Origin of the sequence: Bacillus benzoevorans (assembly GCF_014207535.1) — a bacterium.
Classification (GTDB): domain Bacteria; phylum Bacillota; class Bacilli; order Bacillales; family Cytobacillaceae; genus Bacillus_BD; species Bacillus_BD benzoevorans.
This window is the reverse complement of the sequence record NZ_JACHGK010000002.1, coordinates 403700-461370: the sequence shown is the minus strand read 5'-3', so window position 1 is coordinate 461370 and position 57671 is coordinate 403700. Positions and strand designations below refer to the sequence as shown.

The 57671-nt window shown below is 40.6% G+C and carries 47 protein-coding genes and 1 pseudogene (2 of these 48 running past the window's edge); 39 read left to right on the top strand and 9 right to left on the bottom strand.

Going from position 1 to position 57671, the window contains the following annotated elements; translation table 11 throughout:
- Nucleotides 1-767 carry the 3' portion of a hypothetical protein gene (locus HNR53_RS05515; protein WP_184523637.1) on the top strand. It extends 64 nt beyond the left edge of the window, so the window shows 767 of its 831 coding nt (coding positions 65-831); its start codon lies off the left edge, out of view; it ends in the stop codon at nucleotides 765-767.
- Between the two features lie 270 nt (nucleotides 768-1037).
- Here the strand turns inward: HNR53_RS05515 and HNR53_RS05510 are convergent, their stop codons facing one another.
- Together HNR53_RS05510 and HNR53_RS05505 are read right to left on the bottom strand one after the other, a co-directional pair.
- A complete protein-coding gene (locus tag HNR53_RS05510; RefSeq protein WP_184523635.1) occupies nucleotides 1038-1514 on the bottom strand; it encodes a PAS domain-containing protein in 477 nt (158 codons plus the stop codon).
- A 496-nt stretch (nucleotides 1515-2010) separates the two neighbouring features.
- Nucleotides 2011-2892: a LysR family transcriptional regulator gene (locus HNR53_RS05505; RefSeq protein WP_184523633.1), complete on the bottom strand. Its 882-nt coding sequence runs from the start codon at nucleotides 2890-2892 to the stop codon at nucleotides 2011-2013.
- Between the two features lie 277 nt (nucleotides 2893-3169).
- On the opposite strand from HNR53_RS05505, the gene HNR53_RS05500 reads away from it, so the two are divergent.
- From HNR53_RS05500 to acnA, 21 genes are all read left to right on the top strand, one after another.
- Nucleotides 3170-5239 (top strand): (Fe-S)-binding protein, encoded by a 2070-nt coding sequence (locus tag HNR53_RS05500; RefSeq protein ID WP_184523631.1) that lies wholly within the window; start codon nucleotides 3170-3172, stop codon nucleotides 5237-5239.
- 24 nt (nucleotides 5240-5263) lie between these two features.
- Nucleotides 5264-7000 carry a thiamine pyrophosphate-requiring protein gene (locus HNR53_RS05495; protein WP_184523629.1) on the top strand — a complete coding sequence of 579 codons (1737 nt, stop codon included), beginning with the start codon at nucleotides 5264-5266 and terminating at the stop codon, nucleotides 6998-7000.
- A 117-nt stretch (nucleotides 7001-7117) separates the two neighbouring features.
- Nucleotides 7118-8134, top strand: a complete 1017-nt coding sequence (locus HNR53_RS05490) for a tripartite tricarboxylate transporter substrate binding protein (protein WP_184523627.1) — start codon at nucleotides 7118-7120, stop codon at nucleotides 8132-8134.
- A gap of 88 nt (nucleotides 8135-8222) precedes the next feature.
- Nucleotides 8223-8675, top strand: coding sequence for a tripartite tricarboxylate transporter TctB family protein (locus tag HNR53_RS05485; protein WP_184523625.1), 453 nt, complete (start codon nucleotides 8223-8225; stop codon nucleotides 8673-8675).
- A 12-nt stretch (nucleotides 8676-8687) separates the two neighbouring features.
- Entirely contained in the window at nucleotides 8688-10193 is a 1506-nt protein-coding gene (locus HNR53_RS05480; protein WP_246439334.1) for a tripartite tricarboxylate transporter permease, read from the top strand.
- Nucleotides 10194-10238: 45 nt separating this feature from the next.
- Nucleotides 10239-11681 carry an aldehyde dehydrogenase family protein gene (locus tag HNR53_RS05475; RefSeq protein WP_184523623.1) on the top strand — a complete coding sequence of 481 codons (1443 nt, stop codon included), beginning with the start codon at nucleotides 10239-10241 and terminating at the stop codon, nucleotides 11679-11681.
- Nucleotides 11682-11766: 85 nt separating this feature from the next.
- Nucleotides 11767-12942 carry an MFS transporter gene (locus HNR53_RS05470; RefSeq protein ID WP_184523621.1) on the top strand — a complete coding sequence of 392 codons (1176 nt, stop codon included), beginning with the start codon at nucleotides 11767-11769 and terminating at the stop codon, nucleotides 12940-12942.
- A 146-nt stretch (nucleotides 12943-13088) separates the two neighbouring features.
- Nucleotides 13089-13856 carry an electron transfer flavoprotein subunit beta/FixA family protein gene (locus HNR53_RS05465; protein WP_184523619.1) on the top strand — a complete coding sequence of 256 codons (768 nt, stop codon included), beginning with the start codon at nucleotides 13089-13091 and terminating at the stop codon, nucleotides 13854-13856.
- 39 nt (nucleotides 13857-13895) lie between these two features.
- Nucleotides 13896-14867, top strand: a complete 972-nt coding sequence (locus tag HNR53_RS05460) for an electron transfer flavoprotein subunit alpha/FixB family protein (protein ID WP_184523617.1) — start codon at nucleotides 13896-13898, stop codon at nucleotides 14865-14867.
- A gap of 25 nt (nucleotides 14868-14892) precedes the next feature.
- Complete coding sequence (locus HNR53_RS05455; RefSeq protein WP_184523616.1) at nucleotides 14893-16086, top strand: CaiB/BaiF CoA transferase family protein; 1194 nt, start codon at nucleotides 14893-14895, stop codon at nucleotides 16084-16086.
- A gap of 10 nt (nucleotides 16087-16096) precedes the next feature.
- Nucleotides 16097-17065 (top strand): hydroxymethylglutaryl-CoA lyase, encoded by a 969-nt coding sequence (locus tag HNR53_RS05450; RefSeq protein WP_184523614.1) that lies wholly within the window; start codon nucleotides 16097-16099, stop codon nucleotides 17063-17065.
- Nucleotides 17066-17107: 42 nt separating this feature from the next.
- The gene (locus tag HNR53_RS05445) at nucleotides 17108-18268 is read left to right on the top strand and encodes an acyl-CoA dehydrogenase family protein (protein ID WP_184523612.1); all 1161 of its coding nucleotides are present in this window, start codon (nucleotides 17108-17110) and stop codon (nucleotides 18266-18268) included.
- 29 nt (nucleotides 18269-18297) lie between these two features.
- Nucleotides 18298-19104: an enoyl-CoA hydratase/isomerase family protein gene (locus HNR53_RS05440; protein ID WP_343065277.1), complete on the top strand. Its 807-nt coding sequence runs from the start codon at nucleotides 18298-18300 to the stop codon at nucleotides 19102-19104.
- Nucleotides 19070-20533, top strand: a complete 1464-nt coding sequence (locus HNR53_RS05435; protein WP_184523610.1) for an MmgE/PrpD family protein — start codon at nucleotides 19070-19072, stop codon at nucleotides 20531-20533. The genes HNR53_RS05440 and HNR53_RS05435 overlap by 35 nt, the downstream gene beginning before the upstream one ends.
- A 34-nt stretch (nucleotides 20534-20567) precedes the next feature.
- Nucleotides 20568-21401: a fumarylacetoacetate hydrolase family protein gene (locus HNR53_RS05430; protein ID WP_184523608.1), complete on the top strand. Its 834-nt coding sequence runs from the start codon at nucleotides 20568-20570 to the stop codon at nucleotides 21399-21401.
- 119 nt (nucleotides 21402-21520) lie between these two features.
- Nucleotides 21521-21709 (top strand): aspartyl-phosphate phosphatase Spo0E family protein, encoded by a 189-nt coding sequence (locus HNR53_RS05425; RefSeq protein WP_184523606.1) that lies wholly within the window; start codon nucleotides 21521-21523, stop codon nucleotides 21707-21709.
- 145 nt (nucleotides 21710-21854) lie between these two features.
- The gene (locus HNR53_RS05420; RefSeq protein WP_184523604.1) at nucleotides 21855-22994 is read left to right on the top strand and encodes a cupin domain-containing protein; all 1140 of its coding nucleotides are present in this window, start codon (nucleotides 21855-21857) and stop codon (nucleotides 22992-22994) included.
- 33 nt (nucleotides 22995-23027) lie between these two features.
- Complete coding sequence (locus tag HNR53_RS05415) at nucleotides 23028-24212, top strand: FAD-dependent monooxygenase (RefSeq protein WP_184523602.1); 1185 nt, start codon at nucleotides 23028-23030, stop codon at nucleotides 24210-24212.
- A 134-nt stretch (nucleotides 24213-24346) separates the two neighbouring features.
- On the top strand, nucleotides 24347-25558 hold the full coding sequence (locus HNR53_RS05410) for a CaiB/BaiF CoA transferase family protein (RefSeq protein WP_184523600.1): 1212 nt from the start codon (nucleotides 24347-24349) through the stop codon (nucleotides 25556-25558).
- Between the two features lie 14 nt (nucleotides 25559-25572).
- Nucleotides 25573-26511 carry a hydroxymethylglutaryl-CoA lyase gene (locus HNR53_RS05405; RefSeq protein WP_184523598.1) on the top strand — a complete coding sequence of 313 codons (939 nt, stop codon included), beginning with the start codon at nucleotides 25573-25575 and terminating at the stop codon, nucleotides 26509-26511.
- 29 nt (nucleotides 26512-26540) lie between these two features.
- Nucleotides 26541-29189 carry an aconitate hydratase AcnA gene (gene acnA / locus HNR53_RS05400; RefSeq protein ID WP_184523596.1) on the top strand — a complete coding sequence of 883 codons (2649 nt, stop codon included), beginning with the start codon at nucleotides 26541-26543 and terminating at the stop codon, nucleotides 29187-29189.
- 63 nt (nucleotides 29190-29252) lie between these two features.
- Here the strand turns inward: acnA and HNR53_RS05395 are convergent.
- From HNR53_RS05395 to HNR53_RS05380, 4 genes and pseudogenes are all read right to left on the bottom strand, one after another.
- A pseudogene (locus HNR53_RS05395) lies at nucleotides 29253-29360 on the bottom strand (Lrp/AsnC ligand binding domain-containing protein); the annotation flags it as partial.
- 217 nt (nucleotides 29361-29577) lie between these two features.
- Nucleotides 29578-30543: a VOC family protein gene (locus tag HNR53_RS05390; RefSeq protein ID WP_184523594.1), complete on the bottom strand. Its 966-nt coding sequence runs from the start codon at nucleotides 30541-30543 to the stop codon at nucleotides 29578-29580.
- A gap of 298 nt (nucleotides 30544-30841) precedes the next feature.
- A complete protein-coding gene (locus HNR53_RS05385) occupies nucleotides 30842-32029 on the bottom strand; it encodes an acyl-CoA dehydrogenase family protein (protein WP_184523592.1) in 1188 nt (395 codons plus the stop codon).
- A gap of 25 nt (nucleotides 32030-32054) precedes the next feature.
- On the bottom strand, nucleotides 32055-32951 hold the full coding sequence (locus HNR53_RS05380; protein ID WP_184523590.1) for an alpha/beta fold hydrolase: 897 nt from the start codon (nucleotides 32949-32951) through the stop codon (nucleotides 32055-32057).
- 172 nt (nucleotides 32952-33123) lie between these two features.
- Here HNR53_RS05380 and HNR53_RS05375 point away from each other — a divergent pair, with 172 nt between their 5' ends.
- Entirely contained in the window at nucleotides 33124-34923 is a 1800-nt protein-coding gene (locus tag HNR53_RS05375; protein ID WP_184523588.1) for a V4R domain-containing protein, read from the top strand.
- A 90-nt stretch (nucleotides 34924-35013) separates the two neighbouring features.
- Here HNR53_RS05375 and HNR53_RS05370 read toward each other — a convergent pair whose 3' ends face one another.
- On the bottom strand, nucleotides 35014-36291 hold the full coding sequence (locus HNR53_RS05370; protein ID WP_184523586.1) for an MFS transporter: 1278 nt from the start codon (nucleotides 36289-36291) through the stop codon (nucleotides 35014-35016).
- A gap of 465 nt (nucleotides 36292-36756) precedes the next feature.
- Here HNR53_RS05370 and HNR53_RS05365 point away from each other — a divergent pair, with 465 nt between their 5' ends.
- The 7 genes from HNR53_RS05365 to HNR53_RS05335 all read left to right on the top strand — a co-directional run bounded on the left by HNR53_RS05365 (nucleotide 36757) and on the right by HNR53_RS05335 (nucleotide 41448).
- Nucleotides 36757-37533 (top strand): FAD synthetase family protein, encoded by a 777-nt coding sequence (locus HNR53_RS05365; protein WP_184523584.1) that lies wholly within the window; start codon nucleotides 36757-36759, stop codon nucleotides 37531-37533.
- Nucleotides 37509-37730 carry a HepT-like ribonuclease domain-containing protein gene (locus HNR53_RS23140; protein WP_343065276.1) on the top strand — a complete coding sequence of 74 codons (222 nt, stop codon included), beginning with the start codon at nucleotides 37509-37511 and terminating at the stop codon, nucleotides 37728-37730. Before HNR53_RS05365 ends, HNR53_RS23140 begins: the two co-directional genes overlap by 25 nt.
- Nucleotides 37731-37912: 182 nt before the next feature.
- Nucleotides 37913-38113 (top strand): cold-shock protein, encoded by a 201-nt coding sequence (locus HNR53_RS05355; RefSeq protein ID WP_184523582.1) that lies wholly within the window; start codon nucleotides 37913-37915, stop codon nucleotides 38111-38113.
- Nucleotides 38114-38444: 331 nt separating this feature from the next.
- Nucleotides 38445-38972 carry a YehS family protein gene (locus HNR53_RS05350; protein WP_184523580.1) on the top strand — a complete coding sequence of 176 codons (528 nt, stop codon included), beginning with the start codon at nucleotides 38445-38447 and terminating at the stop codon, nucleotides 38970-38972.
- A 49-nt stretch (nucleotides 38973-39021) separates the two neighbouring features.
- Nucleotides 39022-39441 (top strand): transcriptional regulator, encoded by a 420-nt coding sequence (locus HNR53_RS05345; RefSeq protein WP_184523578.1) that lies wholly within the window; start codon nucleotides 39022-39024, stop codon nucleotides 39439-39441.
- Nucleotides 39442-39604: 163 nt separating this feature from the next.
- Nucleotides 39605-41005, top strand: coding sequence for an amidophosphoribosyltransferase (purF, locus tag HNR53_RS05340; protein ID WP_377802011.1), 1401 nt, complete (start codon nucleotides 39605-39607; stop codon nucleotides 41003-41005).
- Nucleotides 41006-41193: 188 nt separating this feature from the next.
- Nucleotides 41194-41448, top strand: coding sequence for a DUF1292 domain-containing protein (locus tag HNR53_RS05335; protein ID WP_184523574.1), 255 nt, complete (start codon nucleotides 41194-41196; stop codon nucleotides 41446-41448).
- A gap of 203 nt (nucleotides 41449-41651) precedes the next feature.
- Here HNR53_RS05335 and HNR53_RS05330 read toward each other — a convergent pair whose 3' ends face one another.
- Nucleotides 41652-46052, bottom strand: coding sequence for an AAA domain-containing protein (locus HNR53_RS05330; protein WP_184523572.1), 4401 nt, complete (start codon nucleotides 46050-46052; stop codon nucleotides 41652-41654).
- A 255-nt stretch (nucleotides 46053-46307) separates the two neighbouring features.
- On the opposite strand from HNR53_RS05330, the gene HNR53_RS05325 reads away from it, so the two are divergent.
- The 3 genes from HNR53_RS05325 to HNR53_RS05315 all read left to right on the top strand — a co-directional run bounded on the left by HNR53_RS05325 (nucleotide 46308) and on the right by HNR53_RS05315 (nucleotide 50080).
- Nucleotides 46308-48206 carry a heavy metal translocating P-type ATPase gene (locus tag HNR53_RS05325; protein WP_184523570.1) on the top strand — a complete coding sequence of 633 codons (1899 nt, stop codon included), beginning with the start codon at nucleotides 46308-46310 and terminating at the stop codon, nucleotides 48204-48206.
- Nucleotides 48207-48348: 142 nt separating this feature from the next.
- A complete protein-coding gene (locus tag HNR53_RS05320; protein WP_184523568.1) occupies nucleotides 48349-48582 on the top strand; it encodes a heavy-metal-associated domain-containing protein in 234 nt (77 codons plus the stop codon).
- Between the two features lie 235 nt (nucleotides 48583-48817).
- On the top strand, nucleotides 48818-50080 hold the full coding sequence (locus HNR53_RS05315) for an ATP-binding protein (RefSeq protein WP_184523566.1): 1263 nt from the start codon (nucleotides 48818-48820) through the stop codon (nucleotides 50078-50080).
- Between the two features lie 179 nt (nucleotides 50081-50259).
- Here HNR53_RS05315 and HNR53_RS05310 read toward each other — a convergent pair whose 3' ends face one another.
- Nucleotides 50260-51642, bottom strand: a complete 1383-nt coding sequence (locus tag HNR53_RS05310) for an S-layer homology domain-containing protein (RefSeq protein ID WP_184523564.1) — start codon at nucleotides 51640-51642, stop codon at nucleotides 50260-50262.
- Nucleotides 51643-51913: 271 nt separating this feature from the next.
- On the opposite strand from HNR53_RS05310, the gene HNR53_RS05305 reads away from it, so the two are divergent.
- The 6 genes from HNR53_RS05305 to HNR53_RS05280 form a co-directional block, all read left to right on the top strand.
- Nucleotides 51914-53173 carry an extracellular catalytic domain type 1 short-chain-length polyhydroxyalkanoate depolymerase gene (locus HNR53_RS05305; RefSeq protein WP_184523562.1) on the top strand — a complete coding sequence of 420 codons (1260 nt, stop codon included), beginning with the start codon at nucleotides 51914-51916 and terminating at the stop codon, nucleotides 53171-53173.
- Between the two features lie 509 nt (nucleotides 53174-53682).
- Complete coding sequence (locus HNR53_RS05300) at nucleotides 53683-53967, top strand: Fe-S cluster assembly protein HesB (RefSeq protein WP_184523560.1); 285 nt, start codon at nucleotides 53683-53685, stop codon at nucleotides 53965-53967.
- Nucleotides 53939-54409, top strand: coding sequence for a hypothetical protein (locus tag HNR53_RS05295; protein ID WP_184523558.1), 471 nt, complete (start codon nucleotides 53939-53941; stop codon nucleotides 54407-54409). The genes HNR53_RS05300 and HNR53_RS05295 overlap by 29 nt, the downstream gene beginning before the upstream one ends.
- Before the next feature lie 72 nt (nucleotides 54410-54481).
- Nucleotides 54482-55282, top strand: coding sequence for a hypothetical protein (locus HNR53_RS05290; protein WP_184523556.1), 801 nt, complete (start codon nucleotides 54482-54484; stop codon nucleotides 55280-55282).
- Nucleotides 55283-55513: 231 nt separating this feature from the next.
- Nucleotides 55514-56533 (top strand): SMI1/KNR4 family protein, encoded by a 1020-nt coding sequence (locus HNR53_RS05285; protein ID WP_184523554.1) that lies wholly within the window; start codon nucleotides 55514-55516, stop codon nucleotides 56531-56533.
- A 295-nt stretch (nucleotides 56534-56828) separates the two neighbouring features.
- Nucleotides 56829-57671, top strand: partial view of a glycosyltransferase family 4 protein gene (locus HNR53_RS05280; protein ID WP_184523552.1) — the 5' portion only. Its footprint extends 369 nt past the window's final position; the window shows 843 of its 1212 coding nt (coding positions 1-843); it begins with the start codon at nucleotides 56829-56831; its stop codon lies off the right edge, out of view.

Sequence of the window (57671 nt, the reverse complement as noted above, 5' to 3'; positions counted from 1 at the left end):
TACCGGCATTGAATATGAGATTCGCTAAAGGAGATTTTTTTCAACCTTATTTTGAAAAAACGTTTGACCAAATCAATGTTCCAATAGAACTGGCGAGGACTCCTGAAGATACTGTTATTAACTATTTCAGCATTTTGCGTGAAGCATCATATATGGGAGAGCGAAGTTGCGGAACGATTGGACAATCGAAGATTCCATATCCACTTGCATATAATTTTTTTACAAAGGAATATCAACAGAAAATTAGCTATGAAAACTATTTACATTCATTTGCTGGGGTAGGGCATACAAGCTTAATCAAGCTATGTCGGATACCTGATGAAAACCAGGGTATAAAATTTTTTTACGAAATTGAAACGATAGAAGGCTTTGAAGGCAGAAGCGCTGAGTATTTTGGATATTCTTATGGCTTTTTACAATTAGTTCAGGAACATGAAGGTTTTCGAATTTCTGATTTGCATCAGATAGAGGAGGATTTTCTATGCGCTCCTTATCATGGATGGGATCAGGATGGGGAATCAATTGTGGATATAAAATATGGAGAATGGTGTAAGTTGGTTAAGAAAAGGTATCCGACAATAAGGAATGGTTATATAAAAAATATATATTTTCGCGGTCATGATGAAACTAATTATTTATTTATATACTTTACACTGACAAATGGGACCGATATTGAAATAGCCCAATTTCACAAAGCTGCCGATGAAAAGTGGAAGCAAATAAAGATCAATCCTGAACAAGAATGTATTACGCAAAAAAATGAATAAACAATTCCAAATTCTGGCAATCCTAATCGTTATTAAAGTGAAAAAAAGTGCCAGGTACCATCCACTGCTTATTCCAGAAAACGGTACCATTGCAAAAACTAAAGTAGTTGTTTGTTCTTATTCATATAATTCTTTGTAGTGATAATATTCTAAAAGCACTTCTCCAAACTACACCATTCTCTGTAATAAATTAGGGTAAAGAAAAACACATTGGATTGAGGGATCTAATGTGTTTTTCAGCAGCTTCTCAAATAAAAAGGTATTTTTTTATTATTCTGGCTTAATAGCCTTAAATTCGGTAATCGTTTCAGGAGTATTTGTTCCTTCTTTTCCTTTGAAAAGATCGATATTAACGGTCACATCCATACAACCAAGGTATTTTCCATTTTCATCACGTACAGCCATGAATTTTTGGTAAATTTGCCCTGATTCACCAGAGCGTTTTGGGAACCAAAATTCCCATTCGTCGCGTGTGCCTGATCGGAAGTCATTCAACAATTTTTCAACATGGTGAGCTACTTTTGGGTGAAGCTCAAGCACAGGGCGGCCAATCGCTTCTTTACGGCGGCCATGCACGCGGTTTGGATTATTTGAATACCAGCGGAAAATATCGTTTGCATCGCAAAATCCCATTTCAAATGGTAAAAGTTTGATGATTGCATCCAAAGTGCTTGCTTTAATTGGACCCGTTTCAAAATTAATAACAGCTTCAGGACTAATTAAATCCGACAATTTTTCTTCGAACATATATAAATCTCCTTTGTGAGAATAATAATATGAATATTAGTGAGCAAAAAAAACCAACTACAAATATATTATAATATTTTATTACTGTTAGCAAAAGAATTATATTGGAATAAAGAAGGAGGAATCCTTTGAAAAATCCTTCTTATGCTCCGCCATCCACATTTCGATATGATGATTGACAATATGGGGCGGGTTCTTTTACCAATCCTCTTAGGAGGAACTGCACTTTACTGAAAAGGGGTAAAGCAGACCTTTATGGTATTATTTTTTCTTTGCGGTTGTGGGAAGAACGAGTGATGGCAAAAGAGTTATTGTTTTGTTTCACTTGTTCACTGGCTCAACCAAGACCTTTCCGAAAGGTGAGGAGCGAATTACTCAAAAATCTAGGTATTTCTGTATCAATGCACAGATTTATAGATTTTCGAGACTACCACCCCCTAGTCTGTCATAAACTTTGGGAACTACTCCTCGGAAGTTGAGCTGTTTCATAGATTGTTCAATCAAAACTCTCAATAAAGCGTTGTGCACCTTTTGATAGAGGACGATTTTGGTCCCAAATGAGAGAGATTTTATTACGAAGAGGACAATCCTCAATTTCAACAATGTTAATATTGTTTGACGGGTGAATCGAAAATGTTGATTTTGGCATAACGGCTGCTCCCATCCCGGTTGCTACAAAGGAAAAGATAATAGCAGCGTCATGTGATTCGCAAATGATGTTCGGTTTGATTCCCTGTTTTATACAGGCATCTTGGAAGGCGGTATATTTTCCATACTTGTTTTCTCGTACGAACATGATAAGCGGAATGTCTTCAAGATCCTTCATAGTGATAGATGTTCTAGATGCATCCCACTCCCATTTACTTGGAGTGAATAATACGTAAGGCTCTTCGAGTAAAGTTTTTGATTCATAATCTAGATGCAGGTCTGAAACGAAGCGAACAACAGCTAATTCTACTAATCTATCCTCTAAAAACTTAACAACTTCATGGGGGTGTCCGTCCTCTATACGAAACGTAACGAGTGGATATTGTTCATGAAACGCTTGAATTCTTTCTGGTAAATAGGCCACGGCACATGTTTTTGCAGTACCGATTGCGAGCTGCCCCCGCAAACCGTCTCCCGTTTCTTTCACTTCCATTACAGTGTCATCGATTTGAGTTAGAATACTAACTGCACGTTGGTAGAGCAATATTCCCGCCTCCGTTAATTCGACGCTTCTGCTGTTCCGGATAAACAAAGTAGTCCCCAGCTCCTCTTCGATTAGCTTTAATTGTTGGCTTAAGGGTGGCTGAGCCATATTTAATTTTTTTGCCGCTCGTGTAATTTGTCCTTCATCTGATACTGTCACAAAGTAACGTAATTGACGTATATCCATTTGCTAATCACCTATCCATATTTTTATCGTATCGCAAATCTATTAAATCGATATTTGAAGTATTAGTATACCAAATGCTATCATTTAAATAAACAATATTCAGAATATTAAAAAATTAAAAGCAGCATTTGCTAGAGTTTATCTAGCAAGAGACCGTGCGCATGGTTTCAAATACAAGAATGAAGAGTGAAGAAACAAAGCCCAATTAATCCAAAGTGTAAAGCGTACGGATGGTGGCGGCTTCAGAAGTATATAAAGTAAGAAAGGAAGTGGATGGATGCTTGTATATTTGAATTTTGCAGCTGTACTAGCTGTTACAGGATATTCGTTGTATTTATTTTTCCAAATCGTCTACAGTCGATATTTGTTTGTGAAGCTGGGAAAAAAACCTGAGTTTGAACTGAATCTAAAAGAACGATTGAATAGCGTATTAATCAACGGGTTTGGACAAAGAAAATTATTTAAAGATAAAAAAAGTGGTCTGATGCATTTTATTTTGTTCTATGGTTTTTTCATCATTCAAATAGGACTGATTGAAATCATCATTAAGGGATTTATCATTGGTTTCGAATTTCCATTAGGTGCTATGCACAAATATTTCAGTCTGATGCAGGAGTGGACAACCTTCCTCATGTTGTGCGCTGTAGTATATGCCTTTTACCGACGATATGTTGAGAAACTAAGGCGTTTGCAGTTAAGAAGAGATGTCAAAGTCGCTGTTGTCTATATTGCACTTACCACACTGACTATTTCCATCCTACTGACATTGGGATTTGAAACGGTGATGCTCGGGCATAAACCGGATTTCATCCATGCTCCATTCTCAGGAGTGGTTGCTGCAGTATTCTCCGGTATTGGCACGACAGCAGGAACTGTGTTGTTCTTCGTATTTTGGTGGGTACATCTGTTAACAGTGTTGTCCTTCATGGTATTTGTCCCTCAATCAAAGCAAGCGCATGAGTTATTCGCGTTGTTTAACTTGTTCTTCAAAAAGCTTGGACCTGTTGGAAAATTGAAGAAAATTGATTTCGAGGAAGAAGTAGAAGAATTTGGTGTTGGAGCTATTGAGAATTTTACTCAACAGCAGCTGATTGATTTGTACGCCTGCGCAGAATGCGGACGGTGTACCAATATGTGTCCTGCTTCTGGCACAGGGAAGACCCTTTCACCGATGGAACTAATTTTGAAAATGCGAAACCATCTGACGGAGAAGGGAGCCTCAATTACGTCACGCACGCCTTGGTTACCAGCCTTTGCATTTAAGGAATCGAGAGCAAATCAATTAGCTATGCTGGCTGGGGATGGAAATTCTGAGGTGGCGGCTGCTATTGAAATGCCGAATCTTATCGGGGATATCATCACGGAAGAAGAATTGTGGGCTTGTACGACATGTCGAAATTGTGAAGATCAATGTCCGGTGGTAAATGAACATGTAGACAAAATTATTGATATGCGCAGGTTTTTGGTTATGACGCAAGGGGAGATGCCCACTGAAGCTTCGCGATACTTCCATAATATTGAAAGACAAGGAAACCCTTGGGGCTCAAATCGCAATGAACGAATCAAATGGCGCGAGGGCATGGAGGATATTATTAAGACTGTTAATGAAACCCCTGAATTCGATGTTTTATTCTGGGTTGGTTCGATGGGTTCGTACGACATTCGCAGCCAGAAGATTGCCCGAACATTCGCTCGTTTGATGCACAAAGCCGATGTGAAATTTGCCATTCTCGGTAATGAAGAGATGAACTCCGGGGACACGTCACGAAGGATGGGGAATGAATACTTATTTCAGGAATTATGCACGCAAAATATTGAGACGTTCCAGAAGTACGGTGTCCGTAAAATTGTGACGACCGATCCCCATGCATTTAATACCTTCAAAAATGAGTATCCGGAATTTGGACTGGAAGCAGAAGTTGTCCACCATACCCAACTTCTGGCTGACCTATTGAAGGATGGAAAGCTCAAGCCAGCAAAAAGGGTTGAAGAGAAAATCGTGTATCATGACTCTTGTTACATCGGACGCTATAACGATATCTATGGTTCGCCAAGGGATATCCTGCGTGCAATCCCGGGAATAGAGCTGCTCGAGATGGAACGAAACCGTGAAAATGCGCTATGCTGCGGTGCTGGAGGAGGCAGGATGTGGATGGAAGAGCGAGAAGGAACTCGGGTGAATATAGCCCGAACGGAAATGGCGCTGCAAGTGAATCCGACAGTCATCGGAAGCAACTGCCCTTATTGTTTAACGATGCTCTCCGATGGCACAAAGGCCAAGGAAGTTGAGGAACAGGTACAGACGCTTGATATTGCTGAAATCTTAGAAAAGTCGGTGGAATTTTAAAAGAACCATAAAGGAGATGATTTAATGAATGATCTACACAAGACGGATTGTTACACGTCAGCAGACGCTTTGATGGAAGCGCTGCAGGAAGTCGGGATTTCCTACCTGTTTTGCAATCTAGGCAGCGATCATCCTTCGATGATTGAGGCCTTAGCGAAAGCCAAGGTGGAAGGGAAGGAGCTTCCTAAGGCTATTATTTGTCCGCATGAAAGTGTTGCTTTATCCGCAGCTCAAGGGTATGCAATGGTGTCCGGGCAAGCACAAGGCGTGATCATTCATACGGATGTGGGGACGCAAAATCTGGGAGGTGCTGTTCATAATGCATTCCGGGCTCGCGTACCGGTGTTAATTTTCGCTGGAGAAACACCCTTCACCATGGAGGGGGAGCTTTCCGGCAGCCGCAATTCCTATGTCAATTACCTGCAAAATGTGTACGATCAGCGTGGAATCTTAAGGTCCTATGTTAAATGGGAAGCAGATATTAGAACAGGGAAGAACGTGAAACAGCTCATTTACCGCGCAATGCAGATGGCCAAAAGCGATCCGGCCGGTCCGGTTTATTTGACCGGCGCGAGAGAAGTTTTAGAGGAAAATGTGGAAAAACTTCCGGATACCTGGGGGAAATGGGCACCAATCGAACCATCCTTCTTACCTAATTGGGGAATAGACGAAATTGTAAGTGCTTTATTAGAAGCGCAAAATCCATTGTTAATTACTTCTTATTTAGGCAGAATGACGAAAGCAGTTCCTGAATTAATTGAATTTTGCGAAAAAGTGGCGATACCTGTGGTGGAGCAAATTCCTACTTACGTAAATTTCCCTAGGGACCACCCACTGCATCTTGGATATGATCCGAATCCTTTTATTCCGGAAGCGGATGTCATTATCGCTATTGATACAGATGTCCCTTGGGTCACTACACAAGTTCAGCCAAAAGACGACTGCAAAGTCTACTTCATCGATTTAGATCCAATTAAGGAAGAAATCCCATTGTGGCACATTCCCACAGTGAAGAACTATCGTGCGGATGCCTATGCCTCCTTAATTCAATTAAATTATGCTTTTGCACAAAGGGTTATTAATAAGGAGCAAGTACAAGAACGTTATTTTCGATTAGCAAAGCATCACAATGAGCAGCGTGAAGCCTGGAAGCAGGAAGAAAAGGCGGAGGGAAATACGATCACGCCAGAATGGCTGACGGCCTGTTTGCGAGATGTTGTGGATGATGAAACCATCCTATTAGATGAGACAATTACGAATACCATGACGGTAGCCAAACACTTGCCGCGTACCAAGGCAGGAACCATGTTTGGGAGCGGTGGTACATCCTTAGGCTGGAATGGCGGTGCTGCTATTGGGATGAAGCTTGCTAATCCAACAAAAACGGTCGTGACCTTAACTGGCGACGGTTCATACTTATTCAGCGTGCCCTCTTCGGTTCACTGGATGTCACGAAGATATCAAGCTCCATTCTTAACTGTCATTTACAACAATGAAGGCTGGAATGCAACGAAGCTGAATCTATTAAAGCGGTACCCGGATGGGATGGCCAAACAAACGGATAGTTACTGGGTGAATTTTGATCAATCTGCCGATTTAGCAAAAATTGCAGAAGCGGCAGGCGGGGCATACGCCAGGATAGTATCAGATCCAAGAGAGTTACCTGAAGCATTGCAGCAGGCCATGAATGAAGTGAAAAATGGAAAATCAGCTGTGGTGGATGTCCGCCTCGCCAAAATATCGAACCAAAAAGATTATTAATCTAAATTTTTCTGAGATTTTGATTTCTTTGGGAGGTGATGGACGGTTAAATAAGTGTTTTATTTTTTAAAAAGACAGTGAAACTGTGAAATTTATTCGTAGGAGGAAATTTGGAAAATGAAAAAATTCTTAATGATCGTTTTGTCAGCCCTTCTTCTTATAGTGGCAGGGTGTTCTCAATCTTCACAAACAACAGGATCAAAATCGGATACAGCAGCCAAAGAAAAAGAGTCCGAAATAGATTATCCGACAAGACCGATTGAAGTGATCGTACCGTTTGCTGCGGGCGGCTCCACAGACATTGGTGCCAGAATCATTGAAAAATATCTTCCTAAATATTTGCCTGGCGCCCAGCTGGTGATTGTGAATAAACCAGGCGGCAGCGGCTCGATTGCGATTACAGATTTGTTTAACTCCAAGCCTGATGGATACACCCTTGCGATGTCTACACACCGTGCTATCTCCATGCAGCCTTTGTATGGGAATGTGAAATACTCCCATGACAGTTTTCAACCCATCGCAAAAGTATTCGGCAACCAGCAAATTATGATTGTAAAAGCAGATGCTCCTTGGAAAACGTTTGAAGAATGGCTTGAATATGTGAAGAAAAATCCTAGTGAATTTTCATATGGAGCTGCTGGAGGAATTGGATCAGGGGCTCATATACCAGTGGCAGAATTGGAAAAGCAGGCAGGCTTTAAAGCAAAAGCAGTATCCTTTGAAGGCACGCCTCCAGCAATCACAGCAGTTTTAGGCGGTCATGTTCAGGGAGCTATGGTACAGCCGAGTGATGCTAAGACACTAATTGAATCTGGTGAGCTTCGCGCATTGTTTAATGTCGCAAGTGTACCTGTACCGTATTTTCCGGAGATTCCTCTGTTGAAAGATAAAGGCTTCGATGTTGCGATAGACAGCAATACCTCGCTTTTTGCACCGAAGGGTGTGCCAGAAGAAATCGTTACGATGCTAGAAGAAGCGCTTAAGAAAACAATGGAAGACCCTGAAGTGTTAAAAGAATTCGAGAAGGTCTCGCTACAGACAAATTATGGCGGTCCTGAGGTTGTCCAAAAAGAGGTGAATGACGAGAATGTGAGATTTGGAAAAATGTTAAAAGAACTCGGTCTAATCAAATAAAACCGCTTTACTGAATCATAATTGGGTATTCAGGGTTACTCCTGAATACCCGCCATTTTCGTTTTGTGGAAGGGGATGAATTTTTATTATGAGTAAATACAGGTCAGGAATTTGGGCTGGGGCGGTCATTTTCCTTCTGGCTCTTTTCTCGTTTGTACTGTCATTAAAATATAGCTATTCCGGTGTGCTTGGACCTGGGCCGGGATTCTTTCCGACTTGGTTGAGCGGCATCCTGATGCTCCTCTCAATTTGGTATATTTTTGAAAGTATAAAAGGGGAAAATGTCAGCAATGAATCGTGGCCAACTGGACATTCTCTAAAACATATTTTGTTTATCATTATCAGTTTGGTCCTTTTCATCATACTCTTCTCTTTATTCGGGTTCCTGCTTGCGGGATTTATCTTTCTAGCGATTTTGTTCTACAAAGAGTATAGATGGTATACCACCTTATTAATGTCAGCCGGAATAACAGTATTCTTTTACTGGATATTTAACTCGGTATTAAAGGTGTACTTACCATTAGGCGGGATTCTATTTTAGGAGGATGGTTAAATGGATTCATTGATGTTACTTTTACAGGGATTTGAAACGGCTTTGACCTGGTCGAATCTTCTCTACTGCCTTATTGGTGTAATGCTTGGAATGTTCATCGGCGTACTCCCTGGGCTTGGTCCTGTGTCTGGAACCGCTTTGCTTATTCCTATTACTTTCGGGATGGAGCCTGTTTCTGCTATTATCATGCTTTCCGGAATCTTCTACGGATCGATGTATGGAGGAACAATTACTTCTGTTTTAGTAAACGTACCAGGTGAGGCAGCATCGGTTATTACGTGTATTGACGGTTACGAGATGACGAAGAAGGGGCGTGCGGGAACAGCACTCGGGGTGTCTGCCATTGGTTCGTTTATCGGTGGGATTGTTGCTGTAACGGCGCTTACATTTGTAGGTCCTGCATTATCTAAATTTGCGTTGAAATTTGGTCCTCCGGAGTTCTTTGCGATTATGCTGCTTGGCATGCTGATGATCGTAGCATTGATGGGAAAGTCTTTGGTCAGGGGATTAATTGCTGCCGTCCTCGGTTTATTGCTGGCTATGGTAGGACAAGACATGGTCACTGGAGAATTCCGTTTCACATTTGGCTCCATAGAGTTGATGGATGGAATTGATTTTGCCGTCATGGCCATGGGTCTGTTTGGAATTTCCGAAATCTTACTAAATGCGGAAAACCCAGCAAAAGTGACGAAACCAGAAAAGGTCAAAGGTCTTCTTCCTAATCGGGAAGAATGGGGGCCGACTCTTAAATCTGTTGGAAGGGGAACAGGCATCGGAATGCTTTTAGGCGTCATTCCAGGTGCAAACTCCATTATCGCGTCCACCTTTTCCTACATTTTAGAAAAAAAGGTTGCCAAGGATCCATCCCGCTTTGGAAAGGGAGCGATCGAGGGGGTAGCCGGACCTGAAACAGCGAATAACGCTCATAGCGGTGCAGCCTTAATTCCTTTATTTTCCTTAGGACTGCCAAGCTCGCCGACCATGGCGGTTATTTTAGGGGCCTTCATTATGCACGGATTAACACCAGGTCCAGCCCTGTTTACGAAAAATCCTGACTTTGTCTGGGGCCTGATTGCCAGCATGTTTATTGGAAATGTTTTATTACTAATTATGAACATGCCTTTAGTTGGTATGTGGGCCAAAATTGCGATGATACCGTATAAGTTATTGTTTCCGATTATCCTGATGGTCATCTTGGTTGGAACCTATAGTCTAAATGGCAGCCTTTGGGATGTTGGATTGATGCTGATATTTGGGGTAATTGGTTATATCCTGAAAAAATTAGATATCCCGATGTCCGCGATGATTGTCACATTTATATTGGGATCACAATTGGAGACCTCTATGCTGCAATCCCTATCTATTTCAACTGAAGGTTTTCTTATCTTTTTTACGCAGCCAATATCTGCTGCTATTATGGGCATTGCCCTCATTATATTTGCCATTAGCGTCTATAGCGGAGTGAAAAATAAGCGCGGGAAACTGGCAGATGATGTTGAAATATAATAAATGAGCAAATGAAATGAAATAGACATTATGAGGTGTACGCATATGAAGGTGAACTTGTTTATAAACAATGAAGATGTGACAACCGAGCATTATGATGAAGTGAAGGATCCAGGCAGATTAAGTGAAACAGCTGGTTATATCGCTAAAGGGGATGCAAGCCATATTGATCAAGCTGTGCAGGCTGCACAGCAAGCTTTCCTCTCCTGGCGTCAAACCTCACTTGAAGAAAGAATGTCAATCCTATTAGAATCCGCAGAAGAAATTGAGAAAAATGCGTCATCCATCGCCAGTGTGACGGCTAAAGAAAACGGCATCCTGCTTAGCCGAACCGTTGATGAGGTTAAGGCAGGATTGATGGAAATGAGAAATATGATTGAATTGGCGCCTTCTGCCTTTCAACAACAGATCATAGAAGATGAAAGCGGTTGGGTCAGCGTTGTGAAGAGACCGATGGGTGTGATTGCTTGTATCGTTCCTTGGAATGCCCCGATCATTCTAACCTTACAAAAAATAACGCCAATCCTTCTTGCGGGCAATACAATTGTTGTGAAGCCGTCTCCGACTGCTTCAATGGGCGTAGTAGCGATATTAAGGATGATGGCGGGATCTTTCCCTCCAGGTGTAATTAATGTTGTTCTTGGCGGTGGTGATGTAGGAAGTGCTTTAACCTCTCATCCGCTCGTTCGTAAAATTTCGTTTACCGGCGGGGGAAGTACTGCCGTGGCAATTATGAAGTCTGCTGCTGAAACTCTTAAAGGGGTTCACTTTGAATTAGGCGGTAATGACCCGGCGATTGTTCTGGACGACGCAGATTTGAATGAAGTCGTTCCAAAAATCGTCGAAGGAGCATTCAGAAGAACAGGTCAATTCTGCTTTGCAATTAAGCGCGTTTATATCCCATATGATATGTATGATGAATTTTATGAAAAAGCTTGTGAATTGACAGACGCCTATAAAATCGGGCATCAGTTGAATAAAGCGGCGACAATGGGGCCTATTAACAACCAACTTCAATATGTAAGGATAAGTGAACTAATCAAAAGACTTGAGGATAGCGGGGTCAACTTAGTCAAGTTGGGAAAAAGGCTGGAACCTGAAAACTGGGAAAATGGATACTATCTACAGCCAGTTATCGTAAGAGATGTCGATCCTAACGCCGAGATTGTTACCTGCGAACAATTTGGTCCAGTGCTCCCGTTGATTCCGTATCATACGGAAGAAGAAGTGATTCGTATGGCCAACAATACTGAATTTGGTTTGGGTTCTTCCATATGGTCTTCGGATTTTGACCGCGCTTTGGGCGTTGCGAACCAAATAGAAGCGGGGATGACTTTTATTAATGGTCATGGGCAAACATCTTTAGGTTCAAAACATATCCCGTTTGGCGGGGTCAAACAAAGTGGAATCGGAAGAGAAAAATCTATCGAGGTTTTCAATGAATTCATTGAATATCACGGGATTAATTACCATAAGAAACAATCATGATTCATTTGATAAAAAAGCTCTCCACATTTGGAGAGTCCTTTTTTATTTATTATCTTTTATGCACTCTATCTTGGCGGTGAATCCATTGAATTATTACATTATTATCCTGATGAATACGATCCTTATCACGACAATTACTGGGATTAAACCTGTTGTTTCTTTATACGCCTATTCCTTAGGTCTTTCACCTCAAGAAATCAGCATGATTATTGCTGGTTCTGCTATCTGTCCGGCCCTTTTGGCCTTGCACATTGGCAAATGGGTGGATCATATAGGAACACGTCCGATGGTCATCATCGGGAATGTTATGTATTTGATTTCCTTATTGTTAAGTGTCATGTTCCCAGCTTTTTTTATTTTTTTAATCCAGCTAGCTCTGGCTGGTATTGCTTCTACTTGCCTGATGCTCGCCTTGCAGAAGAGAATTGGCAGCTTAGGAGGCGACATCGATCGGACGGTGTCCAACTACAGTCTGTTTGCCTCGGTTGGCGCCATGATTGGTCCCGTTATGAGTTCTTTTCTATATGATTACTACGGGTACCATATTTGTATCTTTTTTAATATGTTCCTCATTATCATTGCACTTGGCAGCGAGATGGGGATGAGGAATTTAGCTGGAGAGAACAAGCAAAAAACGGTTGAGAACCAACAAGTAAATTTACACGGAAGAGAATATATTTGGACCCTTATGCGAAACCGTGATATAAGGAATGCAATGATTATTGGAGGATTGATCTTTTCCTATCGAGAGCTGTTTACCGTGTACTTTCCTTTGCTTGCCGGCAATATGGGCATCAGTCCAACACTAACAGGGATTCTCCTCTCATTCAGCGGTCTAGCCATGCTTGTTATTCGATTTACCCAGACGTCTCTCGTTCGCTCTTTTGGTCGCATGAGAATCCTAACGTGGTCCCTTTTCGTTACTGGTATCATTTATCTTGTCACTCCTTTTTCCCCTTGGATATTTTTGCTTTTTGTTTTGGTTGGTATTTTAGGAGCTGGTCTGGGTCTTGCGCAGCCGCTTAGCACCGCAGCTTTACTAGAAGGAACCTTATCCAAACATCATGGAGAAGTATTAGGCGTTCAGATGATGATCAACCGTGTCTCTCAATTTGCCATTCCGGTCATCTTTGGCGGACTAGGCGGTTTGCTTGGAGTTTCCGCTATTTTTTGGGGCAGCGGGCTCGTTCTTACTGTCCTTGGGTATATAACACGCCCCTTGCCTATCCATGTTGATAAGCCTAAGAGTCAGCATTTATAGTCTAAAAACCATATTTAAATCATATGGGAAGTCTATTTTATCGATATTAGTAATATGTGTCATACTGTGTTAAATTTTAAATATACAGATAATTCAGAAATGTTTTTCGGAACGAAAAATGATAATTTTACTTTCAGGAGGTTCACATGAAAATTTTGGTGCTGCTCAAGCAAACATTTGACACAGAAGAGAATATTACCCTCTCCAATGGGAAAGTAAGCGAAGACGGAGTCAAATTCGTCATTAATCCTTATGATGAATACGCTGTCGAAGAAGCGATTTCCATTAAGGAAAAACATGGTGCAGAAGTGACGGTTGTGACTGTTGGTCCGCCGCGTGCTGAGGCTGCACTGCGTACGGCATTGGCAGTAGGAGCAGATAATGCAATCATCGTGAATGATGAATCCGTTTTCGGTGATGAATATATGATCTCGAAAGTATTAACAGCTGTTGCAAAAAGAGACACCTATGATTTGATATTAGGCGGATATATGGCAGTTGATGATGGAGCGGCACAGGTTGGACCACGCCTAGCTGAAGAACTGGGAATCGCACATATTTCTACCATTACGAATTTGGAAGTGGAAGGCAATAAAGTAAAAGTGGAAAAAGATGTGGAAGGCGATATCGAAATCATTGAAGCTGCCATGCCTGTACTGCTCACTGCACAACAGGGTTTAAATGAACCGCGTTACCCAGCCCTTCCAGGAATCATGAAGGCTAAGAAAAAAACGATCGAACGGCTTGCTGCTGCTGACCTAGGTTTAAATATTGAAGCGATTCGTTCGAAGTCAGAAGTACTGGATCAATATTTACCACAGCAAAAAGCGACCGGGAAAATTCTCCAAGGGGAACTGTCTGAACAGGTATCCGAGCTTATAGAAGCACTCCGTTTTGAAGCGAAAGTAGTGTAATCACATGTGGATAATGAATATTTAAGGAGGAAGGCATCAATGAGCAAAAATGTGTTAGTTGTTGCAGAAAAACGAAATGGAAGTCTAAGAAATGTATCATTTGAAGCGCTTGCTGCTGCAAAAAAAATAGCGTCTGGCGGGAAAGTAACTGCAGTATTATTTGGCCAGGGGAATAACGAAGACGCAGGACAGCTGGCGCAATATGGAGCAGAACAAGTGTACCTTGTTACTAACGAGGAGTTAAATACTTACTCGACGGATGCTTTTTCGCAAGCGTTCACAGAGGTATTTCATATTGTAAACCCTGACGCCGTGCTGATTGGACATACAGCTTTAGGACGTGATTTGGCACCAAGGGTAGCAGCTCGTCTAGGATTTGGCTTAGTGTCTGATTGTACCGACCTTGAAGTGAATGGGGATGAAGTAGTCTTTGTTCGTCCGATTTACGCAGGGAAAGCATTTCAAAAGAAAAGAATAACAGATGGAATCTTATTTGCGACTATTCGTTCTAATAATATCGACAAAGGTGTACCGGATGCTGGGCATACGGCAGAGACGATTGAATATAAAGCGGACATTAAGGATATTCGCACGGTCATTAAAGATATTGTCAAAAAGACAGCAGGCACGATTGATTTAACAGAGGCTAAAATTATTGTTTCGGGTGGCCGTGGATTGAAAAGTGCAGAAGGATTCAATCCGATTAAAGAATTAGCAAATGCACTGGGCGCTGCTGTTGGTGCATCCCGGGGGGCTTGTGATGCAGGCTATTGCGATTACTCGATGCAGGTAGGTCAGACCGGGAAAGTGGTAACACCTGATTTATATATTGCTTGCGGCATTTCCGGTGCGGTTCAGCATTTGGCTGGAATGTCTAATTCTAAAATTATCGTAGCGATCAATAAGGATCCGGAAGCGCCGATTTTCAAAGTGGCTGATTATGGAATTGTAGGGGACTTATTTGAAGTAGTTCCAATGTTGACAGAAGAGTTCAAGAAGGTTCCAGTATAAAGCGAAAGAGAGAGGAGAAAACAATATGGCTAATATTCTTTCTGGTCTTACAGTCATAGATATTACGCAAAATGTGGCAGGTCCGTTTTGTTCACAAATGTTAGGTGATTTAGGAGCGACGGTCATCAAAATTGAACGGCCGGGGCATGGAGATGATACGAGGCACTGGCATCCGCCATTATGGGGAGGAGAATCATCCACCTTCCTAGCGTTAAATCGAAATAAGCAAAGTCTTTGTGTTGACCTTAATCATCCAGATGGTCAGAAAATTGTGCATGAATTATGCGGAAAAGCAGACATCTTTATCCATAGCTTGAAGCCTGGAAGTGAAGAATCCCGCGGGCTCGGCTATGAGACATTATCCGAAATCAATCCTTCTTTAATATACGCGGCAATTAGTGCGTTTGGTGATAAAGGAAAAATGAAAAACAAGCCTGGCTACGACCCATTAATTCAGGCATACAGCGGCATTATGAGCTTGACAGGGAATGAGGGGGATGACCCAGCTCGCGTTGGTGTATCGATTGTAGATATGGCGACAGGCATGTGGTCTCTAATTGGTATTCTAAGCGCCCTTCACCAACGCAATCAAACCGGTAGAGGCTGCAAAGTAGCAAACAGTCTATTAGAAACGGGTGTTGCATGGGTTACATTACAGCTTTCAACGTACATGGCATCCGGAAATCTTCCAAGGAAGATGGGAACAGGAATGGCGACTACGGCACCTTATGAGGCTTTTAAAACAAAAGGGGAGCAATGGGCAATTATTGCCGCTGGGAACAATCGACTGTTCAAGAATTTATGTGCAGCACTGCAAATGCCAGAGCTAGTCGAGGATCCTCGCTTTGAAACCAATTCTGCAAGAGTTGAAAATCGTAAAGAGCTTCACAGAATAATAGAAGAATGCACCTTGCGCTATGAGGTGGATGACCTCGTCAGCTTAATGGCGAAATACAATGTACCAAGCTGCCCAATCAATACACTGGATCGGGTACTCCGTGATGAACAGGTGAATGCGCTTTCCCTGATTAAACCAGTTGAAGGTTTCCGCGTTTCTGATTTTCGAATGGTCGATTTACCATTCCGAATCAATGAAGAACGAGGTAATCTTCAATGTTTACCACCGCTCTTGGGGGAGCATACGGATGAAATTCTTAGCTCATTAAATTACTCAAAAGAAGCATTGGAGCAGCTCAAGAGTAAGAGCATTATTGGTTAGGAGGCAGAGTATGAAATTACCCCAACACGTTGAATTGTATGAGGTAGGGCCAAGGGAGGGCTTCCAATCGGAAGCAAGCAAGATTCCAACCGAAGATAAAATTAGCTTTATTAATTCGCTGAGCCAGACTGGACTCAAAAACATTGAAGTTACTTCCTTTGTTAGTCCGAAATGGGTGCCTCAGATGGCAGATGCAGAAATGGTATTGGCGCATATTGATCGAGTGCCGGGGGTGGCCTATCGCGCGGCATATCTGAATTTGAAAGGGCTTGAGCGGGCACTGTCCAATAACGTGACATTGGATGGAAGTCTTGTCCTATCTGCAAGTAATGCTTTTTCAAAGCGGAATATGAATAAATCGACGAGTGAAATGCTCGAAACACTGCCAGAATGGATTGAGGCCTATAAGAATGCAGGCATTGAAGTGAAACAGATGGGATTCATGGCTTCCTTTGGCTGCAACTTTGAAGGATACATTTACTTAGACCATTTGTTGGATATCATGGGCAAGGTTATATCCTTAGCAGAAAGCTATGGAGAACGGATTCAGAAGGTCAAGCTAGCCGATACGATGGGCTGGGCCAACCCGGAACAGATTAAAACAACTGTTCGTGCCATTCAGGATAAATGGCCGGAGCTGCAAATTCATTTGCATTTACATGATACACGCGGCCTTGGTCTCGCAAACGTTTACGCAGCCCTTCAGGAAGGACTGTGGGAATTTGATACAGCGGTTGCAGGCCTTGGAGGCTGTCCATTTGCAGCAGTGAAAGGGGCGCCAGGAAATATTTCTACAGAGGACGTCGCATTTCTATGCGCGGAAATGGGCATTGAAACAGGACTTAACCTGAAGGCTTTAGTAGAATGCTCCAAGATGGCTGAAAGGATTGTAGGGCGGGAGCTCCCTGGGCATCTGTCAAGGGGCGGGGTTCTTCCCGAAATCAGACCGAAATCCTGGATGCAGGTACAAGGATCATAAATTAATAGAAAAATATATTCATTGAATATGGAGGAATAAAAGATGGATTTTGAATTTACTGACCTACAGAATGATATTCGCGACGGAGTGAGAGAGGTTTGCTCCCGGTTTGATTTAGATTATTGGAGACAATCCCATGAGGAACATACTTATCCGACAGAATTTGTAAAAGCCATGAGTGACGCAGGCTGGTTAGGGGCACTGGTTCCGGAGGAGTACGGCGGCTCGGGGTTAGGGTTTACAGAGGGAGCTATTATCCTCGAAGAAGTCAATCGTTCAGGTGGTAACTCCAATCAGGTTCATGCACAAATGTATACGATGGGTGCACTTCTCAGACACGGAAGTGAGGAACAAAAGCGCAAATATTTACCGCAAATTGCGGATGGTTCCTTAAGACTGCAAACGTTTGCGGTTACAGAGCCTGATGCTGGCACGGACACGACTAAAATCAAAACCTTCGCTGAGAAAAAGGGAGACCGTTACATTATTAACGGACAAAAAATCTTTATCTCCCGTTTCAACAACACAGATTTGATGCTGCTTCTTGCTCGTACAACACCGCTTGACAAAGTAGAAAAGAGAACGCATGGGATCAGCTTGTTCTTAATTGACACCCGTGAGGTTGGAAACGGTATTGAATCAACGAAAATCTCGACTATGCTGGGCGGAGACACGAATCAATTGTTCTTCAATGACCTTGAAGTACCTGAGGAATGCTTGATTGGTGAAGAAGGAAGAGGACTTTACTGCGTAATGGACGGAATGGTTGCAGAAAGGATTCTTGTATCCGGTTCCGCGCTTGGTAATGGTAAGTGGTTTATTGATCAGGCAGTTAAGTATGCTAACGAACGTGTTGTCTTTAACCGTCCAATCGGTCAAAACCAAGGCATCCAGTTCCCGATTGCGCAAGCCTATATGGAGCTTCAAGCTGCGGAGGCGCTTATGTATAAAGCAGCAACTAAATTCGATAACAATTTACAGGCTGGTGCAGAAGCAAATATGGCGAAGTACCTCTGCTCAGAGGCTGCTTATCATGCGGCTGAAGCGTGTATGCAAACGCACGGCGGCTATGCTGCAGCAAATGAGTACCACATCAACCGTAAGTGGATGCAAGCAAGAATGATGAAGATTGCCCCAATCTCCTCCAATCTAATCTTAAGCTATGTAGGCCAACACGTATTGAAAATGCCAAGATCGTATTAAGAGAGATTCAAGAAAGGTGGGAGATTACTGTGAGGATAGTGAAAGAATCCTATGAAATGTTGCAGGTTGAATATAGAGGAGAAAAAAACGAAATTCTGGTTGTTACGCTCAACAGGCCTGAAGTCATGAATGCAATGAATACCAAAATGCTCGAGGAGAGGCTTTCGCTGTTTCGCGAGCAGGCCTACAACGAAGAGTTAAGATGCGTTGTAATTACCGGTGCAGGAGAAAGAGCGTTCAGTACCGGAGGCGATTTAAAGGAACGTAACGGAATGAGCGACGGCACGTGGAAACGACAGCATCATATCATTGAGGACTTGGTCCTGTTGACGCGGGATTTCCCAGTACCTATCATCGCCGCAGTGGAAGGATATGCACTTGCCGGAGGATGTGAATTGGCACTATCAACAGATTTTATTATCGCCTCGGAAAATGCCGTTTTCGGCTTGTCGGAAGCATTGAGAGGAATTTTACCGGGAGGCGGAGGGCTGCAAAATCTAGCCCGTGCGATAGGGGTACGTCGAGCGAAGGAGCTTATCTATACAGGCCGAAAAATTGACGCGGCATTAGCATATGAATGGGGCATAGTTAACCGTGTCGTTGCCAAGGGAAAAGCGCTGGAAACCGCTCTGGAATTGGCCAACATGATTGCAGAAACCGCTCCGATGGCTGTAAGAGCGGCAAAGGTCTCTATTAATCAGGGATCTGAAACAGATTATCATACTGCTTACGCTCTGGATATTGCAGCATACAACCAACTGGTAACATCAGAAGACCGGTTAGAGGGAGTGGCAGCTTTTAATGAAAAGCGTAAACCAAGATGGAAAAATCAATAACTTGATGACAAAGCTCACTGCTTTTATTACGGGAACATCCTATGAACAGCTTCCAGAGGAAATGGTGGAATTAGCAAAGCGGGCTGTGATTGATACCGTCGGGGTAGCCTTAGCCGGGTGGAATGAAACTGCCGTCGAAAAGGCAAAAAAGGTATATGTCTCGCAGGTGAGCGAGCAGGGTGGTGTCTCCTCTCTTTGGGGGGAGCCAGTGAAGACTGATTGCGATAAAGCAGCCATCATTAATGGAACGGCTTCCCATGTGTTGGATTATGACGATGCTTCTGTTGGTGTCGTCATCCATCCCAGCGCTCCGATTCTGTCTGCGATAACGCCTCTTGCCGAGAAGCTTAAAAGCTCGGGTAAGGAAGTCATTACGGCCTATAGTATTGGCACAGAAGTCATGATCCGCATTGGGCAGGTGATGGGAATCCGACATTATCATCTCGGCTGGCATGCAACCGATACATTGGGCACGATTGGAGCGGCGGCGTCTTCTTCCTATTTGCTTCATCTCAATGATGAGCAATGCTCCCATGCTTTGGCCATTGCTGCATCCATGACTGGAGGGCTGCAAAAGAATTTCGGCTCTATGACGAAGTCACTGCATGTTGGATTGTCAGCATCACACGGCATTCAGGCAGCACTCTTAGCACAACAGGGCTTTACAGGGAATACTGATATTTTTGGAAAACGCGGCTTTTTCATGGCATTTAGCGGCGGGGCCGACGAAGAGGAGACCCAAAAAACGATGGACTCCATCCTATTCGGACAGCCTTACGATATGTTAGAAGGACTATCATTTAAGAAGTTCCCTTGCTGCTTTGGTACGCACCGCTTTATCCAAGGTGCGCTGGACCTCAAAGAGGAGCATCAGTTGAGCCTAGAGGATGTAGAAGAAATTGTGCTTCAAGCACAGCCGAAAAGTCTCTTGCCTTTAGTTCATTCCAGGCCAATAACAGGATTACAGGGAAAGTTCAGTGCGGAATATACCGTACTGGCGGCGATAGCCGACGGATATGTGAAGCTGAGCAGCTTTGAGGATAATCAAGTGCTCCGTGCAGACATTCAGAAGCTGCTTCCTGCGGTCAAATTGTTGGAATTGCAGGAATCTGAGCTAGACAAGCAGCTTAATCGAAGATTAGCGGTAGAAATTAGAATAAAAACAAAGAATGGGCAAGTGTATGAAAAAACGGTTCAACACGCACCAGGTTCCAAAGAAAAACCGCTGAGTGAAGCAGAGCATCGTGGGAAGTGGAACAGCTGCTTAAGCCACTATGCCCAATCACTTAAACATGGCAGCATGGGGGTTATCGCTCATGAACTATATGATCAAGGTTTGCGAATCGACTCATACACATGCTTTAGTGATTGGATGAACGAGATATACAAACAATTGTATGATTATAAACCAACAAAACAGATGATTTGATTCATTAAGGGAATCAAATGGAAGGAGTATAATTATGAAAATCGCATTGTTCAACGAAAATCGCGTTGGTGTTGTCGATGGCAGCAATATAATCGATATTACTGAATTAACAGCTTGGAACAACGGGGAACCGCAAGCCTCCCTAGTCAGGCTAATGGGAGAATTCGAAGCTTTGAAACCAAAGATTGAAGCAGGTCTCAGCTCTTGCCCTGTATATCCTGTATCGGACGTAGCGCTTCGTGCTCCTGTTCCAAATCCAAGTAAAATCGTTGCAGCACCTATCAATTATATCCTGCACAAACAAGAGATGAACACCGCATTAACGGTGGACGGACTAGGCTTTTTCCTCAAATCGCCTTCTTCGATTATTGGGCCGGACCAAACGGTACTATTGCCGTTCAGAGACCGAAGAGTGGATCATGAAGCGGAGATTGCCTTCGTAGTCGGTAAAGAGGCCAAGGATGTAAAGGCGGAGGATGCGTCAAAGTACATCTTCGGGTATCTGGCATTAATGGACATTACGGTTCGCGGCAAGGAAGATCGCCCATGGCGCAAATCCTTCGATACATTTACCCCAATAGGTCCGTGGATTGTGACGGGTGACGAAGTGGAGAATCCAAACCAACTGCAGATGGATCTCTGGGTAAACGATGAAATTAGACAATCGGCTAATACAAGGGCTCTCATTTACGATTGCTATAAGTTCTTTGAGGCAGCATCCAGTGTAATGACGCTGCTCCCAGGGGATATTGTCACAACTGGTACACCGGAGGGAGTTGCCCCCATTGCAAAAGGAGATACTGTACGCATTCACATCGAAAGAATTGGTGAATTTCGCGTACAAGTAGACTACAAACCCGGCATTTAACCATATTATTTGTCTACTAATTAAATCATTCAAAACAGCTAAAGATTTAAAAGTAAAGCCATTATGTATTTAATATATCAATAGTTAACAAGAATGGAATGGCAACAGGGAGTATTCATATGGTTGATACGGAAAAAGATAGATTAGAACTAAAGATTAATGAACTGAGAAATAAAATGATCCGGTCTGCTGCAACAACTGGTTTAAATAGCCATCGAACCATTTATCATAGTCAGGAATTAGATAAACTCATCATGATTTATCAAAAACTTTTCTATAAAAAAAGAAACAAAAGAAATATTGTTTAATAGAAGTCAGAATATCTGAATATTGCAACTTCTAGAGGGGTTATTGCCCTTGCTTTTAAGATTCACTACTTATTTAGATCGCGATTAGATTCTACTTAAATGACTTTATTGTTACGGTACGTTATTAGGAAAGAGAGGAAGGTATATGTCGGAACATAAATCAAAACAACAATGGACACCAGAATTGCTGGATTTCCACCAAGAGCTGAAAGATAAGAATATGGGTCCATTATGGGCTTCAGTGTTCAGTTCATCTCAGCCAAAGCCGCGAGCGGTTCCATATTTGTGGAAAAAAGGGCAGATTCTCGGAGCCTTGGATAAAGCCAAGGCGCTGCTCGAGGTAGGTACGGGATCCATTGATCGGCGAGCCGTATATTTAATCAATCCAGGTATGAAGCATTTGGAGCCACATGGTTGGGGTGGGGCAACGCAAACGCTGTATGCAGCCGTTCAAGCGCTTAATCCAGGGGAAATTGCTCCATCTCACAGGCATATGACTTCAGCGCTAAGGTTTATTATGGAAGGTCATGGTGCATCCGGCATTGTGAACGGTGTGAAATATCCTTTCGAACCGGGAGATTACGTTATTACACCGGAGTGGTGCTGGCACGATCATGTTAATGAAGGAAACGAAACGGTCCTCTGGATGGACTGTTTAGATATCCCTTTCACTTCTGCACTGACAAGCTCCTTTTTTGAATTGTATCCGCAGGAGCAGCAACCGGTTGAATTTCCAGTAGATTACGGTACAAAGCGGTATGCGGGTGGTATGGTGCGACCAATTTCTGATCGCAAGCCTTCTCCCGCACCGCTTGGACGATATACATGGGATTTGACGAAGCAAGCCCTGGATGGACAAAGTGAATTTGCTCCAGATCCATTCGACGGATTCGCTGTGGAATATATCAATCCGTCCACAGGTAAAGACGCCAACGGAAGAGTAGGAGCGAGAATGCAAAGGCTGCCAATTCATTATAAGGGGAAAGCACATCGACATGTGCACAGCACGGTTTATCATGTGTACAAAGGCAGCGGATATACGGTGATGAACGGTGTTCGTTTCGATTGGGAAGAGGGGGATTTCTTCGCACTGCCGGTCTGGACATGGCATGAGCATGTGAATACATCTGCAACAGAAGAGGCATTTTTGTTCTCTACGAATGATCTGCCGATATTGGAGCCATTTGGCTTTGAACGAGAAGAGGCTTACACAGAAAATGATGGTTACCAGGAGATTCAATCTGTTTTTGAGCCTGAACTATCAGATGTGATAGCAATAGATTAGTAGAATCATAATTTAATTGATGGGGTGATGGTAATGGGAGAAGTTAAAGAGGTTATCGTTGTCGGCGGTGGAATCGGTGGTTTAGCCGCTGCTTACGGAATTGCTAAATTAGGAAAAAAAGTAACAATACTTGAGCAGGCACCACAGTTTGGTGAAGTGGGAGCTGGATTGCAGGTAGGTCCGAATGGCTTGCGGGCGCTTGATTCTTTGGGGGTCTTGGATGAAGTCTATAAGCAGGCGGTGTTTCCTCGCCGTCATGTGTTTATGGATGCGTTAAGCGGCAAGGAGCTATCGGCCGTACAATTTGGGGATTCCTTCCAAGAGCGCTTTGGATATCCGTACATCGTTATCCATCGTTCCGATTTGCATAGTGTGTTGCTAAAGGCATGTCAATCTTTAGATCATGTTTCATTCTTAACTAATCATAAATTGGAATCCGTTAAGGAATTCGCCGATTATGTAGAATTGCGTTGTGAAAACGGGGCGGTATTACAAGCGGAAATAGTGATAGGTGCGGATGGTATCCGTTCAATGACACGTAAACTAGTAAGTCAAGCGGATCCAGTTGTCTCTCAATATGTGGCCTATCGCTTTACTGTTCCTATGTCAGAAATGACGATTGATATCGATTGGGATGAGAAATTAACATGGATTGGGCCTGGCATCCATTTGGTTCAATATCCAGTACGTCATAAGAGTGTGATTAACCAAGTAGCCGTATTCAAAAGCTACAAATATAATGAGAACTCTGATGATTGGGGAACGGCGGAGGAGCTTCATCAGATGTTTGGTGAGAGCTATTCAACCATTAAAGAATCCCTGAAGTTCGCTGAAAACGGTATGATCACAAAGCTATTTGATATCGAACCGCTGGAAAAATGGTCAACTAATCGCGTGACATTGCTTGGCGATAGTGCACATGCGATGCTGCAATATCTAGCACAGGGGGCTTGTCAAGCCCTTGAAGATGCTGTTTGTTTAACGGAAAAATTGCGTGATAACGGTTCAAATATTGTAAAAGCATTGGATGAATATCAACAGGAGCGTATTCCAAGAGCGACACAGGTTCAACGAGGAGCAAGAACCTGGGGAGAAATCAAGCATGCTGAAGATTCGGTAACAAGGCTGCTGCGCAACACCATCATGCTGAATCGCTCAGCAGACGATTACACGTATTTGGATTGGTTATATAAAGAGAGAACTCTTACCACTGTTTGAAATTAAGGTGGCAGGTACTGCCTCAGATATTGTAAAGGCTATATTCCTTTTTACATCCGTGGATATAGCCTTTACGTATATCTTTTTCTAAAGAGAAATCATTTGATTAGATAAATGAAAGGGAGTGGTCATACATGAAATTCAATAAATTGAGAGGTCCCTTAGAGGGTATCCGTATTCTTGATCTGTCAACCGTTATTGCAGCTCCTTACGGTGCCACACTTCTTGGCGATTTTGGTGCAGAGGTCATTAAAGTTGAAATGCCCGATGTCGGTGATCCACTACGTAATCTAGGACCCTATTTTAAAGGAGAAGGATTAAGATGGCCAGGCATGGCGCGGAACAAGAAATCAATTACGTTGGATTTACACCAGGAAGAGGGCAAGGACATTCTGCGGAAACTGGTTAGCAAATCGGATATGGTCATTGAAAACTTCCGAACTGGTACATTGGAAAAATGGGGAGTTGGCTATGAAGATCTGAAAAAAATCAATCCTGATTTAGTCATGATCAGGGTAACAGGCTATGGACAGACCGGACCTTATTCACACAAAGCAGGTTTCGGCACACCCGCTACAGCCTTCAGTGGGTTTACGTATTTGCACGGCTACCCTGATCGCCCGCCAATTAGTCCATCTTTCTCCTTAACCGATTATGTGACGGGAATTTATGTTGCCTTTGCGGCGGTTACTGCCTTGTACCACAGGGATTGTCAAGATGAAGGAACAGGACAATACGTAGATGTCAGCTTATATGAATCAATGTTCAGAATGATGGAATTTTTGATCACGGACTATGATCAGACTGGCACCATCAAGGAGAGATCACCAGGATTGAGCGGCCATTCAGCACCGGCAGGGAATTTTCTAACTAAAGACGGACAATGGATCATTTTGGTTACGAGCTCCGATAAGACCTTTGAGCGCTTGGCAAAGGCCATGAGTCGGGAGGATATGCTAACGGATGAACGCTATCATACTAACTCAGTCCGCTTAACGAGATTTGATGAAGTGAATGGAATCGTTTCTGATTGGGTGAAAACGAAAACAAAGGATGAACTGCAGCATCTCCTCGACGAATGCGGCGTACCGATGAGTCAAATCTACAGCATCAAGGATATTTTCACAGATCCTCAGTATAATGCGAGGGAGAATATTGTTGAAGTTGAACATCCACGACTGGGTACAGTGAAAATCCCTGGTGTTGTTCCAAAATTTTCTGAAACACCTGGTTCCATCAGGCAAATTGCTCCAGATTTAGGCGAACATAATGATGAAATTCTAAAGAAACTATTGGAGTTGGATGAAGGCACCATTGCTAGTTTAAAAGAGAAAAAAGTGATCTAAAGGAGTGTTTGAGTTTGGCTAATAAAGAAGTTACGATTACCGAGGTTTGTCCAAGGGACGGGTTTCAAAGCGTCAGTGAATGGATTCCAACAGAAGAAAAAGTCAGAATAATCAATCAATTAATTGATTGCGGCTACAAGCAAATTGAAGTAACCTCTTTTGTGCATCCGAAAGCAATCCCGCAATTAAAGGATGCGGATGAAGTGTTGAAAAGAATGAAACGCTCAGAACATGTGAAGCTTCGAGCGCTTGTTCCGAATGTCCGTGGCTTGGAGAGAGCGATTGCAGCCGGGGTGGACAAGGTGAAGCTGATGCTGTCAGCTTCCGATTCCCATAGCATCAGTAATGCAAACTGCAAGACGGAAGAGGCTTTTCAAAAGTTTGTTCCATTAGTTGACCTTGCGGAAAAAAGCAGTATAAAGATTTCAGGGTCGATTTCTGTTGCCTTTGGCTGCCCCTATGAAGGTGAAATTCCAGTTGAACGTCTAGTGATGATTTGTGAACGATATCGTTCCTTAGGAATTAAGGAGGTTTCACTTGCGGATACAACGGGTATGGCAAATCCAGTACGAATTAAAAACAATGTTCGTGAATTAATGAGAAGTTTTCCAGACTTCACCTTTTCCCTTCATCTTCATAATACAAGAGGAATGGCATTTGCAAATGCCGTTGCAGGCTGGGAGGAAGGCATTGTTCATTTTGACAGCTCTGCCGGCGGATTGGGAGGCTGTCCCTATGCACCCGGAGCGAGCGGTAATATAGCTTCGGAGGATTTGATTCACGGATTTGAGGAAATGGGGATTCATACCGGTGTTTCTTTAGACAAAGTGTTGGAGGCGGCGAAGGATTTACAGCAAAGTCTTCCGCAATATGCAGACAGTTTTCTTCTGAAAGCGGGCAAATGCTCGGATTTATCTGTTAGTCTAAAGACTCAACAAAAGGTTAAATTATAGTTTAGTGTGGGAGAAATGGAGGATCTCGAGTGTATCAGCAAATGTTATGTACTGCCAATGGACCGGTTACGATAAACAGTCTGCAGGCGTTTGGACAAAGTGGAGCGGTGAATGTAAATGACTTGCCATACACAATAAGGATTTTGCTTGAATCGCTCATGCGAAATCAAAGCAGGCTTGGGCTTACAAAGGAGGATTTGATCCGGGTGGCTTCAGGCCTAAGCTCCAATGAACCGGTTGAAATACCGTTTCTGCCCACAAGAGTCATTATGCAGGACGCATCGGGTGTCCCGGCCTTAGTCGACTTGGTGTCACTTCGTCAACGATTAATGGAGGAAGGAATCGATCCCAATCATGTAAATCCCGTTATTCCCGTTGATTTGGTTATTGATCATTCGGTTCAAGTGGATGATTATGGAACGGCTTCGGCTTTTACAAATAATCTTCACAAAGAATATGAACGTAATCAGGAAAGGTATGAGTTTTTAAAGTGGGCACAGCAATCTTTTACAGGCTTTCGCGTTGTACCACCGGCAAGTGGCATCATTCATCAAGTGAATTTGGAATGTTTGACAAAAGTTGTACAAGTAACGACTCAAGATCATGGGAGAATGGCTCATCCTGAAATGGTCATCGGTACGGATTCTCACACTACGATGGTGAATGCGTTAGGTGTGCTGGGCTGGGGGGTTGGAGGAATCGAAGCGGAAGCGGCTATGCTGGGGCTCCCGGTTAGTATCTCTATACCTGAAGTGGTGGGTGTTGAAATTACGGGGCAGCTGAACGAGGGAGTGACGGCGACAGATGTTGCCTTAACAATAACTCAGCTTCTAAGAAAGCACAATGTCGTAGGCAAATTCGTCGAATTTTTTGGACCCGGTTTGAAGGGTCTTTCCCTTCCCGATCGGGCGACCATTTCCAATATGGCACCGGAATATGGGGCCACCTGCGGCTTCTTTCCGGTTGATGAGGAGACATTAAAATTTTTGCGCATGACGGGTAAACGAGATGATGAGGTTGAGCTTGTGGAGCGATATTGTAAAGCACAAGGATTGTTCCATTTTTCCGATTCCAACAAGAAGGGACCATCTTATTCCAACTTCATAACATTTGATTTACAAACGGTTGAAGCAAGTGTTTCGGGTCCAAGGAGACCGCAAGATAGAATGCAGATTTCTGCGGTGAGAGAATCTTTTCCCAAGTCTCTGTCACGCAGCTCTAATGGGATGAATACCCAGAGCACACCATTGAAGGACGGCTCTATCGTGATTGCAGCCATCACAAGCTGTACGAATACAGCAAACCCATATAATATGATAGGTGCAGGACTTTTGGCCAAGAAGGCGGTGGAGTACGGCTTAACCGTGCCTAAAACGATTCAGACTTCTTTGGCCCCTGGATCAAGAGCGGTTACAGCCTATTTACAAAAAGCAGGTCTACTTCCATATTTAGAAAAGCTGGGATTTTATCATGCCGGTTACGGTTGTGCAGTATGCGTTGGCAACAGTGGAAAACTGGGTGAAGAAGCGGAAAAAGCGATTCAGGAACATGAATTAACGGTTGCTGCCGTACTAAGCGGAAACCGTAATTTTGAAGGACGCATTCACGCCTTAGTCAAAGCGAACTATTTGGTCTCTCCTCCTTTGGTCATCGCTTTTGCCATCGCAGGAACTATGGATATTGATATGGCATGCGAACCGCTCAGTCAAACTTCATCGGGAAAAGATATCTATTTAAAGGATATTTGGCCGAGTTCTGAGGAAATTTCCAGCTTAGTAGATTCCACGATTACATCCGATGTTTATCGTGAAGCCTATGAAAACGTGTTTGAAGGAGACGAGAGATGGCGTAGTCTAAAATATGATGCTCAACCGATTTTTAGGTGGGATGATCAGTCTACGTATTTTAAAGCGTCTCCTTTCTTCAAAGTGGGACCCCAGGAACAACAGCCTGGAGATATTCATCAAGCCAGAGTCTTGTTAATGGTAGGAGATTCCATCACGACAGACCATATTTCGCCTGTCGGCCACATCCCATATGAAAGTACCGCTGGACAATACCTTGTTGAGCAGAACGTCGAACCCGCCAACTTCAATTCTTACGGTTCACGCAGAGGAAACCATGAAGTACTAGTTAGGGGTACTTTCGCCCATCCTAGGCTAAAGAATAAACTCATCGATAGGACAGGTGGTTATACCCTATATGTACCGAGCGGGGAAGAAATGGATGTCTATTCTGCATCTAGAAGGTACCAACAGGAACATACGCCGCTGATCATCTTAGCCGGCAAGGACTATGGAATGGGGAGTGCACGGGATTGGGCTGCTAAGGGTACCTATCTTCTCGGGGTCAAGGCGGTCATCGCGGAAAGCTTTGAACGAATTCACCGCAGCAACTTGGCTATGATGGGGATTATCCCGCTTCAATTTATGCCTGGAGAAAACGATGAATCGCTGAAGCTGACCGGTCTGGAAACATACTCCATCATCGGGTTGAACGAGCCGCTTAGTCCGTTACAAAAGGTGAGGGTTGAAGCGATTAAAGCAAATGGTTCAAGGATTTCGTTCCAGACAGTGCTTCGTTTGGATACCATGATGGAAATTGAGCTTTATTTGAAGCAGGGTGTTTTTCAAAGCATTCTGGGCCATTGGAAAGAGAAAAAGAGTTTGACTAGTTGACGATTTATAACCCATTATATAGACAGAGGAGAACTAATTATAGTTCTCCTCTGTTTCACTCTGTTGAAAAAGTCCTTTATATTCTCCCGTTATGCAATGACACTCTAAAACTTCGGGCATTGAATCTAATGCTTTCTCCAAGACTTCCAGCTGCTCAGTTTGATGAATATTCCTTCAACGAAGTGTGTTACTAAAAGAATAGTGAAGTATTGATTCTTTTTTTTATATCTTCAGCAATCGGGCGATTGTGAAGTAGAAAAGGACATAACATATTAGTCATATAAAATATGTTATGTCCTTTCATTTATCTACATTTATTTAATTTAGATCTTGATAACTGGGCAATACTCCTCTGTTTATTAGGAATGCCGATAGTGTGAGAGCCTTGTTATGCTTTTACTGGTTGGTCCCGGCTTACGTCGTCGCGTCGACGATCACCCCAATAGGTAGAGCCGTATTTCAAGTATTCTTCATAGCTCCATTTAATAGGCTCCCAATCTGGCTCAAAGATTAGGTAGCTATTTGTGAAAATTTCAACCCGCAGGCCGCTGCCCGGATCTTTTACATAAACATACATCGCCTGAGAAATACCATGTTTACCAGGTCCAACAAAACCAACTTCATTTTCACATAAAATGTCCGCCGCGCGTAAAATGTCTTGGGCGTTATCCATCCAGAAAGCGATATGATGCATTTGATTTGCTTCAACTGAAGGTTTCGTCATCATCGCCATATCGTGTACTAAATTTGTCACACTCATCCAGCCTACTACTTGTTTATCGTCAGAATTAACTAGGTATTCCCTCAATTTAAAGCCTAATGTTTCTTTTAAATAGTTTACAATGAGGTTATTATCTATCGATGTTTGCAGATTGACATGGTCAATGCGGCGTGGTGAAACACCTTTTGCCCAGGATTTATAGACTTGATTTTTCAGCACTGATTTGCGGTCTTCTGCTGCTGCTGGTTTTTCCATGTCGAAATAAATTTCGAAACGGTGTCCACTTGGTAATTCAAAACGGAGCGCTTTGCCTTGACCTGCTTCTTCACCAGCTTCAATCCAGCGTACCTCTGTTCCAGCATCCTCTAATAATCGGGCAAAATTCGCAACATCTTCACGGCGTTTTGCCTTCCAGCCAATATGATCGATATATGATGTTTCACCGGCTGTAATGGATAGGGTGTGGTGCTCAAAATCCCCCCATGCACGTAAATAATGTGTACCATTGACTTCACATGTTTCCTCTAAACCGATTACTTCTTTAAAGAACCATAATGATTTTTCTAAGTCCTTTGTGACTAAGGCAACGTGTCCTAATTTTGCAATTTCTGGCGCATAAATGAATTTTTCCATTAAATATTCACCTCATCGATGGTTATTTTTATATCTGGACATGTAAAATACGAATCTACTCTTTAAATCACCTTTTATTTTATTCAGCAAGTGTTTTTTGCGACGAGTAATCGCAGGAGCAGAGGTCCCCCACTTATATAAATGGTGGGATGAATGCAATATCTTTACCGATTCAGCGGGGGGTTAACCCCGGCTGAATAAAGTAAAGCCTCAGGAGGATGCCTCGATTTTTCAAAGTGAATTTTTCGAGCAAGCTCGAAAAAAATCGGGCGCAAATACGCAAGGTGTATTTGATAAATTATCCTTGAATGTTTGTATTAACTCCGAATAAATGTCTACCGTAACCTAACATGCCATCTTCATATAAAGAAGTAATATGTGTTCCGATTGCGATTAAATCACGAGTGAATAACTCTACTGGATGTCCTTTTAATAAGGCATGTCCGCCTAAAGTCAGTAGTGCTTTTACGCCAATTTGTGTACACTTATCGATAATTTCAGCACGGATTGCCTTATATTTTGCACCTTCGTATGGACCACCTTTATCTGTTTCCATCATGGTGATGTATTCAGTTAATAAAGCTTTAGCAGAAAGCATTTCAATCTTTAACTTAGCAAGCACACGTTGGCTTGTAGGAGAGTCTTTTTCGTTTACGCCAGTGAAGCGCACGCGACCCGCTGTATGCTTTTCGAATTCTTCAACTACACGCTCTGCGCCACCAACAGCCATTGCTGCGAACCCTACGTAGAAGCCAGGGTAAAATGGTGTGTTGTAGTATAAGTAGTCTTGATCGAAATCTTCATACGGTGGCTGGCTCTTTTCAATAATTTTGCTAAAGCGTAATATTGCATCAGGCTTAACAAATACTTCGTTGACGATTAATGTATTACTACCAGTTCCCCGTAGACCAAGGGGATCCCAATTTTTTATAAGCTCTAAATCAGACACTTTTAACAAAATACCTACACGCTCAGGCTTGTCATTGTCTTCAAATTGCATTATTGCACCAACGCCAACCCAGTCACAGAAATTGATGCCGCTTACAAAATGGTACTCACCAGAAACGACGTAGCCTCCTTCAACAGGTTCTACTTTTCCGACTGGTGCAAATACGTCGGCTACGAATCCTCCTTGATTAATAACTTCATCTCGAATATGCTTTGGATAGTAGCATACCCAAGAGTTGTGCGCTGAGAAGAAGTATGTTAACCATGAAGCAGATAAATTATAGTAACCAACTGTACTTACCATATCAACGAATGTACGCCAATCGAGTTGTGGATAACCAAACTCTTTTGGTAAAATTAAACGGTGAATTTCTTCCTCGCGAATAATATCTGCAACGCATTGAGAAATTGTCGAGTTGTTATCTGCTTCCAACGCACCTAACTCCGCAGTTTCACCGATACGTTTTGCTTTTTGCATAATTTCCTCATAAAGAGCTTTGTTTTCAATAAGTCCTTTGTTTTCAATTACTGTTTCCATTGTTATCATTCCTTTCAAAAATAGTTTATTGTGCTGTAACTGCTTGATCTTTTTCTGCTGCTAAAAAATCAATGACAAGTTTGTTCACGATTTCCGGTTGGTCAGTTTGTGCTTGGTGACCGCAGTTTTCGATATAATCGAATTTGATATTTGGTAATAGCTTCTCAAGCTTATAACCTGTTTCCACTGGTGCGACAGCATCTTGGTTACCCCAAATGAATAAGCCAGGAATTTTTAATTTTGGTAATGAATTTTTAATGCAGTAACGATCCCAAAGCTTTGGTTCTTCATTCATTCTTGCTAAGTAAGCATCGAACGCTTGATTTGATTTCTTTACACCTGGGCGAGTTGCTGCTTGATGCCGTAGTTGAATGAGTTCTTCAGGAATGACTATGTCATCACTTGAATTGCGATACATAAATTTTCGTAAAGATTCTTCTGTATAGTCGTAACCAATCACTTCTAAGAAAGAACGCAGCTTTCTTTCTGGTACTTCTTGCATCGCTTGATAAATGGTATTACTGCCGATGTAAACAACCCTATTTACTTTTTCAGGGTGGTCAATTGCATATTTAGCTGCAATGTAAGCACCTTGTGAGTTGCCGACAAGTGATACTTCATCCAGGCACAATGCTTCAATAAAATCATGTACATGATCCACTAAGCTTTGATGGCCATTTACCGGCCATGCGTGAGGGCGTGCATCTGTAAAGCCCATTGATAGTTGATCGACTGCGTATGCGCGGAAGCCAGCTTTTGCTAATGCAGGTAACATAAAACGCCAACCCGCTGCGCCGCAAGCTCCAGGTCCAGCGCCGTGTAGTAAAATGACAGCTGGTCCTTCTGTACCTGCCCACGAATAGTGTGTACGAACCCCATTCGCTAACACCCAGCTATTATGAAAACCTTCAAAAATTGACATGAATTTTTACCCTCCATGGTTTTGTTTGTTTTTGATTATGTTTACAGTATACCTAGTGGATTTTTGAAATATAATATTAATTTTTATTGAATAATCAATATAATTCTTTAAAAATTATTGAAATTAATAATATTCTGAATTATTATTTAAATCATAAAAGGGGGAAATACTCGTGCATGATCTTTTAAGTGAATCAATGGCTACCAAAAACATTTTAATGTCGGCAAATGCCTTTCTCACTTTAAAAAATAACTTGATTAAAAATATTGGATCGTATAAAACAAAAGGGTTTTTATTTCGCTTTGGGAAAGAATTTGGCACGGAATCAGCTAAAAACTATTTCCAAAATGGAACGAGGAAAAAGACTGTTGGTAAAATGCATTCAAGATTAGGACACGTAAAAGATGTCACATTTAAAGGGGAAATATTGAAACATCCAGATGGCAAAATCGAATGTATTAATGCAGGGGGAAAATGGGTAGAGTCGTTTGAGGCTGAACTGCATGTTAAAAGTTATGGTTTTGCGACAGAGTGTATTTGTCATACATTATGTGGATTTGCCAGTGGTGCATTATCGTATGAATTTGGGGAATCGATTATTGCAATCGAAACAAAATGCGTCGCAAAGGGAGATCCTTGCTGTCAATATGAAATCCGTCTTGAACAAGATTGGTTACCGGAGCAGGAGAAGTTAATCAACTTGTATCAAAATGATAATATTTTGTCGGAATTAGAAATGACATATGATGCGCTCTTACATCATAAGCATATGCTTGAGAAAATATCAACGTTCCATAGTCAGCTCACACAAAAGGTGACAGATAAACATTCGATGACTGAAATTATTCAATCTGCCTACAACTTACTAAACATTCCGATTTTGATTGAAGATATACATGGTAATCAGTTATGTCAAGTCGGACTAACGGAGGAGCAATTACAAACCATTAAAAACAATCAATCGAATCTATCATATTTAGGAGAAAAAAATAATGTATCATACTATACAAGCAGTTTATATGAAAAATTAGTATCACCTGTATTAATTAATAAAAAAAATTACGCAACGTGCTCATTTTTCTACTTCCCACAACAGAAAATAGAGGGGAATGATTATCAATTTTTAGAAAGAATATCGACTGTGATTGCATTGTATATTTTATATGAAGAGGCACAAATTGAGGAACAGCAGCGTATGAGAAGTTCCATTTTAGAAAGGTTAATTCATAACCAAAATATTCATGACATTGAATCTTATTTTAAGTTTTTGCCCTTTAAATTTCAGCCTCCATTCGCCACAGCTGTCATTCAAATCGATAAAATAAAGCCGAATAAAGAGATTATTGACTTGCATGAACAATTAATCCAAATGTCAAGACTGATAAAAAAATGGGGGCTGCCTTGTATTTTTACGGTCGTTGGAGAGGAAATTTCGTTATTAAACTCACAAATTAACGATAAACAAGCATTTATAAAAATTATGACTAAGATCCTTCAGCAAATGGAGAAGCAAAATGGCAACTATAAATACACAATAGGCATTAGCAGCACTTTTACAGATTTAAAACAATTTGAAAGAACGTTAAAAGAAGCGCGAATCGCTCAACGATTTCCCAATAAAAAGCTCATTACAGACTATGAGGATTTAGGGATATTGGGTGACATCGCTGTAAATATGAGCTTAGAGCAGCTGCATGAAATGGCGAAAAAAACATTAAAAGAATTATATCATTTCAATGACCCGCGAAAAAAAGAGCTGCTGCATACCCTTTATGTTTATTTATTAAACAGGCAGCGTTTAAAAGAAACAATGGAGGAACTAGCATTATCAATCGGCGGAATTCAGTATAGGATTAAGCAAATTGAAGAACTATTGCAAACGACGGTTAAAGACGCTTCAACTGCCTCTTATATTTTATTAGTCATTCAAGCACTTATTTTGTCAGGAGAATTACAATTTGATTTAGAGTAGCAATAAAAAACTCATTGAAAATGGATATTGCCATCCTCAATGAGTTTTTTTATTAGAGGTATGCTAGTTCTCTCACTTTTTTTGTTTACACTATTTTACTGATTCTACTAGAACGGGTGTAATCGTTTTCTCATTTTTCGTGAAAGTTGTTTTGCGTTTTCGCGTCAATAATATGATTACAGCACTAATGATATATAACGCTACAACAATTAATACACCTGAGTTAAAGCCAGAGCGAATATCGTCACCTGCTAATGTAATTAAATAGCCTGTAATATATGGACCAATAATACCCGCCATACTCGTAATCGATAATGAAATTCCTGAAATACTGCCGATTAAGTTTTTTGGTACGATTAATGTTTTAATTGTCGTACCAAGCGGCAGCAGGCACGTATTCATAATGAGCCCAACGGCAAGGAAAGTAACGGATAGAATTGGCGCTTCAACGACCGTTGTTATACCGTAAGCAATAGCCCCTATGATTAATACGACTGTTAACACTTTATCATATGATTTAATAAGGCTTTTATTTTTTTGGAATAAAACGTCAGTATATCTCCCGATGAAGATGGCAAAAATGGTCCCCGCAATCCCCATGCCGGCGAACACGATACTCATTACTTGCACATCAAGACCAACAATTTTCGTTAAATAGGTTGGCGCCCACGTTAGAACCCAGGTGTTGATCCACATCGATACAAACCCTATGGCCATTACGGAAAGTACATAAGGGTTCAACAAAATTTTAATTATATCTTTAAATTGAGCTTCCTGTGTAGAGGGAAGAGTTGCAATTGTTTCCTGTATCGGTTCATTTGGCTGGCTTTTGAAGAAGCAAAATACAACTGCCCAAACTAGGCTGACAAGACCTAATACGGCGAATGTATGCTGCCAACCAACTGAGCCAATTAATAATACTAGAATAGGGGCAGCTAAATATGTACCGAAGGTTGTCCCAGATGTCATAATTGCGTAGGCAGATCCACGTGTTTCATTCGAAAACCATTTCGCAATATGGGCAACACATAATCCATACGTACCACCTTCGAAGAAACCTAAAATGACACGAATGATGATTAATCCGATAAAGCTTTCAACAAAATAGGCACTTAATAAAGAAACTGTCCAACCTGATGCAATCAATATCAGCAAATTTTTTGTATGAAAGCGATACGTTAAAGTACCTAGTATAATACTCCCTATCGCATAAGATGCAAAGAAACTGCTGCCTGCCAAACCAAATTGATCATAATTCAAATGCAGATGACTCATAATCGGTTCTGCAGCTAAGCCAAGGACTGACTTATCTGCGTAATTCAATACAGATAGTGCAAAAATCATTGCTAATACTAACCAGCGCATCATAACAACCCCTTAATAGGCTTTCTAATTCCGTATCGCTCCCAATCCAATAAGATGTTTGTCAATGCATTTATACTATTCGAATCTAATTTTTCACCACTATATCACGTTCAAGTAGATTAAGATTACTTTTGACAATTATCGTATAAAAGGACTATTAAGGAAGGATGAAATAATATTCGTAATATTCAGATAAATATATTCTATGTTAATTTAAATAGTTTTACAATAAAAATATTATTTACTATTAGTATGTTGTTTTGTTGGTTGGATGGAATGGAAAACAACGTCAAATTAGGTGTGAATTGCCATTGATTTTTATTGTTAATATCAATAATTTCAATAAAAAGAATCATTATAATGTTTTATAGATTATTTTATGATAGGACTAACATTAAGAAACTGGAGGCATAAGCAGAAATAGTAATAGCTTCATTGCCTAGCGCTTAATTAAAGGAGGAATCGTAAATGAAAGTGATATATGTTAATGAAGCCAATTTACGTGCTTTACAGGCAGAACCACAAGATGCTGCCATGGCTCTTGGAAACTTTGATGGTGTACATCTAGGACATCAAAAAGTCGTGGAAACCGCAAAGAAGCAAGCTTTGAAACATAAGCTTTTATTGGCAGTCCTTTCCTTTTTTCCACATCCGAAAAGTGTCTTAATTCCAGGATTTGAAGTCGCCTATTTAGAGCCGATTGAGCAAAAAATTGAAAAGCTTGAGCGATTAGGTGTCGATATATTTTATATAGTTGAATTTACTAAGGAATTAGCAAAAATTGAAGCGGACGAATTTTTGCAGCAATATGTTATCGGACTGGGGGCTAAGGAAATTATTTGTGGTTTTGATTATACATATGGTGCAAAAGCGAGTGGTAGAGCTGAAACCATTCAACAACACGTGCCAGCGCATATTGGTGTTACGGTAGTTGATGAGCTAAAGTGGCAAGGGCAAAAAATTAGCTCAACCCTTATTCGAAAGTATTTAAGTGAATGCCGATTACAAGAAATTAGAAGTTTGCTAGGTGACTACTATAAAACAAAGTATTGCTGCAAAAATGGTATTTTACCAAATTACTCACTCCCTAATATAGGTAAATACAAAATTTTAATCGAAGGAGATGGAGTTTTTTCAGAGGCAATCGCAATGGTGAAGTCGAAAAAGAAAATTCTTCTACAATATGACTATCCTGCTTTCGGTAGTGTCCTGACAATTAAATGGCTAGAGAGAATAGAAAATTAATAAATCCCCATATTGAATGGAGAAAGATGGCCGGCATGAAAGATATGATGATTCATGGTTATTTTTCTATTAATTATCGAATTCTATGGGATGTTGTGCAAAATAAAGTTCTTACACTAAAAACAACAAATCCAAAAACTTCTAAAAGAGGACCACAAAGACCTGTCATAAGCCAGCTTTTTGTATGTTGTTTATAAATTTAATAACATTTAATAAAGATAAGAGACAAACTAATTTGCTATTACATCACATATCTGTTATTCTAACTAAGAGTTATTTTTGTTCTTTTCAGACTGAAGTAGATTTTGTTTTTCGTCTAAAGTATTTGAGCAAGGATAGTAACACAATGTGTGGAGACCCGCACAAGGAGGCAATAATTATGGAACAAGGTAAAGTTAAGTGGTTTAATGCAGAAAAAGGTTTTGGATTTATCGAGCGTGAAGCAGGCGAGGACGTATTCGTACATTTCTCAGCAATCCAAAGCGAAGGTTTCAAATCTTTAGACGAAGGTCAAAGTGTAACTTTTGAAGTTGAACAAGGTCAACGTGGCCCACAAGCTGCAAACGTTCAAAAAGCTTAATAATAGCAAACGGCAGACCCTAAATGAAGGGTCTGTTTTTTTATTTGCTTATTTTTAAAAAATGTGGTTTAACTTCATTCAGCAGTAATCCTCCACTTTAGATGGAGGATGAACGCAAATAAGTTTTCCAATTCAGTGGTGGTTCAACCCTCGGCTGAATGAAGTTAAGCCTCCGGCGGATGCCTCGATTTTTCAAAGGAAATTTTTCGAGAGAACTCGAAAAAAATCGGGCACAAATTCGACGGGGCGAATTTGATTTTACTGTGACAACATGGATAGCACCCTAATTTGAACTGCAGTACAAGTTGGTAATTTAATCGGAGGTTTTTAGATGGATAATAATGATATATTAATTAGATTAAGATATGCTCTGGATATAAAAAATTCTGACATGGTAGAGATATTTAATCTCGGAGGTGTTGAATTGACAAAAGAAGAAGTGCTTAAAATACTGAAAAAGTCAAATGAAAGTGATATGGAAGCAGCAGATGATGATCATGATACAGGTGAAAATGAAGACCGGATTGAATGCGATAATCATATGTTAGAGGCATTTTTAAATGGTTTTATTATTTTTAAAAGAGGAAAACAAGATCTAAAACCAGAACAGCCTAATAAATCAGCGCAGTCACTAAAGAGTAATGAAAATGTTAATAATATCCTGTTAAAGAGAGTGAAAATAGCGTTGGCATTAACAAGTGAGGAAATGCTTGATATTTTAGCAGCGGCCGGCGTGGCCATCACAAAAGGAGAATTAGGCGCTGTACTAAGAAAAGAGGGACATAGGAATTATAAAGTTTGTGGTGATCGATACGCTAGAAACTTTCTAAAAGGATTAGCTTTAAAATACAGGGGATGATAAAAGGTCCAGCAAAACCGTGAATATGGATTGGGTGGGAGGACGAAACATGGAAACAATTGTTGTTGAAAAAGACATCAACGTATATTCTATCACGGCAAAATCTTTTCCAGATGGTATTTTAGCTGCTCATCAACAGCTTCATGCATTGCTTCCATCAAGGGAAAGAAAGTACTTCGGCCTATCTCGGCCAGAAAATGGAGGGATCGTTTATAAAGCAGCTGCTGCAGTAGTAGAAGAGGACAAAGATGAAAATATCGATTGCGAATCATTTGTCATTAAAAACGGTCATTACAGATGTATAACTGTATTGAACTATATGGAGGAACTGCAGGGGATTGGGAAGGCATTTAGTAAACTGATAGCAGACCCTGATATCGATCCAAATGGATATTGCGTGGAGTATTATTTTAATGATAAAGATGTAAAATGCATGGTGCGATTAAAAGATATGGAGAAAGAACTGTAGACGTTTTTTCATATTATGAATAGGATGAAATTCCATGAATAACCCCGCTGTGAGGAGCAAAACTAAATAATAGGCAATATGGTTATCTTTGAGTGAAAGTTCTAATTTATATGTATTTGCAAAAAGATGCTTGAGACTCGTTATTTTGAAGGGAGGCTATTCCTTGTTTGGTGTTTGGGGTATTTCAGACGCGGCACGCTTATGTTATTTCGGATTACACAGTTTACAGCACAGAGGTCAAGAAGGAGCAGGGATCGTAGTGAGTCAGGATGGGAATTTAAAGGGCCATCACGGTTTAGGACTGCTAACGGAAGTATTTAAAGAGGAACGGCAAATTGAACGTTTAAAGGGTGAAGCTGCAATTGGTCATGTTCTCTACAGTATGGATGGCAGTAGTGGTATGAGAAATATTCAACCTTTTATCTTTAAATTCCATGATGAGGAACTTGCTTTGGCACATAGTGGAAACCTGACAAATGGGGCTACTCTACGAAGAGAATTAGAAAATGAAGGTGCTATTTTTTCTTCAACTTCAGATACAGAGATTTTAATGCATTTGATTCGCCGAAGTAAAAAGGACACCTTAATCGAACGAGTGAAAGAAAGTTTGAATAAGGTCAAAGGGGCTTTTGACTATTTGATTTTAACACCGAATGAATTGATCGGAGCATTGGATCCAAATGGCTTTCGACCGCTTTCACTCGGACAATTGTCAAATGGCGCTTATATCCTGGCAAGTGAAACTTGTGCATTTGATGTGATCGGTGCTAAGTTCATTCATTCGATTAAACCCGGAGAAATGGTTGTCGTAAATAATGAACGCTACCAAATTGAAAAATATACGGAAGATACAACGGTGTCTATTGATTCAATGGAATACATTTACTTTGCACGCCCAGATTCGAATATTGCGGGTGTTAATGTACATACAGCACGTAAAAATATGGGACGAACGTTAGCGAAAGAAGCACCAGCAGCAGTGGATGTTGTGATCGGTGTACCCAATTCTTCCTTATCAGCGGCGAGTGGTTATGCGGAACAAAGTGGTATTCCTAATGAAATGGGATTAGTGAAGAACCAGTATATTGCTAGAACATTCATTCAGCCGACTCAAGCATTGCGTGAGTTGGGTGTACGAATGAAATTATCAGCCGTTAGCGGGGTTGTAAATGGTAAAAAAGTCGTGGTAGTCGATGATTCGATCGTACGAGGCACAACGAGTAAACACATCGTTCAACTGCTGCGTGATGCTGGGGCGGTTGAAGTGCATATGAGAATTGCTTCACCGCTTTTTTGTTTTCCGGACTTTTATGGAATTGACGTACAAGACAGTAAACAGTTAATTGCAGCGGACCATTCCGTGGAAGAAATCAGGGAAATCATTGGTGCTGATAGCCTTGCATTTCTAAGTGTTAACGGAACGATCGATTCCATTGGATTAAATTTCGACGCTCCTTATAAAGGGCTATGTATGTCGTATTTTACAGGAGAATATCCAACTCCATTGTACGACTATGAAGCTGACTATGTGAAATCACTAGAAAAGCAAACGCATTTAAAGTGATTCTTAGTGGAATAAAATTGAAAAAAATTAGGATGCCTGCCCGCCCATTAATCATATGACATTGAATTAATACATTAAATCTGGATTTCCTGCATGAATCTAGTCTTCTTTAGAAATTACATGATTATGAAACCTTCTAAACGATCATTTGTGCAAGATAATTTAGCAAAAAGAAAAGGGGCTATCTCATGGAAAACATTAAAGTAGGCGAAATCTTTACGAATGACCAGGGCGAGGAAATTGAAGTGCTGGCAGTGGTCAATATGGAAGGGACAGAATACGTTGCAGTCGGCTTTGTGGAGGATCTAAAAGAAGAAATCGAGGGAGACATTGATATTTTCTTTTTAAAGGTCAACCCAGATGGAGACTTCACAGCCATTGAAAGCGACGAGGAATTCGACAGAGTTTCTTCAGCTTTTGATGAAATAATGCAAGAAGACTAATACTTAGCAGGACAAAAGGGGAATATGAGAACCTCAAATAGGGGTTCTTATTTATTTTAAAAAAATCAACATGATAGAATGAAAAGAAATAGGAGAGTGATCGCAGAATCAACTCTCCTATTTGTGATTTAAATATAAAATGCCTAGGTATGATATATCGATATGATAGGGTACTATAACACTATCAAAATTAAAGGAAGAAATTAGGGAAACAGGAGAACTGTCCCCTTGTTTTGTTCAATTCCAACCTCATCGAGTGTTTGCCAAAGGGATGAAAGTGCTTGTTCTGGGTTGTAATAGTATTCGCTGCCTCGTACCCTCCAGAATTTCCAACCGCTTTGTTCTAAGATTTGCTGACGGTTTCGATCGTGTTCGTATCTTGTGCGTCCATCCCATTGATCGCCTTCACATTCAACTGCTAATCGACCATTTTCCCCTTCTACTACTAAATCAATCCGAAATCCTGCTATGTTATGCTGAGGAATCACTTTATATCCTTTAGCTTCGATTTGGTCAAAGACCGAACATTCAAAGTCATTTACGCAGCGAGTCCGATCAGACAGGAGAATTTCTTTTGCCGGGTTCTCGCAATAGGAAAGAAGCTCGTAGCGCAGGTCGGCTTTATTTTTAAAGTCATTGACAGTAGGCGTATGGAAAAGCCATAGCTGATCCTTAGCCCGGCTGACAGCAACGTTAAAACGGCGTTTATCTTTTTTTGTTGTGAGTGCTCTCATTGCCGTATTCCCAGGTGCGGCCACCATACTGATAAACATAACATCCCGCTCATCCCCCTGGAATGCATAGGCATCTCCACAAATTATGTTTCTTTTTTCAAACTCTGTCGTTCCGATGGCATCGACTAGCAAACGTTCAATGAGCTGCGCTTGTCCTTCTGCCTGTAAAGAGATCACACCCATTGATTTCCCTTCGTATAATGGGTTATCGACACACGCCTTAATCTGAGCGACAACAGCCTCCGCTTCGGGTCTGTTTACAACCTTGGAGCCTGTTCCGGTTCTGACTCCATTTGAGATATGGATGGTACGAATCGGTTCCAGGCGGTTAGGCGAATAGTTTCTTAAAGGAACTAAAGGTGTATTCGCATAACTGATTCTGTTTGAGAATTCGATAATTTCCGGCATACATCTGAAATGTTCTCTCAGTGTAATCCGACCGCCAAATAATACATTCGAAAGATCAAAGAAGGAACTTTCAATATCGAGCATATCGGCAAGATTGAAATCGTATAGATACTGTCTGCGCAAGTATTGCACGTCTTCCTGTTTGATTCCGATGTATTCTGGACTAATCTGCTTATCATCCCCAACTACAATCAATTTCTGGGCAATATATTGCAAAATCACCGCGTCAGGTCCGGATTGACTCGCTTCATCTATAATGACAACATCAAAAAGATTCGGCTGCACATCAAAGGTATCGAACACCCGGTATAACGGCATAATCCATGCAGGAATGGCATCACGGCATTGGGACATATGTTTTTGCGCATCTTTTAAATGGGTGAGTACATTCTTTCCTGTGCCTTTTCCGACCTTTTTCATGGATGTCGTCCATGCAAGGAGGTGCTGGCGCTGAATTTCTGTCATGTTGCTTAAAGTAGAGTACCATGCTTTATGGGCACCTAATTCCGTAATGATTTCTTTCATCTGTCGGTCTAGTTCCTTTATTTGCCCAGAAAGCACTGTCTCATCCGTACGGAGGAATTGGATTAGCCAAGTATTCACTTTTGCCCAGTCAATGGCCTGATCCAATTTGTTATATCTATCCAGCCATTTGGGATCCTTGAAGGAATTCATCAATTCGTCATGCATTATCGGCAGGGAGGTTTTTAAACGTTTCTGCAGCTCAACGGCTCGATTGCGTTTTGAACGGTATTCATCCAGCTTGGATAGTCTCACCTTGCTTTCCGTATAGCTCCCTATCTTTCTCGTTTTAATCGCTTCGGTGATTTGAATCACGAGAGAATGTTTATCCGTCCCATAAACGGATTGCTCCAATTTTTCTTCAAGCTCGAGGAATTGGGCCTGGATTTCTTCCAGTTTATTTGAAAAAGATAGAGACTGTAAGGCATGCAGAAGGTCATTGATATGCTGTTCGTCTAATGCTTTTTCAAAAATAACAGGGGTATCAAAAAATTCCTTTCTAGTCTCATCAACAATTGTCTTAATTCTGAGTAATGCTTGAAAAGGACTTAGGAAATCTTTAATCTTGGCTAAATTTAATGAGCGTGATTGGACCAATGGGAACTCCACATTCAATTGCTCTTGAATCATTTGTCTGATGTGCCCAATAATCATTTCCGTATGCAGGACGTCCTCTAGCAGGCTTAGGGTTTCAATGGCATCACATTTACGGCCATTGAAACGCACATCCTTGACAATATACCATGCATCTTTTACAGCTTTAGGCCGCATTAAAGGCATTCCTAATCCTTTGTTTTCTTTCAAATGTGCATGAAGCTGGACCGTATCTTCATACAATTGCGGCAGGACCACTTGTCCATAACCGGTTATCTTTGATAAATTATGTTTCGTTACTGTCTCTTGGATCATTTCAACCGAATGCATAATCTGTTGGTTCAATTCTTCCCAGAACTTGAATTTATTGTCCAGCACATCCTGTAAGGCGGATTGGTGCCATTCATCCTGATTATTTCCCATTTCATGCAGTGCCTTCGATAAATCATCCAGCAGGTGAAGCAATCTTTCCCGCTTTTCTGAAGGAAGGATCGAAAGCTGCATCTTTATTTCCGCATTACTATGTTCATATTTTAATACTTCGTTCTGTAGCGCTGCTTCTTGCTCGCAGCGCTCTTTAAATACAGCTTCATTCCATAAAAGGTCTATTGGCGGGATAGAACCATTGGTTTCTAGTTGAACCTCTCCATTCAGAAAATGAAGCAATTCAATGAGTTCAAGACCTTCATCATTGGTCAAAGGAATTTTGGTATCCATTTCAATAAAGTCCTGAAGCCAATGATATTTTTCCCGCTGTTCATGGATGATTTTGGCAATGCTTTGGGCTGTTCCGCTGTATTTCCCGCCTAACAAGCGATGGTGGAATGTTTCTTTTTCACGCAGTGCAACAAGCTGCTTCTGGGCAGCATCTTTGTTTTTCTTCATTTGCTCCAGTTTTAGCGAAAGCCTATTCATCTCATCCATGATTTCTTCCGGCTGCCATGTATCTTTTGTATTCGAAATATATTGAACGACGGTTTCTAAATCCTTGAATGATTTTGTGTCAGCACCGAGAAGGCTTACGCACAGGTTTTGTAATTCATGAGGAATTTTATCCTTTAATACATTTAAAGCTCTGGCTGTTTCACTCGTGATCAGAATTCTTTTGCCAGAAGCAAGTAAATGGGAAATTAAATTGGCAATCGTATGGCTTTTCCCAGTTCCTGGAGGCCCTTGAACGAGCACACCGTTACGCGTTTTAATATTTTCAATAATTCTCTTTTGTTCCTCGTTTGCTTCAAGCGGAAAAAAAACGGTTGAATCCTCCTGGTGCGTATCGCTCCCCGCTGACACTTCGTCTGGTTGGTGATAATCATCTAATTCTTCAAAAATGCGTTTGATGCCCAGAGGAACCTGAAAATCAGACTCTTTTGAGTGTTCAATGATGGCTGTACAAGCCCGTTGGAATCCTTTTTCATTTCTCTTGCGCAGAATGAGAGCCGGGCTGTACAAGACTTCAGGTTTTACGGCAGCCTCTCTCTTATGATTCAATTCTTCCTCTTTATACGTGCCGGTTGCAGCTAATGAATGGGCGAACGAGCGGCAGATGGAGTCGGTTAACTCTTTATTCCAAAAATTTGGTTGCAGTTCGTCCATCATTTCTAAAATTGGAACGAGTGCTTGATAATCGAGCCGCATTTCCAATTCCAGCATATCCTGCTCCAATTCAGCCTTACTGCCGTCTGCAGAAGGGACGACACGAATGATTCCATTATTGGCATCAAACTGAAAAGAACAAGGAATGGTTAAGATATGCCGGTGAATGGATTGCTGATCGGGCGTTTTCCAATTGAATAAGCCAATACCCACGAGTAGTTCATATTGTTCGCCTAATTTTTTTTGTTTTTGATAAATCGAGAAAAAATGCGTGTACACTTTTTGAATGCTTTCAAAGTGCAGATATTTCTCTTTCCAAGGGTTCCATTTTCCGGTCTTGTAATCGTCAAGAGTATGCTGAATCTGGGGGAAATCGGTTAACCGTAAATGAGGCGGGTTTGTTTCTGATTTCTCTGCATGTTCATCATAGTTTGGATTGGGGATTTTCTCTAATAGAACCGGTTCTGTTTTCATATTCTCAACCTGGAATGAAGGAGATAACCAATCTTTCATTTGCTTCGGAACGGCCGGAAATGGCGGTTTCACAGGTTTCCTTATTTGAATCCAAGTATCATTTACATTGGAAGTAAGGGGAGAAGTACATTCAGGTGCGTTTGGTATTTCATTTAGAAAAATATAATCCTCGTAGTTTTGAATATCTTGAGTTAATGGTACTTTAAGCAGTGAGAGTTCCTTTAAATATGTAAAGAGCCGCGCTGTTCTTTCTCTATCTATAGGAGAAGAATTCATTATTCGTCATCCTTCCTGAAAATCTATTATCTGAAAAATTTTTATACAAAATAATATTATACCATGAGATGTATGATTGAAGATTGGGATTTATTTGAAGAGTAGAGCTATCCACTTATCAAAACGAGGTAAAACAATTCAAAACAGATATAACAAATTGTTGAAACTTGATTCTTGTCAATTCTAAGTAGTAAAAAATACCCTATACTTAAATTATCGACAACAGGAATAAATAAAAGAGGGAGGGAAGCAGCCATGCAAAGATTTATATTGGGGAAGAAAAATCAGATTGCCCTGATGAGTGGAATCTTGATTGTACTCGGATTCTTTAGTCATTTTGTTTTAGAAAACACCACTCTTTTCAATGTGTCATTCGTTATCGCCTCTATTTTTGGAGCAGCACCAATAGCCATCCAAGCCTATCAAGCCCTAAAAGTAAAAGTTGTCAGTATTGATGTGTTAGTCACCACTGCCGTTATCGGAGCTTTTTTTATTCAAAACTACGAAGAAGCAGCGATCGTTACGTTCTTATTCCTCTTCGGTTCTTACTTGGAACAACGCACGTTGAACAAAACACGATCTGCCATCAAGGAATTAACAGAAATGGCACCAGAAAGTGCATGGAAGAAAGGGGAAAGTGGGGAATTTGAGGAAGTAGATGTGGATGAGGTGGACGAAGGAGATATTTTGCTTGTTAAGACCGGTGCAAAAGTTCCTGTTGATGGAACCGTTATCATCGGAGGGGGTCACATCAATGAAGCAAGCATCACAGGAGAATCTGTACCAGTAAATAAAGTTATTGATTCCAGAGTCTTTGCCGGAACCATCTTGGAAAATGGAACGATTCAAATTCGAGCAGACCGGGTGGGGGAAGATACGACATTTGGTAAAATCATTGAATTGGTAGAAGAAGCCCAGGATTCCAAGTCAGAAGCGGAGCGGTTCATTGACCGATTTTCCCAATATTATACTCCAGCCGTATTAGTCCTAGCCCTCATCGTATGGTTATTCTCACGGAATTTAGAACTAGCCATTACCATTTTGGTGTTAGGCTGCCCAGGGGCGCTGGTGATTGGTGTCCCTGTTTCCAACGTCGCCGGTATCGGAAACGGTGCACGTAATGGCATCCTCCTAAAAGGCAGTGAGGTGATCAATGATTTCAGTAAAGTGGATACAATGGTTTTTGATAAAACAGGAACATTGACAGTGGGAAACCCTGAAGCAGCAGAAAGTGAATACTATGGAGAGAACAGGAAGGCAGCGCTTGGATACTTGGCAAGCGTAGAAGGTGAATCCGATCACCCACTTGCAAAAGCTGTCTTAAAAGACATCGGTGAGACGACTGTCTACACGGTAGAAGAGACAGAAGTGGTCAAAGGCGGCGGAATTGTCGCAAAAGTAAACGGTCATCGGGTAGCAGTAGGAAACGTCGCTTTGATGGCAAAAGAAAATATTGCATTGAGCGAAAAAGCGAAAGAAGATGTGAAGCGATTTGAAGAAAATGGAGACTCACTTGTCTTGACGGCTATCGACGGTAAATTGGAAGTTCTAACGGGCATTCGTGATCAAATTCGTCCAGGTATGAGAGTAGAACTGCAAAGGTTTAAAAAATTAGGCGTGAAAAACCTCGTGGTTCTTTCAGGAGACAATCAGGGAACCGTTGACTTAGTTGCTCGTGAACTTGGTCTGACAGAAGCACATGGGCATATGCTGCCAGAAGATAAATCGGCTTATATCAAAAAAATTCAAGCAGAAGGCCGCATCGTCGCTTTTGTTGGAGACGGGGTCAACGACAGTCCTTCATTAGCCCTCGCGGATATCGGAATCGCAATGGGCAGCGGAACCGATGTGGCGATTGAAACATCCGATGTTGTCTTGATGAATTCCAACTTCAGTCATTTGTCACACGCTTTAGGCTTAACAAAAGCAACGGCAAGAAACATGAAACAAAATAACACCATTGCGGTAGGTGTGGTATTGGTCTTACTTGCCAGTGTGTTCTTCAGCGAATGGATGAACATGACCATCGGTATGCTGGTACACGAAGGAAGTATTTTGGTCGTGATCTTGAATGGTATAAGATTGCTGAGATATCGTTTGAGAGGGACACAGTCTATCACAGAAGCAAAAATAGAAACAGCTGAAATTGCATAATAAGTACCACTTAGTTTCAAAGTGAAAGTTGCAAAACTTGATTACCATCAATTAAATTTATGCGAAACAGGGCTATACTTGAATTATAAAGAGGAAGAGAAAGAAGAATGAAGCCTCAAAATGAAAAAAGGAGAGGTTAATTATGCAAAAAGCAACCATTCAATTAGAAACACTAGCTTGTCCATCATGTATGCAAAAGATTGAGAATGCAGTAAAAGGATTGAAAGGGATCCATAAAAAAAGTGTAAAAGTATTATTCAATGCAAGTAAAGTAAAAGCAGATTTTGACTCAGAAACGTTGGCAATTGGCGATATTGAAAAAGCTATCAAGGACTTAGGGTATGGAGTGATCAACTCAAAGGTAAAATCCGCTTAAGGCTGCTCGTGACTGAAGTAACAAAGGATTAAATATATATTCATAGAATCATAGGAGAATCCAGAGGATAGACTGGGTTCTCATTTTTGTTGTGTTAGATTATCACTTTTATGTTTAATGTTTCCAGTTCACTGTTATCTTATAATCATATAATATTTAAATGAGAAGTAATTTTATCTAAAGCCAGAATAAATGACGCAAAACTGTCCCCTTGTTCTGGGGAAGGGAACTATTCATGAAGAATAATGTTAGCCGCAGTAAGAAAATCGCGTTTGAAATATCCATTCTATTCATTTTATCTAGTCTGATTTGGATTTATTCAACTGAATGGTTATTAACAAAGTTTTATACGAAGGATGTTTTTTGGATAAGTATTGCAAAAGGCTTTCTTTTTGTTATTGCAACTGGATTTTTTATAAATAAATTGATTTATAGAAATATGAAAGATATTGAAAACCGGGAGAAGCAGTTACAGAGCCTTGTTGAAAATAATATGGATGCGCTCATACGTTTGGACTTAAAGGGTAATATGATATCAGCTAATCGTGTTACTGGGAAAATAACTGGATATAGTGAAGAAGAGTTGACAAACATGACAATTAAGGACCTTATAGGCAAAGACGATTTGGATAAAGTTCAAAAGCATTTATCAGAAGTAGCAAAAGGGAAGTCTTCCAACGTAGAGTGCAGTTGTACGATCAAAAGCGGGCATTGTATACAAATAAGTATGACAAGTGTACCGATCGTGATAGATGAAAAAATAGTAGGGGTTTTCGTCATTGTGAGAGATATTACAGAATTAAAAGATAAAGAGGAACTTATAAGGAAATCTGAAAAGCTTTCGATTGTAGGTGAATTAGCGGCCGCTGTAGCACATGAAATTCGAAACCCCCTAACCTCTATAAAAGGCTTTCTCCAATTACTACAATATAAGGATTCAAAAGATGAAGAAAAACAGTACTATAACATTATGTTATCTGAAATTGAACGCATCAATTTGATTGTCAGTGAATTCATGGTACTATCCAAACCCCAAGCGATTACCTATCAAAATGAAAATATCACTTCTTTATTAAGAGATGTCATTACGTTGCTTGAGACAATTGCTATTGTTAAAAATGTAGAGGTCACTAAAGAGATTGAATCGGATATGATTTTGGTTAAATGTGAAGGGAATCAAATAAAGCAGGTATTTATCAATATTTTTAAAAATGCCATAGAGGCGGTTCCAAATAAAGGGAAAATCCATATTGAGGTTTCGCATTGGAAAGAAGACCGTGTCCGTATTCGTTTTATTGATAATGGGTATGGTATCCCAGGTGACTTGCTCTCTAGGTTAGGTGAACCTTTTTATACAACAAAAGAAAAAGGAACCGGTTTGGGCCTAATGGTCAGTCATAAGATTATTGAAGATCATCAAGGAAGGATCGATATAAAAAGTGAGATGAATAAGGGGACAACAGTTGATATTATACTTCCAGTTTCCATTGATGAATAAAACATGGGGACGATTCTTCTGTTTTCCTGATTTTTCCCAACCTATAGTTCGATAGTAAAGTACTCTATTTTTCAAACTTATTTCGATAAGTGAGTAGGCATCAAGAATATAAAATATTCTAAAAACAGGAATCTAAGATGAATGACAAAAAGTGAGGACTAATCCTCACTTTCATTTTTCTAAAATTTTTCTAATGGAATGGATATTTCCGCTGGTTTAATGAGAGGATTACTCTTATCTATTTCTCTTTTAAATATCGCTTTTACATAGATATTTCCATTTACTGGTTCAGCTGGCGGGTATAATACTTCAAGGATTTCGATTGTAGCGCCAGGTTGAAGTACGTAATGTTCAATCATAAGAGTACATGCAATGCCGGAAGGCGCCCATTTACTTCCGATTTTGACTGGACCATCTTTCGTGTCCGTGAATAAATCAGCGGCAATTCCTTTGTCGCATCCATTAGTGCCAAAATACGAAATGGGTTCACTGCTTACATTGGTTGCTTTTACCTTTGCGAATACCTTCTCCTCTGATTGATCGATTGCTAATTCCAATTTGATGCCATCCTGTTCTATCGTCTGATTTATAGTATATTCAGGTCCGTTTGTATGAAATTTTAGTTTCAAAGGTTTAGCTAAAGGATTTCCCATTTTTGATGTCATATCTTTTGTAATATATAGATAGTAAGTCTCATTCCTATCATATAGCGCAGTCAGACCAAGTGTGATAGAGGTCGGATCATCTCTGCTAATAATTGGATTAAAAATGTCTAGTCTTTGATTATCCCGTTCGCGGACAACATACATATTTTTTCTCAAATTCTCAAAATTTCTCCAATTTTCGTCAAGTTCATCATTAAACTTGACCACCCATTCATGGGCAATGTCTACTTCTGCTACAGAAGAACCTGGTTCCCATCCTGAAACCGATTCAATCGCAAAGGTTGGTTTCCCTCTGAAGGATGGCTCTAATGCACGTGTTAAAAAAGCAGAAAAGTGTCCGCGGGATACAGTGGCCTCAGGGCGATATGTACCATCCGAATATCCATTTGCTATTCCCAGAGCATAAGCGTTTAATATCGATTGATAGGCTGCCTTACTAGGGGAAATATCCTGAAATGGATTAGAAAGGTGACGATCTTCTAAGTTAAAGGCCCTGTCTAAGATAATGGCCATCTGTCCACGTGAAATATTTTCATGAGGATGATAGGTGCCATCGGAGTATCCCGTAATAATTTTCTTTTCAACGGCCGCAGCGATATAGCCGGAGCCTGTGACATTGGCGGTTACATCGCTAAACTTCGTATTCCGAGGTTCCCCGTTTAACCCAAGCGCACGTCCAATCATAATTGCTGCTTCTGCACGGGTGACCTGTACATCCGGTCGGAAGATTCCACCTTGAAACCCTGTGATGATCTGTTTTGAAGAAAGAAATTCAACTTCTTTGTAAAATGTGTAAGTTTTTGAAACGTCTCTGAATGTACCCGATGCGAGTCCGGTCATGGGTACAGCGAGAAAAAAGATTAATAGAATGATGAACAAACTAAAAAATCTCCGCATGATATCCTCCTTTAGTTATGAATTGACCTGTTAAAAACAGTATACCATGAGAGGTTTCCATTACTTAAAGATAATTACAGAATCCTCCAATAAATCTCTAGTGCCTGATCCAAGTGAAGAATAAAAACATCCATAAGTTAACTGGTTAATCAGTTAACAAAACGATACAGGATCTGTTGTGAATGGTATCGAATATCTTTGTCAAATTAGTGATGTTTAGACAACAATGGAATATGATAGAAAAATAGAGTGAAAAAAGGAGGGTCGCGATTTGGGAGAATTTCTTGGCTTTGCTTATCAGGATTTTAAATACAAGCTTTACATTCCTGGGGAATATCAGGTTGATAAAGAGTGTCCGTTGGTGGTGTTGCTCCATGGATGCAGCCAGAATCCGGATGATTTTGCTGCAGGGACAAACATGAATACACTGGCTGAAAAGGAACAATTCTTTGTCCTCTATCCTGACATGAACCATCCATTTAATCCCGCAGATCCAGCCGGGTATAACCATTTTGGCTGCTGGAACTGGTTTTTAGATAAAAATCAACACCGTGGGCAGGGGCATCCTAAGCTGATTTATGGAATGATTAATGAAGTGAAAAGCAAATACATGATTGATTCCAAAAAAGTGTACGCTGCCGGCTTTTCTGCCGGCGGTTCACAAGCGTGTATCCTTGGTGCTGCATACCCGGATGTATTTAACGGTATCGGCATTTATTCGGGATTAGCCTATGACGCGGCAAATGTGTTATTACTAATTGATCCGCTGGCGAATGAAGCACAAAAAAGGATGGCGACAGGTGTACCTGACCCATTTGAATGTGGAAATCATGCCTTTCAAGAGATGGGAGAAAATAAGAAAAAAATGCGCGTGATTGTTTTCCATGGAAGCTCGGATACAACCGTCAACCCCATTAACGGCGAGCAAGTGATCATCCAATGGGCCCAAACCAATTTTCTCGTTGAAGGCGGTATTGGTCAGGCTGATGTGACTCCCGCCCAGATCCATTCAGATAGTATAAATGGAAAAAGTTATATTTGCTATGTTTATCATGATTCCAACGATAAAGAATTATTGGAGTTTTGGCTGATTGACGAAATGGGGCATGCTTGGTCAGGCGGGACTGAAACTGGTTCTTATACAGACCCCTCCGGTCCAAATGCAACAGAAATTATGTGGGAATTTTTAAGCAAGCATCCACAACAACATGTAGAAAAAAGAAGCGAAACACAGGTCATAGAACGAACTCCAGTATTCGTTGAGTCACAACTTCATCCATTGGAAAGCTTACCAGTTGTTATACCCGTCGAACAACCGCCGGTCAATGATTTTGTAAACCCTCCAGAAAATCCTCCGGCACCAACACCACCTGAACCGGCAGTAGAAATACCACTTGAAACACCAGACAAAACTTCCACTGAGATAAAGGGAGAAAGGATGGATGAATCACCTGGCAAAACATCTATCAAGGACTTTGTTAAAGCCATCCTTGTAAAACTGATGAAAAGGAAGAATAAAACAAAAAAATAAAGCATTCTGGATAAAAAGGCGAACAGTATTTGGTATCTGTTCGCTTAAATTTTTTCTCCAGTCTTCAGTAATCTGGCCAGTTCTTAATGATTGATAAGTTTCGTTGATTGGAAACAAATAACTTTCTACCACCATTGTAAAAACTGGCTCTGTCTTATGGCAAAGCCAGTTTAATACTTTAACAATACTGCTATTGACAAAATATAGAGTCCGTAGAATGTTCATCATTAATGAATTCAAAACCATAAAATTAGTTTTATAATATTATCTGAGGGGGAAGCTGGTGGTTAAGTCTAAGGGGTTACAATATTAGGGCGGTTTAAGTGAAATTATTCACAAGAACAAACAGAGATAGAGCCTGTCAGTGAACCACTGGCTCCTGTTTCATTCTCTAAAAAAGAAAATAATCAGATCAACAAAACAATGCGGTATATAAGACTCAATAAAAGGAAGGAACTACAACACTAGCCATTTTTCTTTTTTATACAAACGAATAGGAGGCTGCAAAAGTGAACATTACTGAAAAAGCAAAAGAATATATCGAACAGACAATGAAAGTCCAAGGAGTTTCTACCTTGCGTTTCTATGGGATCAATGGGTGCTGCAGTGTGAAATTAGGGATTGCTTTGCAAAAGGCTGAGGAAAACGACATATTAGAAGATATTAATGGAATAAATATTGCTATTCAGCCGGGTATGAAAGAACAATTGAGCAGTGTGGTTATCGAGGCGGAAGAAGAAGACGGCGAAATCTTTATTGTTTTAAATGGATACGAAAATACATCTTGCTGTTAGTTCTTCGACAGAAGGACTCATAGGCGGTCTTATTTTTAGCTTTTTCATTGCCACTCATGTCAAGCAAATCAGGACCATCCTTGCCTCATTGGTGGCAATCGTTGTAGGTCTGTTTGGCGGTGCCTTAATCGGTCTTTCGATTTATGATGGCTGCCAGATACCTTTTTTGATTTCCGGAATGCTGGTGGGAGGCTTATTTGGACTGATCATCGGTGCCAAAAAATACGTCCTCCATTTTGCAGTTATCGGTGCCCTTGTATTTGTTCTAGGTAAAATCATATTGCTCTATGTTGATGCTCTCTTCTATCACTTTTTCACTGACTTCGCTTGGGACCAAGGACATATGGTGGTAACGGTGGCATTGAATGCTCTGTTTCACGGGATTGCATTGGGCCTAGGCACAGGAATCTATCTGAAAAGAAGCAGACATAAGCAAGAATAGGTTAAAATATTTATCGTAAAATATATTAACGGGGAACCGATTTGAAAAAAACGATATAAGGGAGTTAGCTGTATGGCTGGTAATGAATCAAAGGTTGTCCAATATCTTTTTGACAATATCGGCAAAATTAAATTAAACCATATTGGTACAGTAGAAAGCATAGGAGCACCTAAAAAAGGTCAAGAAGGTTATATCCAGATAACGAATGAATCAGAAATGCATTTAATAGCTACAACGGATAGTAAGAAGAAAGCGGATGTTTACATAAATGACTTTGGAGTATCGGTTAAGCAGGAGGGAGGGAGTTTTGGATTTAATCGTCTTCAAAGAAAGTCCCTGGATTCAGTTTTTAGTATGCTTGAGTTTCAAAATATTCCTGAAAAGATTAGAAAATTTGATGAGGAAGTAGAAAAGTTCCATCAAAGTAGTGATAAAAAAAGAAATATTGACTGGTCAGTGTTTTTTAATGAGCAGGAATTTTGTGATTTAACTGAACTTTTAATGACTAAATATAGTCCAAAGTACGGTTTTTCCCAACATCCTGCTGACTTAATATTAATTGCTGCAAAAGCTATAAAAACAACCACGGATATATGTGTTATGGATTTTCCTGAGTATTTTAAATTAAAAAAGGATAAACTTAAAATTGCTATTAGAAGGCAGTGGGTGGGTCAAGATAGTACAAGTGAGCATAAACGTGCAGTCTCAATTGCTAAAGTTCCAGAAAATTCATCTTGGGTATTTAACGAAGTATCTGGAGAACCCAGAAACGGCTGGAAATCAGATTTTCCTGAATCTGATAGAAAGACTGTATACTTTATAATGATTGAAGAGGTAAAAGGCAGAATGGGCCGCAAGAAAAAGAACAGATGATGATCGGGAAATTTTTTATAAACAATACTTAAGTTGTATAACTCAAAGTAGAACAAACTAAATTCATGCGCTATCCTAATTGGATAGCGTTTTTTAAAAATTTTCCTGCTCCCCTAAGAGGTAAATGAGGGGATATTCTGATGAGATAACGGAACAGGTTGGGGAAATACATACTTATAACACAATACAATATTTCCAGTGGGCAAGCAGTAATAATACGAGGTGAAATTGGTGGGAAATAGTATATGGAAAAAAGACAATGATATTTATAAGTTGAACACCTTAACTGAAGCAGACATTAAAAAAGCAGAAGATATTTTTAAGATTAAACTTCCTAAAGCGTATGTAAACATTCTTAAAGTTCAAAACGGTGGAGAAATTATTTATAATGCCTTCCCGATACTTGATAATGATTTTTTTAGCGAAGCTTTTATTGAAGTGGAATATATTTATGGAATCGGTAAAAATCCAGGTATTCTGGATTCTCAGTATTTACTAAACGAATGGGAAATACCTGACGGATTTATTCTATTCAATGGAGATGGTCATACTTGGCTCGCTTTTGATTATCGTAATGTATCTTCTGAACCTCCTATCGTTTATGTTAATAATGATAAGGAAACAAAGGTCATAAAAATAGCAAATAGCTTCAATGAATTTTCAGAGAATTTATTTACGGTAGAATACGAGGTTGTAGAAGATAAAGAATTTCATAAGCCTGAATACACAAAAGAAACATTTGAACGTCTTATAGAACAAGATAATGTTGATGAACTATTAGACGCAATAAGTTATCTTTCTCAAATGGAATCCGATATAGAATGGTTAGGTAATGGGTTGTTAAAATTAGCCAATCATCCTGATATAAAGATCAGAAACCAAATTGCAAACAGTGTATGGAACTTCTTAACGTATCAATTAGACGATGAAACCTTACATAGTTTTATAGATATTTTCAAGATGGATACTGATAGTGGCGTACAAGGTTACGCTGAAATGATTATAGAGAAAATCAATTATTCAATTGATGATTTAAAAAGGGATATAAAACGGTGTATTGAAAATGGTGGATATATGGTAGTCAGTTTTATTTTCCAAAAGAATGTATATCACATTTACCAAGAAAATAAGCTGAAGCTTGAAGGACCAAATAATACACAGATCTTCGATTCAGCAGAAGAACTAATAGAACACGCTATTTTGGACGGAATACCTTTACAGGAAATGTGGTGTAATGTAAAAACACTATAAAATGACACTTTATTCTATTTATGTACTATTAGATTGATAATATCTAAATCGTATATAGTTTGCACGTTTTTCCAAAGTCATCTCCATCTTTATAGTCATATATGAAAGTTCATCATCATCGCCGCTGCAACGGTAATAATAATTACTACAATATTTAATTTTCGAATAAAACTTCAGTTTTTAATGAATGATAATGAGGCGAATAATGGGAAAAATCTTACTTGTTAATAACTTCACAATTAGTTCATTGTCATTTATAATGAATATTCATATTGCATGTGAAAGAAAGGAGGAAATGATGAGAATTTTACATATTCAAGCACAGCTGCCAAGTAAAACAGGGAGCGGGGTTTATTTTACTAATCTTATTAAAGGTCTGGAAAATCGCGCCCAACAAGCTTGTCTTTATGGGTACTACCCGGATTTTGAATGGGGTATTTTACCGAAAGATAAGCAGTACCAAGTCGTTTTTCCAAATGAATATTGCCATTTTCCGCTTCCGGGAATGAGTGATGTGATGCCCTATGAAAGTACTATTTATGGCGAAATGACGCCTGAAATGATTGCGAATTGGAAAAAGGCCTTTGAGCCGGCAGTCCATCAAGCGGTAGCTGATGTAAAGCCGGATCTTATAATATCTCATCATCTTTGGTTTTTAACCGATCTCATCCGCCAATGGTTCACAGATATAAAAGTGACAGGTGTCAGCCATGGAACGGATTTGCGTCAGGCCAGAAAACATCCTCAATTAGCAGAGCAATATACGAAACACATTAAAGATTTAGATATGATTTTTACGCTGAGTTCAGAGCATATTCCTGCTATTAAACAAATCTATGATGCCCCTGAAAAACGAATCCACGTTTTGGGAAGCGGCTTTAACGAACATAATTTTTATCCTCCTGCAGCAAAAACTAAAGATAAAGATATTACCATTGTCTATGCCGGAAAGATTGCCGACAGTAAAGGTGTTTTCCAATTAGTCGACACATTCAAAAATCAACTGGGTGATGAGGGAAATATAAAATTAGAGTTATATGGAGCAGGAGATAATGAAGCGGTAGACCGATTAAAAAAAGCAATAGAATCTGATCCGCGCATCACTTATTGCGGAGTTGTCACTCAAGATGTATTGGCA

What these genes read in the sequence shown, in the direction of transcription:
- HNR53_RS05510 (WP_184523635.1), bottom strand. Translation starts at nt 1,514, where the DNA reads ATGTTCGAAGAAAAATTGTCGGATTTAATTAGTCCTGAAGCTGTTATT.
- HNR53_RS05505 (WP_184523633.1), bottom strand. Translation starts at nt 2,892, where the DNA reads ATGGATATACGTCAATTACGTTACTTTGTGACAGTATCAGATGAAGGA.
- HNR53_RS05500 (WP_184523631.1), top strand. Translation starts at nt 3,170, where the DNA reads ATGCTTGTATATTTGAATTTTGCAGCTGTACTAGCTGTTACAGGATAT.
- HNR53_RS05495 (WP_184523629.1), top strand. Translation starts at nt 5,264, where the DNA reads ATGAATGATCTACACAAGACGGATTGTTACACGTCAGCAGACGCTTTG.
- HNR53_RS05490 (WP_184523627.1), top strand. Translation starts at nt 7,118, where the DNA reads ATGAAAAAATTCTTAATGATCGTTTTGTCAGCCCTTCTTCTTATAGTG.
- HNR53_RS05485 (WP_184523625.1), top strand. Translation starts at nt 8,223, where the DNA reads ATGAGTAAATACAGGTCAGGAATTTGGGCTGGGGCGGTCATTTTCCTT.
- HNR53_RS05480 (WP_246439334.1), top strand. Translation starts at nt 8,688, where the DNA reads ATGGATTCATTGATGTTACTTTTACAGGGATTTGAAACGGCTTTGACC.
- HNR53_RS05475 (WP_184523623.1), top strand. Translation starts at nt 10,239, where the DNA reads ATGAAGGTGAACTTGTTTATAAACAATGAAGATGTGACAACCGAGCAT.
- HNR53_RS05465 (WP_184523619.1), top strand. Translation starts at nt 13,089, where the DNA reads ATGAAAATTTTGGTGCTGCTCAAGCAAACATTTGACACAGAAGAGAAT.
- HNR53_RS05460 (WP_184523617.1), top strand. Translation starts at nt 13,896, where the DNA reads ATGAGCAAAAATGTGTTAGTTGTTGCAGAAAAACGAAATGGAAGTCTA.
- HNR53_RS05455 (WP_184523616.1), top strand. Translation starts at nt 14,893, where the DNA reads ATGGCTAATATTCTTTCTGGTCTTACAGTCATAGATATTACGCAAAAT.
- HNR53_RS05450 (WP_184523614.1), top strand. Translation starts at nt 16,097, where the DNA reads ATGAAATTACCCCAACACGTTGAATTGTATGAGGTAGGGCCAAGGGAG.
- HNR53_RS05445 (WP_184523612.1), top strand. Translation starts at nt 17,108, where the DNA reads ATGGATTTTGAATTTACTGACCTACAGAATGATATTCGCGACGGAGTG.
- HNR53_RS05435 (WP_184523610.1), top strand. Translation starts at nt 19,070, where the DNA reads ATGAAAAGCGTAAACCAAGATGGAAAAATCAATAACTTGATGACAAAG.
- HNR53_RS05430 (WP_184523608.1), top strand. Translation starts at nt 20,568, where the DNA reads ATGAAAATCGCATTGTTCAACGAAAATCGCGTTGGTGTTGTCGATGGC.
- HNR53_RS05425 (WP_184523606.1), top strand. Translation starts at nt 21,521, where the DNA reads ATGGTTGATACGGAAAAAGATAGATTAGAACTAAAGATTAATGAACTG.
- HNR53_RS05420 (WP_184523604.1), top strand. Translation starts at nt 21,855, where the DNA reads ATGTCGGAACATAAATCAAAACAACAATGGACACCAGAATTGCTGGAT.
- HNR53_RS05415 (WP_184523602.1), top strand. Translation starts at nt 23,028, where the DNA reads ATGGGAGAAGTTAAAGAGGTTATCGTTGTCGGCGGTGGAATCGGTGGT.
- HNR53_RS05410 (WP_184523600.1), top strand. Translation starts at nt 24,347, where the DNA reads ATGAAATTCAATAAATTGAGAGGTCCCTTAGAGGGTATCCGTATTCTT.
- HNR53_RS05390 (WP_184523594.1), bottom strand. Translation starts at nt 30,543, where the DNA reads ATGGAAAAATTCATTTATGCGCCAGAAATTGCAAAATTAGGACACGTT.
- HNR53_RS05385 (WP_184523592.1), bottom strand. Translation starts at nt 32,029, where the DNA reads ATGGAAACAGTAATTGAAAACAAAGGACTTATTGAAAACAAAGCTCTT.
- HNR53_RS05380 (WP_184523590.1), bottom strand. Translation starts at nt 32,951, where the DNA reads ATGTCAATTTTTGAAGGTTTTCATAATAGCTGGGTGTTAGCGAATGGG.
- HNR53_RS05370 (WP_184523586.1), bottom strand. Translation starts at nt 36,291, where the DNA reads ATGATGCGCTGGTTAGTATTAGCAATGATTTTTGCACTATCTGTATTG.
- HNR53_RS05365 (WP_184523584.1), top strand. Translation starts at nt 36,757, where the DNA reads ATGAAAGTGATATATGTTAATGAAGCCAATTTACGTGCTTTACAGGCA.
- HNR53_RS23140 (WP_343065276.1), top strand. Translation starts at nt 37,509, where the DNA reads ATGGCTAGAGAGAATAGAAAATTAATAAATCCCCATATTGAATGGAGA.
- HNR53_RS05355 (WP_184523582.1), top strand. Translation starts at nt 37,913, where the DNA reads ATGGAACAAGGTAAAGTTAAGTGGTTTAATGCAGAAAAAGGTTTTGGA.
- HNR53_RS05350 (WP_184523580.1), top strand. Translation starts at nt 38,445, where the DNA reads ATGGATAATAATGATATATTAATTAGATTAAGATATGCTCTGGATATA.
- HNR53_RS05345 (WP_184523578.1), top strand. Translation starts at nt 39,022, where the DNA reads ATGGAAACAATTGTTGTTGAAAAAGACATCAACGTATATTCTATCACG.
- HNR53_RS05335 (WP_184523574.1), top strand. Translation starts at nt 41,194, where the DNA reads ATGGAAAACATTAAAGTAGGCGAAATCTTTACGAATGACCAGGGCGAG.
- HNR53_RS05330 (WP_184523572.1), bottom strand. Translation starts at nt 46,052, where the DNA reads ATGAATTCTTCTCCTATAGATAGAGAAAGAACAGCGCGGCTCTTTACA.
- HNR53_RS05325 (WP_184523570.1), top strand. Translation starts at nt 46,308, where the DNA reads ATGCAAAGATTTATATTGGGGAAGAAAAATCAGATTGCCCTGATGAGT.
- HNR53_RS05320 (WP_184523568.1), top strand. Translation starts at nt 48,349, where the DNA reads ATGCAAAAAGCAACCATTCAATTAGAAACACTAGCTTGTCCATCATGT.
- HNR53_RS05315 (WP_184523566.1), top strand. Translation starts at nt 48,818, where the DNA reads ATGAAGAATAATGTTAGCCGCAGTAAGAAAATCGCGTTTGAAATATCC.
- HNR53_RS05310 (WP_184523564.1), bottom strand. Translation starts at nt 51,642, where the DNA reads ATGCGGAGATTTTTTAGTTTGTTCATCATTCTATTAATCTTTTTTCTC.
- HNR53_RS05295 (WP_184523558.1), top strand. Translation starts at nt 53,939, where the DNA reads ATGGATACGAAAATACATCTTGCTGTTAGTTCTTCGACAGAAGGACTC.
- HNR53_RS05290 (WP_184523556.1), top strand. Translation starts at nt 54,482, where the DNA reads ATGGCTGGTAATGAATCAAAGGTTGTCCAATATCTTTTTGACAATATC.